Origin of the sequence: Streptomyces sp. NPDC006512, from assembly GCF_040611935.1 — a bacterium.
Classification (GTDB): Bacteria; Actinomycetota; Actinomycetes; order Streptomycetales; family Streptomycetaceae; genus Streptomyces.
Map to the genome: position 1 here is coordinate 1 of NZ_JBEXPG010000061.1, position 53,731 is coordinate 53,731.

The 53,731-nt window shown below is 73.2% G+C and carries 47 protein-coding genes and 1 tRNA gene; 19 read left to right on the forward strand and 29 right to left on the reverse strand.

The genetic code is table 11. From position 1 onward, the window contains the following. Positions 1 to 106: 106 nt before the first annotated feature. Positions 107 to 1,429, reverse strand: coding sequence for a tetratricopeptide repeat protein (locus tag ABZZ17_RS31875; protein WP_356881278.1), 1,323 nt, complete (start codon positions 1,427 to 1,429; stop codon positions 107 to 109). A 260-nt stretch (positions 1,430 to 1,689) separates the two neighbouring features. Here ABZZ17_RS31875 and ABZZ17_RS31880 point away from each other — a divergent pair, with 260 nt between their 5' ends. Both ABZZ17_RS31880 and ABZZ17_RS31885 read left to right on the forward strand, forming a co-directional pair. Next, a complete protein-coding gene (locus ABZZ17_RS31880) occupies positions 1,690 to 2,136 on the forward strand; it encodes a hypothetical protein (protein WP_356881280.1) in 447 nt (148 codons plus the stop codon). 25 nt (positions 2,137 to 2,161) lie between these two features. Next, positions 2,162 to 3,049: a fused MFS/spermidine synthase gene (locus tag ABZZ17_RS31885; protein ID WP_356881282.1), complete on the forward strand. Its 888-nt coding sequence runs from the start codon at positions 2,162 to 2,164 to the stop codon at positions 3,047 to 3,049. A gap of 37 nt (positions 3,050 to 3,086) precedes the next feature. Here the strand turns inward: ABZZ17_RS31885 and ABZZ17_RS31890 are convergent, their stop codons facing one another. After that, positions 3,087 to 3,650, reverse strand: a complete 564-nt coding sequence (locus ABZZ17_RS31890) for a hypothetical protein (protein ID WP_356881284.1) — start codon at positions 3,648 to 3,650, stop codon at positions 3,087 to 3,089. Positions 3,651 to 3,728: 78 nt separating this feature from the next. On the opposite strand from ABZZ17_RS31890, the gene ABZZ17_RS31895 reads away from it, so the two are divergent. The 5 genes from ABZZ17_RS31895 (at position 3,729) to ABZZ17_RS31915 (ending at position 7,073) form a co-directional block, all read left to right on the forward strand. Further along, on the forward strand, positions 3,729 to 4,415 hold the full coding sequence (locus tag ABZZ17_RS31895) for a response regulator transcription factor (RefSeq protein ID WP_281206476.1): 687 nt from the start codon (positions 3,729 to 3,731) through the stop codon (positions 4,413 to 4,415). Continuing rightward, positions 4,412 to 5,809, forward strand: coding sequence for a HAMP domain-containing sensor histidine kinase (locus ABZZ17_RS31900; RefSeq protein WP_356881286.1), 1,398 nt, complete (start codon positions 4,412 to 4,414; stop codon positions 5,807 to 5,809). Before ABZZ17_RS31895 ends, ABZZ17_RS31900 begins: the two co-directional genes overlap by 4 nt. 58 nt (positions 5,810 to 5,867) lie before the next feature. Further along, entirely contained in the window at positions 5,868 to 6,032 is a 165-nt protein-coding gene (locus ABZZ17_RS31905; RefSeq protein ID WP_356881288.1) for a DUF5993 family protein, read from the forward strand. Between the two features lie 11 nt (positions 6,033 to 6,043). Continuing rightward, positions 6,044 to 6,685 (forward strand): disulfide bond formation protein B, encoded by a 642-nt coding sequence (locus tag ABZZ17_RS31910; protein WP_356881290.1) that lies wholly within the window; start codon positions 6,044 to 6,046, stop codon positions 6,683 to 6,685. Between the two features lie 88 nt (positions 6,686 to 6,773). Continuing rightward, on the forward strand, positions 6,774 to 7,073 hold the full coding sequence (locus ABZZ17_RS31915) for a hypothetical protein (protein WP_356881292.1): 300 nt from the start codon (positions 6,774 to 6,776) through the stop codon (positions 7,071 to 7,073). Between the two features lie 42 nt (positions 7,074 to 7,115). On the opposite strand, the gene ABZZ17_RS31920 is transcribed toward ABZZ17_RS31915, so the two are convergent. Both ABZZ17_RS31920 and ABZZ17_RS31925 read right to left on the reverse strand, forming a co-directional pair. Continuing rightward, complete coding sequence (locus ABZZ17_RS31920) at positions 7,116 to 8,417, reverse strand: MFS transporter (RefSeq protein WP_356881294.1); 1,302 nt, start codon at positions 8,415 to 8,417, stop codon at positions 7,116 to 7,118. A 118-nt stretch (positions 8,418 to 8,535) separates the two neighbouring features. Then, a complete protein-coding gene (locus tag ABZZ17_RS31925) occupies positions 8,536 to 9,033 on the reverse strand; it encodes a MarR family transcriptional regulator (protein ID WP_356881296.1) in 498 nt (165 codons plus the stop codon). A gap of 121 nt (positions 9,034 to 9,154) precedes the next feature. Between ABZZ17_RS31925 and ABZZ17_RS31930 the strand changes: the two genes are divergently transcribed. Then, positions 9,155 to 9,973 (forward strand): NAD(P)H-binding protein, encoded by an 819-nt coding sequence (locus ABZZ17_RS31930; protein ID WP_356881298.1) that lies wholly within the window; start codon positions 9,155 to 9,157, stop codon positions 9,971 to 9,973. A 21-nt stretch (positions 9,974 to 9,994) separates the two neighbouring features. Here ABZZ17_RS31930 and ABZZ17_RS31935 read toward each other — a convergent pair whose 3' ends face one another. Genes ABZZ17_RS31935 through ABZZ17_RS31950 form a run of 4 tightly spaced genes read right to left on the reverse strand, consistent with a single transcriptional unit; the run spans position 9,995 to position 14,493 of the window. Next, complete coding sequence (locus ABZZ17_RS31935) at positions 9,995 to 11,335, reverse strand: GH1 family beta-glucosidase (RefSeq protein WP_356881301.1); 1,341 nt, start codon at positions 11,333 to 11,335, stop codon at positions 9,995 to 9,997. Continuing rightward, positions 11,332 to 12,156 (reverse strand): carbohydrate ABC transporter permease, encoded by an 825-nt coding sequence (locus ABZZ17_RS31940; RefSeq protein ID WP_356881303.1) that lies wholly within the window; start codon positions 12,154 to 12,156, stop codon positions 11,332 to 11,334. The genes ABZZ17_RS31935 and ABZZ17_RS31940 overlap by 4 nt, the downstream gene beginning before the upstream one ends. Then, complete coding sequence (locus ABZZ17_RS31945) at positions 12,153 to 13,109, reverse strand: sugar ABC transporter permease (protein ID WP_356881366.1); 957 nt, start codon at positions 13,107 to 13,109, stop codon at positions 12,153 to 12,155. Before ABZZ17_RS31945 ends, ABZZ17_RS31940 begins: the two co-directional genes overlap by 4 nt. Before the next feature lie 55 nt (positions 13,110 to 13,164). Continuing rightward, entirely contained in the window at positions 13,165 to 14,493 is a 1,329-nt protein-coding gene (locus ABZZ17_RS31950) for an extracellular solute-binding protein (protein WP_356881305.1), read from the reverse strand. A gap of 102 nt (positions 14,494 to 14,595) precedes the next feature. Here ABZZ17_RS31950 and ABZZ17_RS31955 point away from each other — a divergent pair, with 102 nt between their 5' ends. Then, positions 14,596 to 15,642, forward strand: coding sequence for a LacI family DNA-binding transcriptional regulator (locus ABZZ17_RS31955; protein ID WP_356881307.1), 1,047 nt, complete (start codon positions 14,596 to 14,598; stop codon positions 15,640 to 15,642). Positions 15,643 to 15,711: 69 nt separating this feature from the next. Here the strand turns inward: ABZZ17_RS31955 and ABZZ17_RS31960 are convergent. The 4 genes from ABZZ17_RS31960 to ABZZ17_RS31975 all read right to left on the reverse strand — a co-directional run bounded on the left by ABZZ17_RS31960 (position 15,712) and on the right by ABZZ17_RS31975 (position 18,393). Beyond that, positions 15,712 to 15,784: transfer RNA gene (locus ABZZ17_RS31960), tRNA-His, on the reverse strand. A gap of 96 nt (positions 15,785 to 15,880) precedes the next feature. Continuing rightward, complete coding sequence (gene orn, locus ABZZ17_RS31965; RefSeq protein WP_356881309.1) at positions 15,881 to 16,483, reverse strand: oligoribonuclease; 603 nt, start codon at positions 16,481 to 16,483, stop codon at positions 15,881 to 15,883. A gap of 82 nt (positions 16,484 to 16,565) precedes the next feature. Then, positions 16,566 to 17,738, reverse strand: a complete 1,173-nt coding sequence (locus tag ABZZ17_RS31970; protein ID WP_356881311.1) for a helix-turn-helix domain-containing protein — start codon at positions 17,736 to 17,738, stop codon at positions 16,566 to 16,568. Between the two features lie 376 nt (positions 17,739 to 18,114). Then, positions 18,115 to 18,393 carry a hypothetical protein gene (locus ABZZ17_RS31975; RefSeq protein WP_356881313.1) on the reverse strand — a complete coding sequence of 93 codons (279 nt, stop codon included), beginning with the start codon at positions 18,391 to 18,393 and terminating at the stop codon, positions 18,115 to 18,117. A gap of 499 nt (positions 18,394 to 18,892) precedes the next feature. On the opposite strand from ABZZ17_RS31975, the gene ABZZ17_RS31980 reads away from it, so the two are divergent. Next, entirely contained in the window at positions 18,893 to 19,423 is a 531-nt protein-coding gene (locus ABZZ17_RS31980; protein ID WP_356881316.1) for a universal stress protein, read from the forward strand. Between the two features lie 99 nt (positions 19,424 to 19,522). Continuing rightward, a complete protein-coding gene (locus ABZZ17_RS31985; protein ID WP_356881318.1) occupies positions 19,523 to 20,092 on the forward strand; it encodes an acetate uptake transporter in 570 nt (189 codons plus the stop codon). Positions 20,093 to 20,187: 95 nt separating this feature from the next. Here the strand turns inward: ABZZ17_RS31985 and glmS are convergent, their stop codons facing one another. The 3 genes from glmS to ABZZ17_RS32000 form a co-directional block, all read right to left on the reverse strand. Then, positions 20,188 to 22,005 (reverse strand): glutamine--fructose-6-phosphate transaminase (isomerizing), encoded by a 1,818-nt coding sequence (glmS, locus tag ABZZ17_RS31990; RefSeq protein WP_356881320.1) that lies wholly within the window; start codon positions 22,003 to 22,005, stop codon positions 20,188 to 20,190. 66 nt (positions 22,006 to 22,071) lie between these two features. Beyond that, positions 22,072 to 22,347, reverse strand: coding sequence for a hypothetical protein (locus tag ABZZ17_RS31995; protein WP_030008735.1), 276 nt, complete (start codon positions 22,345 to 22,347; stop codon positions 22,072 to 22,074). A 107-nt stretch (positions 22,348 to 22,454) separates the two neighbouring features. After that, positions 22,455 to 23,342 carry a DUF4429 domain-containing protein gene (locus ABZZ17_RS32000; protein ID WP_356881322.1) on the reverse strand — a complete coding sequence of 296 codons (888 nt, stop codon included), beginning with the start codon at positions 23,340 to 23,342 and terminating at the stop codon, positions 22,455 to 22,457. 52 nt (positions 23,343 to 23,394) lie between these two features. Between ABZZ17_RS32000 and ABZZ17_RS32005 the strand changes: the two genes are divergently transcribed. Next, positions 23,395 to 24,975, forward strand: coding sequence for a beta-N-acetylhexosaminidase (locus ABZZ17_RS32005; protein ID WP_356881324.1), 1,581 nt, complete (start codon positions 23,395 to 23,397; stop codon positions 24,973 to 24,975). A gap of 185 nt (positions 24,976 to 25,160) precedes the next feature. Here the strand turns inward: ABZZ17_RS32005 and ABZZ17_RS32010 are convergent, their stop codons facing one another. From ABZZ17_RS32010 to ABZZ17_RS32035, 6 genes are all read right to left on the reverse strand, one after another. Continuing rightward, positions 25,161 to 26,090, reverse strand: a complete 930-nt coding sequence (locus ABZZ17_RS32010; protein ID WP_356881326.1) for a siderophore-interacting protein — start codon at positions 26,088 to 26,090, stop codon at positions 25,161 to 25,163. A 91-nt stretch (positions 26,091 to 26,181) separates the two neighbouring features. Further along, positions 26,182 to 27,225, reverse strand: coding sequence for an ABC transporter substrate-binding protein (locus tag ABZZ17_RS32015; RefSeq protein ID WP_356881328.1), 1,044 nt, complete (start codon positions 27,223 to 27,225; stop codon positions 26,182 to 26,184). 152 nt (positions 27,226 to 27,377) lie between these two features. Beyond that, entirely contained in the window at positions 27,378 to 28,538 is a 1,161-nt protein-coding gene (locus tag ABZZ17_RS32020; RefSeq protein WP_356881330.1) for an acyl-CoA dehydrogenase family protein, read from the reverse strand. A 7-nt stretch (positions 28,539 to 28,545) separates the two neighbouring features. Continuing rightward, the gene (locus ABZZ17_RS32025; protein WP_356881368.1) at positions 28,546 to 29,463 is read right to left on the reverse strand and encodes a hydroxymethylglutaryl-CoA lyase; all 918 of its coding nucleotides are present in this window, start codon (positions 29,461 to 29,463) and stop codon (positions 28,546 to 28,548) included. An 11-nt stretch (positions 29,464 to 29,474) separates the two neighbouring features. After that, positions 29,475 to 31,487 (reverse strand): biotin carboxylase N-terminal domain-containing protein, encoded by a 2,013-nt coding sequence (locus ABZZ17_RS32030; RefSeq protein WP_356881332.1) that lies wholly within the window; start codon positions 31,485 to 31,487, stop codon positions 29,475 to 29,477. A gap of 16 nt (positions 31,488 to 31,503) precedes the next feature. After that, on the reverse strand, positions 31,504 to 33,120 hold the full coding sequence (locus ABZZ17_RS32035) for a carboxyl transferase domain-containing protein (RefSeq protein WP_356881334.1): 1,617 nt from the start codon (positions 33,118 to 33,120) through the stop codon (positions 31,504 to 31,506). Positions 33,121 to 33,219: 99 nt separating this feature from the next. On the opposite strand from ABZZ17_RS32035, the gene ABZZ17_RS32040 reads away from it, so the two are divergent. Then, positions 33,220 to 33,798: a TetR/AcrR family transcriptional regulator gene (locus ABZZ17_RS32040; protein WP_356881336.1), complete on the forward strand. Its 579-nt coding sequence runs from the start codon at positions 33,220 to 33,222 to the stop codon at positions 33,796 to 33,798. A 67-nt stretch (positions 33,799 to 33,865) separates the two neighbouring features. Next, the gene (locus ABZZ17_RS32045; protein ID WP_356881338.1) at positions 33,866 to 34,672 is read left to right on the forward strand and encodes a phosphatase; all 807 of its coding nucleotides are present in this window, start codon (positions 33,866 to 33,868) and stop codon (positions 34,670 to 34,672) included. Positions 34,673 to 34,724: 52 nt separating this feature from the next. On the opposite strand, the gene ABZZ17_RS32050 is transcribed toward ABZZ17_RS32045, so the two are convergent. From ABZZ17_RS32050 to ABZZ17_RS32075, 6 genes are all read right to left on the reverse strand, one after another. After that, positions 34,725 to 35,639, reverse strand: a complete 915-nt coding sequence (locus tag ABZZ17_RS32050) for a cation diffusion facilitator family transporter (protein ID WP_356881340.1) — start codon at positions 35,637 to 35,639, stop codon at positions 34,725 to 34,727. Between the two features lie 57 nt (positions 35,640 to 35,696). Next, complete coding sequence (tesB, locus tag ABZZ17_RS32055) at positions 35,697 to 36,587, reverse strand: acyl-CoA thioesterase II (protein WP_356881342.1); 891 nt, start codon at positions 36,585 to 36,587, stop codon at positions 35,697 to 35,699. Between the two features lie 6 nt (positions 36,588 to 36,593). After that, positions 36,594 to 37,751 carry an acyl-CoA dehydrogenase family protein gene (locus ABZZ17_RS32060; RefSeq protein WP_356881344.1) on the reverse strand — a complete coding sequence of 386 codons (1,158 nt, stop codon included), beginning with the start codon at positions 37,749 to 37,751 and terminating at the stop codon, positions 36,594 to 36,596. A gap of 116 nt (positions 37,752 to 37,867) precedes the next feature. After that, on the reverse strand, positions 37,868 to 39,379 hold the full coding sequence (locus ABZZ17_RS32065) for a cytochrome ubiquinol oxidase subunit I (RefSeq protein ID WP_356881346.1): 1,512 nt from the start codon (positions 39,377 to 39,379) through the stop codon (positions 37,868 to 37,870). A 117-nt stretch (positions 39,380 to 39,496) separates the two neighbouring features. After that, on the reverse strand, positions 39,497 to 40,543 hold the full coding sequence (locus tag ABZZ17_RS32070) for an FUSC family protein (protein ID WP_356881348.1): 1,047 nt from the start codon (positions 40,541 to 40,543) through the stop codon (positions 39,497 to 39,499). Positions 40,544 to 40,622: 79 nt separating this feature from the next. Further along, on the reverse strand, positions 40,623 to 42,044 hold the full coding sequence (locus ABZZ17_RS32075) for a helix-turn-helix domain-containing protein (protein WP_356881350.1): 1,422 nt from the start codon (positions 42,042 to 42,044) through the stop codon (positions 40,623 to 40,625). A 158-nt stretch (positions 42,045 to 42,202) separates the two neighbouring features. Between ABZZ17_RS32075 and speB the strand changes: the two genes are divergently transcribed. From speB to ABZZ17_RS32090, 3 genes are all read left to right on the forward strand, one after another. After that, a complete protein-coding gene (gene speB, locus ABZZ17_RS32080; protein ID WP_356881352.1) occupies positions 42,203 to 43,168 on the forward strand; it encodes an agmatinase in 966 nt (321 codons plus the stop codon). A gap of 70 nt (positions 43,169 to 43,238) precedes the next feature. Beyond that, positions 43,239 to 44,921 (forward strand): thiamine pyrophosphate-binding protein, encoded by a 1,683-nt coding sequence (locus ABZZ17_RS32085; protein ID WP_356881354.1) that lies wholly within the window; start codon positions 43,239 to 43,241, stop codon positions 44,919 to 44,921. Between the two features lie 151 nt (positions 44,922 to 45,072). Then, positions 45,073 to 48,930, forward strand: coding sequence for an ABC transporter ATP-binding protein (locus ABZZ17_RS32090; protein WP_356881356.1), 3,858 nt, complete (start codon positions 45,073 to 45,075; stop codon positions 48,928 to 48,930). 30 nt (positions 48,931 to 48,960) lie between these two features. On the opposite strand, the gene ABZZ17_RS32095 is transcribed toward ABZZ17_RS32090, so the two are convergent. After that, positions 48,961 to 49,515 carry an EF-hand domain-containing protein gene (locus tag ABZZ17_RS32095; RefSeq protein WP_356881358.1) on the reverse strand — a complete coding sequence of 185 codons (555 nt, stop codon included), beginning with the start codon at positions 49,513 to 49,515 and terminating at the stop codon, positions 48,961 to 48,963. Between the two features lie 285 nt (positions 49,516 to 49,800). Between ABZZ17_RS32095 and ABZZ17_RS32100 the strand changes: the two genes are divergently transcribed. Both ABZZ17_RS32100 and ABZZ17_RS32105 read left to right on the forward strand, forming a co-directional pair. Further along, the gene (locus ABZZ17_RS32100; RefSeq protein ID WP_356881360.1) at positions 49,801 to 50,166 is read left to right on the forward strand and encodes a hypothetical protein; all 366 of its coding nucleotides are present in this window, start codon (positions 49,801 to 49,803) and stop codon (positions 50,164 to 50,166) included. An 84-nt stretch (positions 50,167 to 50,250) separates the two neighbouring features. Further along, on the forward strand, positions 50,251 to 51,684 hold the full coding sequence (locus tag ABZZ17_RS32105; protein ID WP_356881362.1) for an aminopeptidase: 1,434 nt from the start codon (positions 50,251 to 50,253) through the stop codon (positions 51,682 to 51,684). Positions 51,685 to 51,691: 7 nt separating this feature from the next. Here the strand turns inward: ABZZ17_RS32105 and ABZZ17_RS32110 are convergent, their stop codons facing one another. Continuing rightward, entirely contained in the window at positions 51,692 to 53,518 is a 1,827-nt protein-coding gene (locus ABZZ17_RS32110; RefSeq protein WP_356881364.1) for a glycoside hydrolase family 3 N-terminal domain-containing protein, read from the reverse strand. Between the last annotated feature and the right edge of the window lie 213 nt (positions 53,519 to 53,731).

The window sequence follows — 53,731 nt, forward strand, 5'->3', positions numbered from 1 at the left end:
CCGCGTACTGGACGTACTTGGCTTTCGCCCGGTGCGGCGAGAGCGCGTGCCAGGCGTCGCGGGGCAGACGGGAGTTTGACGACAGGCCCTAGGGGCGTGACCGGGGTCAGGCCGACGCGTGCCGGGTCAGGAAGGCGCCCACGCGCGGCGAGCGCTGGTGCGGGACCAGGATCCGGGCCGTGCCCGCGACCATGGACCGGATCCGGGTCGACTGGACCTCGGTGAGCAGGTCCAGGACGCGGCCGCCCGCCCAGGCGGCCTCGTCGGGCGCCCCCGCGCGGGCCAGGTCGTCGGCCAGCTCGGCCGTGTAGAGGGCCACGTTCCGCGCGAAGTGCGGGTCCTGGAGGTCGGCGGCGCGGCGGGCGTGCCGGGCCGCCCGCGCGTACTCGCCGAGCGACGCCCAGCACCGGGACTCCAGCGATTCCAGTTCGGCCTCGCCGAAGAAGGACATCCACTCCGGATCGGCCGCCGACGGGCCCCGCGAGAACTCGACGTGCGCCCGGGACAGGGCGTCCTCACAGGCCCTGCGGTCACCGAGCCCCGACCAGCCGCCCGCCTCCCGCAGCGCCAGCAGCGACAGCAGCCGGGGGGAGCCGAGCGAGCGGGCCGCGCGCCGGCCCGCCTGCGCGGCCCGTACCGACTCGCGCGGCCGGCCGCAGTCCCGGGCCAGGAAGGCCATGTTGCTGAACGCGTGCGCCTCCAGCCCGGGGTCGCCCGCGACCCGGGCGGTGGCCAGCGCCTCCGCGTAGTGCGAGCGGGCGTCCTCGAAGCGGCCCGAGTCATGGGCCAGCCAGCCCACCGAGACGGCCAGTTCCCCGGCGCCCGCGTGCAGCCGGTCCTCGGTGGACTGCCGGGAGGCCCCCGCGTCGAGCAGGGCGTACGCGGTGCGCAGAGGTCCGGCCGCACGCCGGTAGAGGGCGTCCGCGCCGTGCCGGTCGTCCAGGAGCCGGATCTGGCGCACCGCGTCCTCGACGGCGGCCGCCTCGGCCTCGCCGGCGCGGGAAGGGAGCCGGCGGGTGTCGCCGAGCAGGGTGAGGCTGAGCGTCGCGGCCGCCACGGTCGCGGAGCCGCCCGCCATGAACGCGCGACGCAGCACGTCGCTCTCCTTGGAACGGTGGATGAGGTGGGTGAGGGCGGGCGGTTCGGGGACGGCGCGCTGCGCGGACCTTCCGCGTACCGTCTCGCGGGGGGAGAAGCCGAGGTCGGCCAGCGTGCGGCCGGGGAACATGTGCAGAAAGACCCGCTCGTAGGCGTAGTTGGGGCAGCGGATCTCGCCCGACTCGACCCGGCCGATGTAACGGGCGTCGCAGGAAACCGTTTCGCCGATCTCCCGCGCGGCCCGGCGCACCATGGCCGCGAACTCGGCCGGGGAGTGAGCTCCGCGCAGCCGCCGGAAGGAGGAGTTGGGTGAGTGGGGGGACGCCGCCATGGACGTGGCCTCTCTGGACAAGCTCGGCAATCTCAGTGGATCCCGGTTGTACTCGCCCGGTGAAGGGCTCCGGCGCGCATGAACGTACCGCCAGCGAGGGCCCGTTCACGCGATGTTTGGCTACAAAACGGATATCTCACCCGCGATCCGCCATGAACTGCCATCCTTTGCGGCGTCTTGCCGCCGCACCTGTTGACGCGCCCGTGCGTTGAACCCATGCGGATACGGATCGAGGAGGGGTTCCCTTGGCGGAGGCCGGCATGGACAACACTGGAACGAACACCGCGCCCGAGCCCGGCGCGACCGCGGTCGACGCCCCCGACCTGGTGACCGTGCCCGCCCGGCAGGGACTGGAGGCCGTCGACATCATCCGGCGCGGCGCCGGTCTCGCCGCCCCCGGCGTCGGCCCCGTCCTGCACGACGGTTCCGGCGGAACCCTCGGCTTCCTCGTCCCGCCCGGCACCGCCGACGCGTGGGACCTGCCCGGCAGCGCCTGTACCCAGACCAACGGACGCGGCATGCGCTTCGGCGATGCCGCTTCGCCCGCCCCGGGCCTGTGCTTCGGCGACGCCGCCTCGCCCACCGCGGGCGTCACCGGCTGGCTGCTCCCGCCCGATGCCGTCGGGCCGGTCACCGACCCGGCGGTGCTGCGCGCCGCGCTCGGCGAGGCCGCCCGGCTCATCGAAGCGGCCGACAACTGCCGCTGAGGCGCTGACCAGCCATAATGGTGGCGTGGCAGGCAAGGGCAAAGGCAAGGGCAGTAGGGGCGGCGGCGGCCCGCGCGGGGGCGCGGAGCCCGTCACCGGGCAGGTGGGCGGCGGCCTGGCGGAGCTGGCGCCCGACCGCGAGCGCTCCCGCGCCTGGACCCTGCTGATCGACGGAGCCCCCCAGTCCCACGTGGACCTGGACGACCCCGGGTACCTGGACTTCTCGTACCAGCGCCGGATCGGGCACCTGATCGACCTCGTCGCGCCCGCCCGGCAGCCCCTGAACGTGGTGCACCTGGGCGGCGGCGCCTTCACCCTGGCCCGCTACACCGCCGCCGCACGCCCCCGCTCCACCCAGCAGGTCGTCGAGATCGACGGCGCCCTGGTGGCCTTCGTACGCGAACACCTGCCGCTGGACCCCCAGGCGCGGATCCGGGTCCGGGCCGTGGACGCCCGGGCGGGCCTGGCCAAGGTCCCCGACGGCTGGGCCGACCTCGTCATCGCCGACGTCTTCAGCGGCGCCCGCACCCCGGCCCACCTGACCAGCACCGAGTTCCTGGACGACGTACGCCGGGCCCTCGCGCCCACCGGCTGGTACGTGGCCAACCTCGCGGACGGTCCGCCGCTGACCCACCTGCGGAGCCAGATCGCCACGGCCGCCTCCCGGTTCGCGGAGCTGGCGCTGGCGGCCGACCCGGTGGTGTGGCGGGGGAAACGCTTCGGCAACGCGGTGCTCGTCGCCGCCGACCGGGAACTGCCGGTCGCCGAGTTCACCCGGCGCGTGGCGAGCGACCCGCACCCCGGGCGGGTGGAACACGGCCGGGCCCTCGCCGACTTCACGGGTGGCGCCGCCCCCGTCGGGGACGCCTCGGCGGTCGCCTCGCCGCAGCCGCCGCCCTCGGTGTTCCGGTAGGGAGCGTTCCGGTAGGGAGCCTTCGGGCGGGCCGGTTTCAGCGCTCGTCGAACTCGACGCGCGGGGCGGTGTCGTGCCAGGTGCAGAACACCGACGACTCCCGCCCGTCCCGGGTGAAGGTGACCCGGATCCACACGTCCTGCTTCCACACCTGCATCCGCCAGCCGGCCTCCGGCGTCGCCGACACCAGCTCCGCCGAGGCGGTCCCGAGATCGAAGACGACCCGGCCGCCCGTGACCGAGTACCCCTTGACCCGGCCGCTCGTGTCCGGCCCCCGCGACGGCCCGGAGCCGGCCGGCGGCGGGGACTTCGGCTTCGCCGCCGGGGCGGAGTCCGAAGGGGCGGAGTCCGACGGAGAAGCCGACGCGGAGGGCGTCGCGGACGGCGACGGCGAGGACGACGGCGAAGCCGACGGAGACGGGGAACCCGGCGGTTCCGCGCCCTGCGTCGAGGACGACAGCGGCAGCGTCGTCAGGGGAACGGCGAGCGGAGGATCGTAGGCCGTCCCGGACATGACGGTGCGGACGCCCCACCACGACAGGGTCACGGCCGCGGCGGTCGCCAGGATCCAGGCCATGGCGTGTACAAGTCCTCGTCGCATCAGGGGACATCCTGCACCACCCGCCCAACAGGTGGCCCGCCACCTCCCGGGGTCCCCCGAATGGACTACCGTGCGGCCATGGCTAGTGTGCTCGTGGTCGAGGACGACCAGTTCGTACGTTCCGCCCTGATCCGGCACCTGACCGAGGCCTCCCACACCGTGCGGAGCGTCGGCACGGCCCTGGAGGCGCTGCGCGAGGTCGCCCACCACCGCTTCGACGTGGTGATACTCGACCTCGGCCTGCCCGACCTCGACGGAGCCGAGGCGCTGAAGATGCTCCGCGGCATCACCGACGTGCCCGTCATCATCGCCACCGCGCGCGACGACGAGGCCGAGATCGTCCGGCTCCTCAACGACGGCGCCGACGACTACCTGACCAAACCCTTCTCCGTCGAGCACCTCTCCGCCCGGATGGCCGCCGTCCTGCGCCGTGCCCGCGCCGCCGGCGCCGAACCCCCCTCGCGCGTGCTGCGCGTCGGCGGACTCGCCATCGACCCGCTGCGCCGCCAGGCCGAACTCGACGGGGCCGTCCTCGACCTCACCAGGCGCGAGTTCGACCTGCTGGCCTTCCTCGCCGGACGGCCCGGGGTGGTCGTCGCCCGCCGCGAACTGCTCGCCGAGGTGTGGCAGCAGTCGTACGGCGACGACCAGACCATCGACGTGCACCTGTCCTGGCTGCGCCGCAAGCTCGGCGAGACCGCCGCCAGCCCCCGCTACCTCCACACGCTGCGCGGCGTGGGCGTCAAGCTGGAGCCGCCGGCGTGAGATGGGCCCTGGTCAAGGTGTGCCTCGCGGTCACCGTGATGGTGGTCGTCGCCTTCGCCGTCCCGCTGGGCATGGTCGTCCAGGAGATGGCCAGCGACCGGGCCATCTCCAACGCCGAACGGCAGGCCGCCACCATGGGGCCCACCCTGTCCATCACCACCGACCCGGTGCAGCTGCGCAAGGCCGTCGAATCCACGCAGATGGGCGCCTCCGGACGGATGGCCGTCCACGTGCCCGCCATCGGCGCCGCCGCCCCCGTCGACATCGGCGACGGCTGGGCGGGCGCGGCCGTCGTGGCCGAGGTCCGCGGCCTCGGCCGGGCGACGACCGCCCACGTCACCGGCGGGGACTACGCCGTGCTCCAGCCCACCGCCCTCGGCTCCGGGGACATCGCGGTGATCGAGATCCTGGTCCCCGAGAACGAGGTCAGCAACGGGGTCACCACCGCCTGGCTCGTCCTCGCCGGCGTCGGCCTCGCCCTGATCGTCGGCTCCGTCGCCGTCGCCGACCGGCTCGGCGCCCGCCTGGTGCGGCCCGCCGAACGGCTCGCGGACGCCGCGCACCAGCTGGGGGAGGGGCGGCTCGGGGCACGGGTGCCCGAGGACGGCCCCAAGGAACTCCGCTCGGCGGCCGTCGCCTTCAACTCGATGGCCGACCAGGTCGTGGAACTCCTCGCCAACGAACGGGAACTCGCCGCCGACCTCTCCCACCGGCTCCGCACGCCCCTGACCGTGCTGCGGCTCAACGCGGCCTCGCTCGGCGACGGTCCCGCCGCCGAACACACCCGGGCCGCCGTGGAACAGCTGGAGCGGGAGGTCGACACGATCATCCGTACCGCCCGCGAACAGCGGCCCGCCTCCCAGGGGCTGGCCGGCGCGGCCGCCGGCGCGGGCGCCGGGTGCGACGCCTCCGAGGTGATCCGCGACCGGATGGGCTTCTGGTCGGCGCTCGCCGAGGACGAGGGCCGCGAGGTCCGGCTCGCCGGCGTGGACCGCGTCGTACGGGTCCCCGTCGCCCGGCCCGAGCTCGCCGCCGCCCTCGACGCCATGCTCGGCAACGTCTTCCGGCACACCCCCGAGGCCACCCCCTTCGCCGTCGACGTCCACGACGCGGGGGACGCCGTCATCGTCCTCGTCTCCGACGCGGGACCCGGCATAGCCGATCCGGACGCCGCCCTGCGGCGCGGCAACGACGGCGGCCGCGACGGCTCGACCGGACTCGGCCTGGACATCGTGCGCCGCGTCGCGGAATCCACCGGCGGTGACGTCCGGCTGGGCCGCTCGGTGCTCGGCGGGACCGAGGTACGGGTGTGGATCGCCCTGGACGACCGGGCCCGCGGCGGGGACCGCGGCGCCTCCGGACGGCGTGGCCGGCGCAAACGGCGGGGCAACTGACGTACCCCGGGGGCGCGCCTCGTGGGAGGCAAGTCCGCAGGTCGGTACGGTCCGCCCCATGGACACCCTCATCTTCGGCGGCCTCCTCGCCACCCTGATCGCCATGTACCGGGAGACGTCCCGGGCGGTGGTGCTCGCTGCCTGGTGGGTCGTGCTGCTCGCCGTGGTCCTGCTGACGGCGCACCACGTCACCGGCGGCCTCGCCCTCACCCTGAGCTACTGACCGTGGTCACGATGAGCACCCTCGCCCCCGAGACCCAGCGCGACAGCGGACTGCTGGGGCGGGCCCAGTACTGGTTCGCGTGCACCTTCGCCGTCGGCTGGACGGCCGTCGTCTGCGGCGGGCTCTTCTACCAGTTCGGCCTGCACGAGTTCCCCTGCCCGCTCTGCATCGTGCAGCGGATGTTCATGCTGCTGGCCGCGCTCGGGGCGGCGTACATCATCCGCACCGCGCTGTGGACCGGAACGGTGACCTCCCGGCACTACATGACGGGGTGGGGCCTGGCACTGATCGCCTCGACCGGAGGGTCCTTCGCGGCGTGGCGGCAGACGATGCTGCACGTCCTGCCGGGCGACAAGGGCTACGGCAGCGAACTGTTCGGGCTGCACCTGTACGTGTGGGCGTGGCTCCTCTTCACCGCCTCGGTCCTCGCGATCGGCGTCGTCCTCGCCTTCGCCCACGTGACGGCCGACCGCGCCGTCCCGGCGAACATCCCCGGCCGGTACCGGATCGTGGGGACGGCCGCCCTCGGCTTCCTCGGGCTGGTGATCATCGCCAACCTGGTGGCCGTCTTCCTGGAGGAGGGCTTCCACTGGTTCCTGCCGGACGACCCGACCCGCTACCAGTTCTTCCACGACATCGGCGTCCTCGGCTAGGAGGTGCCGCCGCGGGCCCGGACGGGGGCGCAGATGTTGCCGCGTCCCCGTCCCGCACGGAGTGTGGGCGTGACGGAAGGAGCCGCGCATGAGAGTCATGCTCCGCGCCCACATGGACACCGCTGCCACCAACGAGGGCATCAAGACCGGATCCCTGCCGCAGACCATCAAGAAGCTGATGGACACGGTCAAGCCGGAGGCCGCCTACTTCGGACTGCACGAGGGCGTGCGGTCCTGCTGGATGGTCTTCGACCTCAAGGACAGCTCGCTGATGCCGTCCCTGGTGGAGGACCTCTTCCTCCAGTTCAACGCCGAGGTCGAGGTCGCCCCCGTCATGAACGCCGAGGACCTGGCGAAGGGGCTCGCCGCGATGAGCGGCGGCCGGTGAGGGCGGCGGCTGGTTCGGTCGGCGGCGGTCGGTGAGGGGCTTTCAGGCGGGGTTGAACCGGTCCCGGCCGGCCGTCGCGAGGGCCAGCGCCGCCGAGACGGTCACCGCCGCGCACGAGACGGCGAACGCGGCCCGGTAGCCGTACGCCGCCGCCAGCGGCCCCGCCACCGCGGCGGCCAGGGCCTGCCCCACGATGAGGCCGCTGCCCACCACCGTCATGGCCTCGCCCATCCGCTCCGCCGGGCCGACCCGCTCCACCAGCCCGAACAGGGCGATGAGGTGCGGGGCGACGGCCAGCCCGATACCGGCGACCGCGAGGGCGGCCCCGGCCGGCCCGGACACCGCGAGGAGCGGCAGCGTCAGCACCGCCTGGATCCCGATCGAGCGGCGCAGCCGCCCGGTCAGGTCGGCCGCGCCCGGCCGGGCCACGGTCGCGAGCCCGGCGAGGGAGCTGGTCACCGCCATCGCGGCCCACACCAGCCCCGCCGTGCCCGGCCGGCCCAGCGCGGCGGCGAGCGCGTTGACGCCCGTGTTGGCGCCGCTCCACGCCGCGCCCTGGAGCGAAGCCAAGGCGAACAGCAGGACCAGGCCCGGCGACCACAGCCGTACGCGGGACCGCCCGGCCGCTGCCGCGACCGGCCCCGGCGCGGTCGGGTGTACGGCGAACAGGGTTCCGAACGCCAGGATCAGGACGGCCGCCAGGACCAGCGCCGAGGCCGGGTGCACCGTCATCGCGAGGATCCCGGCCAGTGCGGGCCCGACCACGAAGCCGACCTCGTCCAGGGTGGTGTCGAAGGACAGGGCGGAGCCGAGCAGGGCCTTGTTCCCCCCGGCCAGGCGGGCCCAGCGGACCCGCGCCAGCGGACCGACCTGGGGGACGGTCAGCCCGGCCGCCACGGCCAGCCCCGTCCGGGCCGCCAGCGGCAGCCCGCCGAGGACGGCGACGACCAGGGCGGTCAGGACGGCCGCGTTCGCGGCGCAGGCCGTGAGCAGCACCGGACGGTGGCCGCGCCGGTCGGCGAGCCGCCCGATGACCGGGCCGCCCAGGGCCTGGCCCAGCCAGAGCGCGGCCGCGACGGTGCCGGCGTCGCCGATGCCGTCGCGCTGGTTGACGAGCAGCAGCGTTCCGATGGGGCAGAGCGCGGCGGGCAGCCGCGCGAGGAACGCGAAGACGGGCAGGGCGGGGCCGCCGAGCGCGAACACCCCGCGGAAACCGCTCGGGGCGGGGGTGGGGGCGGGGGCGGGGCCGGGGGTCTGTGCGGGTGTCCGCGGGGGGTCGGGGAGGCGTGAGGGGTCGGGGGTGCGCGGGGGGTCGGGGGTGCGTGAGGGCGTGTGGTCGGGCATGGGCGGGCAACCTCCAGCCGCACGCCGACCCTCCCGTGTCTCCGGCGCGCGTCGTTGCCCGTTGGGCGGCACGGTAGTGCGGGAACGGGAGCCCCGGTAGCCCCCGCGCGGGGCGTGATCAGGCGGGATCCGCGGAGTTCAGCCGGTGGGCCTGGGCCCGGCCGACCTCGGCGGCGCGGTGGAGGTAGTCGCCGATGACCGCCAGCTCGGCGTCGGAGTAGCGGTCCAGCACGGCGCCGAAGGCCCGGCCGGGCGTGTCCCAGGCGGCGTTGATCCGGTCGCGCGCGGCGGGGGCGAGGGCGACGAGGGAGCGGCGCCGGTCGTGCGGGTCGGCCTGCCGCTCGACGATGCCCGCCTTGACGAGCCGGTCGACGAGACGGGTGGCGGAGCCCGAGGTCAGGCCGGTCAGGCGGGCGATGTCACCGGTGGACACGGGACCCGGCTCCAGGCCGAGGAGGCCGACGCACTGGAGGTCGGTGGGGTGCAGGCCGACGTGGTCGGCCATCGCCTGGCTGAAGAGCGAGTAGTCGGCGTAGTGCCGCTGGCTCTCGGTGACGATGCGCGCGAGCAGCTCGGCGCGGCTCCACTCACCCGTACGGGGGGAATCGGTTGACATCGGTTTCTCCATGCCTCAGATTTAATTGCGTGACACAGAGAATGTATCGCGCAGAGTCTGTGTCACGTACTCAGCTTACCGGGGTCCGTGTCATCGGCCCCCTCACCAGCAGGAGCTCAGCATGTCGATCCTCGTCACCGGCGGCCGCGGCGCCGTCGCCCGTCGCCTCACCGCACTCCTCTCCGAGCGCGGTGTCCCGTACCGCCTCGCCTCGCGCGAGCCGGACACCCCAGACGGGGTGCGCTGCGACCTGGCGGATCCCGATACCTTCCCGGCCGCCCTGGCCGGGGTCCGCTCCGTCTTCCTCTACGCCGAGGCCGCAGGCATCGACGCGTTCGTCCGGGAGGCGGGCGCCGCCGGGGTGGAGCACGTCGTCCTCCTGTCCTCCTCCTCGGTACTGAAGGAGGACGCCGCCGTGAACCCCCTGGCTGCCGCCCACCTCGCCGTCGAAGAGGCCCTGCTGGCCTCCCCGTTGCGCACCACCCTGCTGCGGCCGGGCGCCTTCTCGGCGAACGCCCGGGGCTGGTCCTGGTCCCTCAACTCCGGCCGGCCCGTCCGGCTGCCCTACCCCGGTGCCCATTCGGCCCCGATCCACGAGAGCGACATCGCCGAGGCCGCCCTCACCGTCCTGACCGACCCCGCCCGCGGGGGAGGCGCCCACACCCTGACCGGGCCGCATTCCCTGACGTTCGTGACCCAGCTCGCGATACTCGGCTCCGTCCTCGGCCGGACCCTGCCCTACGAGAGCGTCACCCCCGAGCAGTGGAAGGCCGATGTGGACGGCCACCTGCCAGGCCCCTACGCCGACGCCCTCCTCGGGTACTGGGAGGCCTCCGACGGCCTGCCCGCCGCCACCAGCGACACCGTCGAGCAGCTCACCGGCCATCCGGCCCGGTCCTTCGAAACCTGGGCCGAGGACAATGCCGCCGCGTTCAACTAGCCCGCCGGGAGGCGGCGGAGGTCAGAGCGTGCCCGTCCGGGCCAGGCGGGCGTACCAGCGGGCGCTGGAGCGGGGGGTGCGGGTCTGGGTCTCGTAGTCGACGTGGACGATGCCGAAGCGCTTGCTGTACCCGTAGGACCACTCGAAGTTGTCCATCAGCGACCACAGGAAGTACCCGCCGACCGGGGCGCCGTCCCCGATCGCACGGTGGATCGCCGACAGGTGCTCGCGCAGGTAGCCGATGCGCTGCGGGTCGTGCAGGTCCGGGGCGTACGCGGCCCCGTTCTCGGTGACCAGCAGGGGCAGGCCCGGGGCTTCGGCGGTGAAGCGCATCAGCAGGTCGTAGAGGCCGGTCGGGTCCACCGACCAGTTCATGTCGGTCCGTTCGCCCGGGGGCTGGTGGAAGGCGATGCCGTCCGCCGCCGGCCAGGGGGAGTGCCCACTGGCCCCGTGTCCGTCGGCGCGGGGGCCGCCGGGGGAGGAGGCCGAAACGACCGTCGGGGTGTAGTAGTTCACGCCCAGGAAGCCCAGCGGCTGATGGATGAGAGCCTCGTCGCCCGGCCGGACGAAGGACCAGTCCGTCAGCGCCGCCGTGTCCGCGAGGAGGTCGTCGGGGTAGGCGCCGTGCAGCAGCGGGCCGGTGAAGACGCGGTTCGCGAGGGCGTCGATGCGGCGCCGCGCGTCCAGGTCACCCGTCGAGCCGGTCAGCGGCCGTACCGCGCTCGGGTTGAGCGCGATGCCCGTCCGGACCCCGGAGGGCAGGGCCGCGGCCGCCAGCCCGTGGGCCAGGTTCAGGTGGTGGGCGGCGCGCAGGGCGTCGGCCGGGCTGGTGCGGCCGGGGGCGTGGACCCCGGAGGCGTAGCCGAGGAAGGCGCTGCACCAGGGCTCGTTGAGTGTGGTCCAGAGCCCGACCCGGTCGGCCAGGGCGTCCGCGACCGTTTCCGCGTACCGGGCGAAGGCGTGGGCCGTCTCCCGGGCGGGCCAGCCGCCGGCTTCCTCCAGGTGCTGTGGCAGGTCCCAGTGGTACAGGGTCACGCAGGGCGTGATCCCGTGGGCCAGCAGCTCGTCCACGAGCGCGTCGTAGAAACCGATCCCGCCCGACAGCACGCGCGGCCAGGACACCGAGAATCGGTACGCGCCCAGACCGAGTTCTGCCATCAGCGCGACGTCCTCGCGCCACAGCCGGTGGTGGTCCGTGGCCACGTCACCCGTGTCACCGCCGTGCACCTTGCCCGGAGTACGGCAGAACGTGTCCCAGATCGACGGCCCGCGCAGTCCGGCCGCGCCCTCGATCTGGAACGCGGCCGTGGCCGCCCCCCAGAGGAAGCCCTCCGGGAATCGCAAGTCCCCCACGCCGTTCATCCCTTCACCGCTCCTTGCATGATGCCGCCCACGATCTGGCGGCCGAACACGACGAACACCAGCAGCAGCGGGAGCGTGCCCAGCAGCGCGCCCGCCATGATCACGGACTGGTCGGGGACGTAGCCCCGGCCCAGCCCCGTCAGGGCCACCTGCACCGTCGGGCTGCCGTTCTGGGTCAGCGCGACGATCGGCCAGAAGAAGTCGTTCCACGCCATCACGAAGGTCAGCATCCCGAGGACCGCCATCGCCGGGCGGGCCACCGGGAACACCACGTGCCACACCACCCGCAGCGAACCGGCCCCGTCGGTGCGGGCCGCCTCCACCAGCTCCATCGGCAGCGCCTGGGCCAGGTACTGACGCATGAAGAACACCCCGAAGGCGCACACCAGCGCCGGCAGGATCACCGCCTGGAGCCGGTCGGTCCAGGACAGCTCGGCGACCAGCATGTACAGCGGGACGACGCTCAGCTGCGGCGGGATCAGCATCGTCCCGACCACCAGCGACAGCAGCACCCGGTGTCCCCGGAACCGCAGCCGGGCGAAGGCGAAGCCCGCCAGCGTGGACAGCACCACGGTCGCGGCCGCGACGGTACCGGCGACGAGGACCGTGTTCAGCAGGGCGGTGCCCATGTTGGCGTCGGTCCAGGCGATTCGCAGGTTGCGGCCCAGGTTCCCGCCGAACCAGAACGGCGGCGGGGTCTGCGCCAGCCGCGTGCTGCTCCGGGACGCCACGATCGCCGTCCACACCAGTGGGAACAGCGACCCGGCCGTGAACAGGGCGAGGACGACGTACGTCAGCCTCCCCGCGCGCAGTGAGTTCACCGGCCGGCCCCCCGTCCCCGCAGGAGCCGTGCGGCCCCCGCGATCAGCAGCAGCATCAGGAACATAGCCCAGGCGATCGCCGAGGCCCGTCCGAGATGGAGGTTCACCCAGCCCTGCTCGTACAGGTACAGCCCCAGCGTCTGGAACTGGTGGTCCGAGCCGCCCGTGGCGCCCGCCCCCGCGTTGAACAGCAGCGGCTCGCCGAACAGCTGCGTGGCCCCGATCGTCGAGACGACACACGTGAAGAAGATCGTCGGACGGAGCGAGGGCACCGTCACGTGGACGAACTGCTGCCACCGCGAGGCCCCGTCCAGGGCCGCCGACTCGTACAGCTCTCCGGGCACCGCCTGCATGGCCGCCAGGTAGATCAGCGCGTTGTAGCCCGTCCACCGCCACACCACGATCGCGGACACCGCCAGCTGGGAGGCCAGCGGCCCGTTCTGCCAGTCGACGGCACCGAAACCGACGGCCGACAGCGCCCAGTTGACCATCCCGTAGTCCCGGCCGAAGAGCAGCACGAACACGAGCGTCGCCGCGGCGACCGAGGTCGCGTACGGGGTGAGGACCACCACCCGGAAGAAGGCCGAGCCGCGCATCCTGTAGTTCAGCAGGTGGGCCAGCCCCAGCGCGATCGCCAGCTGCGGCACCGTCGACAGCAGCCCGATGGTGACCGTGTTGCGCAGGGCGTTCCAGAAGAAGGCGTCGTCCCACAGCCGGGTGAAGTTCCGCAGCCCCACCCACGTCATCGTGTCCGGATCGGTCAGCTCCACCTGGTGCAGCGCCGCCCAGCCCGTGTACAGCAGCGGGAACAGCCCGAAGGCGGCGAAGAAGAGGAAGAAGGGTGCCACGAAGGCGTACGGGCTCCAGCGCAGGTCCCACCGGTAGCGGCGCGAGCGCCAGGCCTGCCGCCGGTCGGACCCCGGGCCCCCGGCCCCGTCCGTCCCCTTCCGCACACGGCGGGAGGGGACGGACGGGGCCAGTACGGCGGTCTCTTCCGTCACCGGGACCTCACCGGTCCAGCGCGTTGTCGATGGCCTTCACCGCGGCGTCCCAGCCCTCCTGCGGGCTGCGGCCCTTCTGGTCGACCTGGAGCATCCCGATGTCCGCCAGGTTCTGCGCGATCACCAGGTCCTTCGGGCCGATGACCGTGACCGGCACCCCCTCGGCCGCCCGCGCGAAGATCTCCCCGATGGGAGCGCCGCCGAAGTAGGCGTGCTGCGCGCCCGCCACCGCGGGCAGCGCGTACGCGGCGCTCGCGCTCGGGAAGCTCCCGCGCTTCTCGAACAACTTCGCCTGCTGCGCGGGGGCCGTCAGCCACGCGGCCAGCTTCGCGGCCTCCTCGGTGTGCTTGCCCGCCTTCGGCACCACCAGGAACGACCCGCCCCAGTTGCTGGGCTTCGGCGCCTGGGCCACGTCCCACTTGTCCTTGCCCGCCGGGCCCGCCTTGTCCTGGATGTACCCGAGCATCCAGGCCGGGCAGGAGACCGTCGCGAAGGAGCCGTTGGCGAAGCCCTGGTCCCAGGTGGGCGTGAACTGCTGGAGCTTCGCGCTCAGCCCCCCGGAGGCGAAGGAGGCCGCGAGGTCGAAGGCCCCGCGCACCGCCGGGTTGGTCTTGTAGACGACCTCGCCGCGCTCGTCGTAGTACCGCTGGGCACTGCTCCCGGTGACGGCCGCCATCACGCCCGACGCCGAGTCCACGAAGGCCTTGCCGTCGCCTGCCTTCGCCCGGTAGGCGTGGCCCGCCTCCAGGTACTTGTTCCAGTCACCGGCCCACAGCGCGCCGACCGCCGCCCGGTCGGTGGGCAGCCCGGCCGCCGCGAAGAGGTCCTTGCGGTAGCAGATGCCCTGCGGGCCTATGTCGGTGCCGAGGCCGACCGTCGCCCCGCCCTTCGCCGCGGGCGCCGTGCCCTGCGCCCACTTCCACGGCAGGTACGCGGCCTTGTCCACCCCGGCCGCCTTGCCGAGGTCGACCAGCTTGTCCGCCTGGGTCGCGGTGATCTCCGCGATGTTGTTGACCTCGACGGCCTGGACGTCCGCGAGTCCGCTGCCGGTGCCCAGGTGGGTCAGGAGCTGCGGGTAGTAGTTCTCGTTCCGCTCGATGGACGTCTGCTCGATCCGGATCCCCGGGTTCTGCGCCATGTACTCGTCGTACAGCCCCGCCTCCTGCAGCCCGAAGGCGCCGAAGACGCCCACCGTCAGGGTCGTCCGCCCCGAGCCGCCGCCCGGGGCGGATCCGCCTTCGGCGTCCGGTTCCGGGTCCTGGGCGCAGCCCGCGAGCAGGAGGGCGGTCGCGCCGATCACGCCGGCCGTGGTGAGGAGTCTTCTTCGGGCTCGCATCTGGGTCCTCCCTGAAGGACGGAACGTGCCGAGTGTCGTGTGCCACAGTGTGGGAGCGCTCCCACAGTCGTCAAGGGGTAGATTCACAGCCGGGAGGAAGCCATGAACGGGCACGGGCGCAGTGGAGGACGGCCGACCTTGGAAGAGGTCGCGGTCCGGGCCGGGGTCGGGCGGGGCACCGTCTCCCGGGTGATCAACGGATCGACCAAGGTCAGCGACCGTACGCGGGAGGCCGTCGAGGCCGCCGTCGCCGAGCTGGGGTACGTACCGAACCGGGCCGCCCGGGCGCTGGCCGCCAACCGCACCGATGCCATCGCGCTCGTCATCCCCGAGCCGGAGGCCCGCTTCTTCTCGGAGCCCTACTTCTCCGACGTGGTGCGCGGCGTCGGAGCCACCCTCGCCGAGACCGACGTACAGCTGGTGCTCACCCTCGCGGGCAGTGACCGCGAGCGCCGCCGGCTGGCGCAGTACCTGTCCGGACACCGGGTCGACGGCGTCCTGCTGGCCTCCGTGCACGCCGGGGACCCGCTGCCGGAGCTGCTGGCCGAACTGGGCATCCCGGCGGTGATCAGCGGCCGCCGGTCGGCCGCCGAGACCCTCCCCAGCGTGGACTCCGACAACCTGGCGGGTGCGGCCGGGGCCGTGCGCCACCTCCTCGGGCGGGGCCGCCGCGCCATCGCCACCATCACCGGGCCCCTCGACGTGTACGGGGCCCAGTGCCGCCTCGACGGCTACCGGCAGGCCCTGGCCGCCGCCGGTCACCCCGTCGACGAGCTGCTGGTGTCGGTCGGGGACTTCACCGAGGACGGCGGCCGCCGGGCCATGCGCGAACTGCTGGCGTGCCGCCCCGCCCTGGACGCCGTCTTCGCCGCCTCGGACGTGATGGCGGCGGGCGCCCTGCGGGAGCTGCGCGCGGCCGGCCGCAGGGTTCCGCTGGACGTGGCCCTCGTCGGCTTCGACGACTCGGTGGTGGCCCGCCACATGGATCCGCCGCTGACCAGCGTCCGCCAGCCGATCGAGGAGATGGGCCGGACCATGGCGCGGGTGCTGCTGGAGCGCATAGCGGGTCTGCGGGACGGCGCGGGTGAGGGGCCGGGGGAGCGGGCGGTGGTCCTGCCGACGGAGCTCGTCGTCCGGGAGTCCTCGTAGCGCGCCGGCAGGTCGGCCGGACATGCAGAAGGCCCCGGTCCGCTTCCGCGTACCGGGGCCTTCCCGCAGGGTGAGTGACGGGACTTGAACCCGCGGCCACCTGGACCACAACCAGGTGCTCTACCAACTGAGCTACACCCACCATGTCCGGTCGCAGAACGACCGGCCGAAGAAAAGGGTACAGGGTCCGGGAGGGTGCTCGCTCCCCCCTTTCCCCGCGCCCACCCTCCGGGAGGTGTTACTCGCCGGGCACGACGTGCTTGGCGGCGATGGAGCGGGCCGTGTCCGAGTCGGGCCCGGGCTGCGGGACGAAGACCGCCTCGCGGTAGTAGCGCAGCTCGGCGATGGACTCCTTGATGTCCGCGAGCGCCCGGTGGTTGCCGTTCTTCGGCGGGCTGTTGAAGTAGGCCCGCGGGTACCAGCGGCGCGCCAGCTCCTTGACCGAGGACACGTCCACGATCCGGTAGTGCAGGTAGCTCTCCAGCGCGCCCATGTCACGCAGCAGGAACCCGCGGTCGGTGCCGACCGAGTTCCCGCACAGGGGCGCCTTGCGGGGCTCCTTCACGTGCTTCCGTACGTACGCCAGGACCTGCGCCTCGGCGTCGGCGAGGGTGGTGCCGGCGGCCAGCTCGTCGAGCAGCCCGGAAGCGGTGTGCATCTCGCGCACCACGTCCGGCATGGTCTCCAGGGCCGCGTCCGGCGGGCGGATCACGATGTCCACGCCTTCGCCGAGCACGTTGAGCTCCGAGTCGGTGACCAGTGCGGCCACCTCGATAAGTGCGTCGTCCGTCAACGAGAGCCCGGTCATCTCGCAGTCGATCCACACCATGCGATCGTTCATGCGCCCCACCTTATGCCGAAGGTCCCCCGCACCGGTGCTCGACCGGTGCGGGGGACCTTGTTCGGGCGGGGCCCGGAGGGCGTTACGCGTGCTCGCGCAGCACCCTGCCCGGGGCGTACAGCTCCGTCACGCTCGGACCGGAGGCGGCCAGGGCCGCCGCTGCCCGCTGGGGCTGCGGAGTGCGCTGGTGCGGCACCGGGACGTCCGAGATCTGGGTCACCGGGCTGACGTCGGTCTGCGGGCGGCGTGCCCGGTAGGCCGAGCGGTAGGCGGCCGGGGAGGACCCCAGCTGCCGCCGGAAGTGACCGCGCAGCGCGACGGGCGAACGGAACCCGCAGCGTCCGGCGACCTCGTCGACCGAGTAGTCGGAGGTCTCCAGCAGCCGCTGTGCCTGGAGCACCCGCTGGGTGATCAGCCACTGGAGCGGCGCGCTGCCGGTGAGCGAGCGGAACCGCCGGTCGAAGGTGCGCCTGCTCATGTAGGCGCGGGCGGCCAGCGTCTCCACGTCGAACTGCTCGTGGAGGTGTTCCAGTGCCCAGGCGACGACCTCGGCGAGCGGGTCGGCGCCGATCTCCTCGGGCAGCGACCGGTCGAGGTAGCGTTCCTGGCCACCCGTGCGCCGCGGCGGGACGACGAGCCTGCGGGCCAGGGCCCCGGCCGCCTCGCTGCCGTGGTCGGTGCGCACGATGTGCAGGCACAGGTCGATTCCGGCCGCGGTGCCCGCGGACGTCAGCACGTCGCCGTCGTCGACGAACAGCTCGCGCGGGTCGACGTGGACGGACGGGTACCGCTTGGCGAGCGTCGGCGCGTACATCCAGTGCGTCGTCGCGGGCCGGCCGTCCAGCAGTCCGGCGGCGGCGAGCACGAAGGCTCCCGTGCACAGACCGACGATCCGGGCCCCCTCCTCGTGCGCCAGACGCAGTGCGTCGAGCGCCTCGGGCGGTGGCGGTGAAGTGATGGACCGCCAGGCCGGAACGACGACCGTGCCTGCCCGGGCGATCGCCTCCAGCCCGTACGGCGCGGTCAGTTCGAGTCCGCCGGTGGTCCGCAGCGGACCGTCCTCCCCGGCGCACACGAGCAGTCGGTAGCGTGGAACGCCCGCGTCCTGCCGGTCGATGCCGAACACGGACAGCGGAATGGAACTCTCGAAGATCGGTCCGCCGCTGAACAGCAGCACCGCGACGATCTCCCTGCGGCGACGCCCCGCGAGTTTCCGGCCCGCGTCCGCGACGACGGCGGTGGAATCCTGGCTCATGGCGCTAAGCCCCCCTTGGGTGTCGCGACTCCTTGGTCTGGTCGCACCTGCACGTTTCCCCTCGGCCTTGCACGTGGATCCCCCGCCGTAAATACATGATCGAATCTACTGCGTCCCGTGGTGTCGGCGTGACAAGTTCAGCACGCAGCGCTATGTCGACTTGGCAACTTGGCGAAAAGCATTCGATCAGGAAGCGTTCCACTCCGCTACCCGGGTGGGAAGCGTCCTGTCCGGCCATGGCCAGTACCCGTAGGGTCACGACGTCCCTCGGGCTCTGTAGTCGCTGGTGGTAGGGGGGTTGGGGGGACATTCCGGCAAGGAGGGCACCCGGTCGGGAAGTTGGCTGAAAACCATCGGGTGTGTACGTGCGAACCGGTCAGTCCTGAGGGGGGACGCCTCCGGAACCGTGACAACCGCGGTGCGAGCCGGCCCCGGTGCGCGAGTGGCGGCCGCGGTGGCCGGACGGAAGCGGCTCCTCCGCGAGCACCCGGGCGGCGGCCCGTTCGGTCTTCTCGGAGTGGCGCAGCAGCACCCGGCAGGCGGCGGTGACGGCGGCCAGCCCCAGGGTCGCCACGGCGGCCCCGCCGTACGAGGTCCCGTAGACGACCAGGACCACGGGGACGAGCAGGCAGCTGAAGGCGGCCCATCGGACCACGTCACCCGCCGGGTCGTCATGTGACGTCCTGCCGGGTGGCACGGACGGGTGAAGTGAGGGAGGGGCGGAGGTGTAGGGAGAAGGGGCGGACAGGACGGACTGCGTCGGCGGAGCGGGCTGGACGGGGTGAACCGGATGGCCGGGCACGGCGTACTCCCTGCGGGCTCTTCCTGGACGGTCGGACGCCTGTCCAACGGCCCGCGGCGCCGTGCGGTCACTGCGCGCACGGGTGGCAGAAGGGTCCTTCGTCACTGCCTGTAGGGGACAGCGGCCATTGCCAAGGCGGCGAGGCTCCGGCATGCTCCCTGGGACGCTCTCCAAGGGCGGCATGCCCTGTGCAGGACAGGAGTGTCGCCGTACCCTGGTGGGTAAGGGCTTGGGAAGATGGTTCCCGGACAGAGCCCCGTCACCCTGTGTCGCCAAAGTCGGCGTCGTCAAGAATCCGCTTCGCCCCAAACGTCCCTGTCGCTTCCCTCGAGGATCCTTCGCCGAGACATCCATGGCCGGTCACGAATTCTCCGAACCCGCGGACCGCAAGCGCAAACCCGCCGCCGACTCCGTTTCGGCCGACCTGCGCGCGGTGGAACAGACACGCCACCCCTGCGACCCTGCCTTCCGGCACGGGGTGGTGGTGGGCTTCGACGGCTCCACGTCCAGTGAGCGAGCCCTCGCGTACGCCATCGGGATGGCCCGGCGCTCCGGTTCCGGTCTGATCATCGTGCACGTGGCCAACCGGCTGCCGACCACGGTGTGGGCCGGCTGCGAGCCGCCCGTCTTCGTGGACGTCCCGGACCACCGCACCGAGGTGCTGGGGCTGGAGCTGGCCTGCGCGGACTACCTGGCCGAGGTCCCGTGGATCCTGGTGGAGCGGGGCGGGGACATCTGCCACGAGCTGGAGGAGGTCGGCCGGGAGTACTCGGCGGACGCCATCGTGGTCGGCTCGACGCACGGGATCGTGGGCCGGATCTTCGGCTCGGTGGCGGGACGGCTGGCGAAGCGGGCGCAGCGACCCGTTGTTGTCATTCCGTAACCCACTGTACGTCGGTTGTGCGGTTGTGAACCCCCATGTAAAGGGTAGATAAATGCTGCTGGGACGCAGCAAACAACTGCAGATCGAAGGGAGCCCGCCGTGGACAATGGTGTCTCTGCGGGAAGCACGGCCTCGACCTCGACCCTGGGGCACATCGCCCTGGGTCTCACCCTTCTCGCGTTCGGTATCGGCCACACCGGGATCATCGACGGCGTGACCGCGGCCAACTCCGTGTCACTCGCCACCTACGTCGGCGGTCTCGCCCTGTTCGTCCTCGGGATCCTCGAATTCCGCGGCGGCAACGGCTTCAACGGCACGGCGTTCGCGGGCCTCGGCGCCTTCTGGTTCACCTGGGCGGCCGGAGCCGACGGAAAGGTTTCGGCGGACGCCGCCGGATCGTTCCTCGTCCTCTTCGCCCTCCTCGGGCTGACCCTCACGGTGGGGGCCGCCGGCGGGCTCTTCGGCCAGGGCGTCTACGCCCTGTTCACCCTCTCCCTGGTGCTCCTCGCGATAGGCGCCTTCGCCGACAGCGGCGCTCTGGCCAAGGCGGCGGGCTGGGTGGCGGCGGTCGCCGGACTGCTCGCCTGGTACGGGGCGACCGCGGCGCTGGCCCACTGGCCGACGGCGCTCGGCAGGTCCTCCCGCCGCGGCGCGGTCGCGGCCGGCTGAGAAGAACGCACGCGGAGCGGCCCCCGGAGGAATTTTCCCCCGGGGGCCGCTCCGTCACGTTCCGGGCCGCCGTGCGGCGGCCGGGGCGGGTCCGGCTACTCGACGGTGACGGACTTCGCCAGGTTGCGGGGCTTGTCGATGTCCCGGCCCAGGGCCAGAGCCGTGTGGTACGCCAGCAGCTGGAGCGGGATGCCCATCAGGATCGGGTCCAGCTCGTCCTCGTTCTTGGGCACGAGGATGGTGTGGTCGGCCTTCTCCTGCGCGCGGTGGGCGACGGCGAGGATGCGGCCGCTGCGGGCCTTGATCTCCTCCAGCGCCGCGCGGTTCTTCTCCAGCAGGTCGTCGTCCGGGACGATCGCGACCGTCGGCATGGCCGGCTCGATGAGGGCGAGCGGACCGTGCTTGAGCTCGGAGGCCGGGTAGGCCTCCGCGTGGATGTAGGAGATCTCCTTCAGCTTGAGGGAGGCCTCCAGCGCCACCGGGTAACCGCGGACGCGGCCGATGAACATCATCGACTTGGCCTCGGCGTACTCGGCCGCCAGCTTCTTGATGTCCTCCTCGCCCTCCAGGATCTCCTGGATCTGCGCGGGCAGCTTGCGCAGGCCCTCGATGATCCGCTTGCCGTCGGTGACGGACAGGTCCCGGATCCGGCCGAGGTGGACGGCGAGCAGCGCGAAGGCGACGACCGTGTTGGTGAAGCACTTGGTGGACACGACGCAGACCTCGGGGCCGGCGTGCACGTACACGCCGCCGTCGGCCTCGCGGGCGATGGCCGAACCGACCACGTTGACCACGCCGAGGACGCGGGCGCCCTTGCGCTTGAGCTCCTGGACGGCCGCGAGCACGTCGTACGTCTCACCGGACTGGGAGACGGCGATGTACAGGGTGTCGGGGTCCACGACCGGGTTGCGGTAGCGGAACTCGGAGGCCGGCTCGGCGTCGGCGGGGATCCGGGCCATGCTCTCGATGAGGCCGGCGCCGATGAGGCCCGCGTGGTACGAGGTGCCGCAGCCGAGGATCTTGACCCGGCGGATGCCGCGCGCCTCGCGCGGGTCCAGGTTCAGGCCGCCGAGGTGCACCGTGTTGAAGCGGTCGTCGATCCGGCCGCGCAGCACGCGGTCGACCGCGTCGGGCTGCTCGGAGATCTCCTTGTGCATGTAGGTGTCGTGGCCGCCCATGTCGTAGGAGGCGGCCTCCCACTCCACGGTCTCGGGCGTGGCGGTGGTCGTCGTACCGCTCGTGGTGTAGGTGCGGAAGTCGTCGGCCTTGAGGGTGGCCATCTCGCCGTCGCCGAGGGTGACGACCTGGCGGGTGTGGGCGACCAGGGCGGCGACGTCCGAGGCGACGAACATCTCCTTCTCGCCGATGCCGAGGACGACCGGGGAGCCGTTGCGGGCGACGACGATGCGGTCGGCGAAGTCGGCGTGCATGACGGCGATGCCGTAGGTGCCGTCGACGACCTTGAGGGCCTCGCGGACCTTCTCCTCCAGCGTCTCGGCCTGGGAGCGGGCGATCAGGTGGACGAGCACCTCGGTGTCGGTCTCCGAGATGAAGACGACGCCCTCGGCCTCCAGCTTGGCACGCAGCTCGGAGGCGTTGTCGACGATGCCGTTGTGGACGACCGCCACCTTGTTCTCGGCGTCGAGGTGCGGGTGCGAGTTGATGTCGCTCGGCGCGCCGTGGGTGGCCCAGCGGGTGTGCGCGATGCCCGTGGTGCCGGCGAAGCGCTTGGGGACGCGGGACTCCAGGTCACGGACCCGCCCCTTGGCCTTGACGACCTTCAGGGCCGCCGACTTCGGGCTGTTGACGACGATGCCCGCCGAGTCGTAGCCGCGGTATTCCAGCCGCTGGAGTCCTTCCAGCAGCAGCGGTGCCACGTCGCGCTTGCCGATGTAACCCACGATTCCGCACATACGGTGTTGCCCCTCCTGAAGTTCGGTGTCCGTGCCCGGCGGACGCCCCGTGGGCGCCCGGCCGTTTCAGCCGTAGACGATGCGGCGCAGCTGCCGGAGGGAGAGCTCCGGGGGCGCCACGGCGCGGTGCGGCAGTTCGGCCGCGATCCGCTCGAAGATCTCGGCGTTGACCGCGCCGCCGGACTGCAGCTCGCGGTGGCGGCGCCGGACGAATTCCTCGGTCGTCTCGTCGAAGTAGGCGAGCACGTCGAGTACCACCCGGGCCGCTTCGCCGCGCTGGAGCGCGGTGCTGCGCACCAGGTGGTCGACGAGGTCGTCATGCGACGGGCGGCGGTCGAGCACTCGTAGATACTGACCGGCAAAAGGGTGGAACGCAAAGATCCTGCCCGGAATCGGGCAGGATCTCGCTGGTCTGGACCAGAGGAATGGGAGCTTCCGGCCGGGGTCGGTCAGAAGCGACCCAAAATCGCCGCTTTCGCCGTCGTGAACTCCTCGGCGGTCAGGATCCCCGTCCGGTGCAGTTCGCCCAGCTCGCGCAGCCGGCGCAGCAGGGCGTCGTGGTCGTCGCCCGCAGCGGCCGGGGGCGCGGCGGCGGCCGGCAGTTCGGGGGCGGCGGCCGGGGCGGGTGCGCAGGCCGCCGCCGGGTGCGGCATCCGTACCGCCACGGCCGCCGCGGCCAGTGCCATCAGCGGGTCCTTCCTGAGCCCGAAGATCTCCACCGCGTACGGGTCGTACTTGGCCGGCCCGGCCGTGGGCAGGCCCGCCAGGGAGAACCGCAGCCAGCCGTTCTCCAGCCCCCGCGCCGGGAACCACTCGACGGCCTTCAGGTCCGCCGTGCGGAAGGTGCGCGGCCCGCCGGAGGCCTTGGCCTCCTCCGCGGTCCAGCTCCACTTCAGGGTGACCGTGTCCCCGTCGAAGGACACCGTCCCGTCGCCCGCGCTCACCGATATCGGCACGGCCGGCCCGGGCAGCAGGTAGGCGTCCGACGGCCCCGGGTCCACCTGGTCCAGCAGCAGGGCGTTCCGCACCTCGTCGACGAAGTACTCCGCGACCCCCGTGCGGTCCGGCTCCACCGTCAGCCGGTAGGGGTCCGAGCCCTCCGGCAGCCGCCCGCCGGTGACCTGGAGGAGCGGGTCCGCGCCGTCACGCAGCCGCAGCCGCAGCCGGCCCGCCTTGCGTCCCGGTTCGTGACTGATCCCCGCGATCGCGTGCAGGGGAACGGTCACCTCGCCGAGGTGCTGGCGCAGCAGTGACACCCCCTTGTCGCGACCCGGCACGATGCGCACCGCGTCCCCGTCGAAGGTCCAAGTGCCGTCCTTCTGGATGATTTCCGCCATCCGGCGATTCTCCCATCGCCGCCGGCGCTCCGTTTGGCCTATATCTGTGCGCATGAGAGCTCTGCGACGCACGCTCGGCACCCTCCTCGTCCTCGGTGCGGCCGTCTCCTGCACCGCGGCCCACGGCGACGACGCCAAACCCGGGGCCCCGCGCCCCGCCGCCCTCGCCCCCTACGAACGGCTCCTGCCGGCGCCCGCCTCCGCGCGCGCGGAAGGTCCCGGGTACGCCTTCGGCGCCGGCACGGTCATCCGTACGGGCCGGCACTCGCCCGAGGAGGTGCGCCAGGTCGGCGAGCTCCTCGCGGAACAGCTGCGGGGGCCGAGCGGGCTGCCCCTGCCGGTGGTCGACGGGCAGGAGGGGGACGGGATCCGGCTGCTGCTCGACCGGGGCGCCGGGGACCTCGGCGCCGAGGGCTACCGGCTGCGGACCACCGCTTCCGGGATCACGCTGACCGCCCGGACCCCGGCGGGGCTCTTCCGCGGGGGCCAGACGCTGCGGCAGCTGCTGCCGGTGCGGGGGGCGGGGAGCGTGCCGGGCGGGACGGTCACGGACGCGCCGAGGTTCGCGTACCGGGGGGCGATGGTCGACGTCGCCCGTCACTTCTTCCCGGTGGAGCAGGTGAAGAGGTACGTCGACCAGCTCGCCCAGTACAAGATCAACACCCTGCACGTGCACCTGACGGACGACCAGGGCTGGCGGCTCGCGATCGACTCGTGGCCGCGGCTCGCCGAGTACGGCGGCGGCAGCGAGGTCGGGGGCGGCCCCGGGGGCCACTGGACGAAGGAGGAGTACCGGGACCTGGTCGAGTACGCGGCCCGGCGGTACGTGGACGTGGTCCCGGAGATCGACATGCCGGGCCACGTGAACGCGGCGCAGGCCTCCTACGCGGAGCTCAACTGCGACGGGAAGGCGCGGGAGCGCTACACGGGGACCAAGGTCGGCTTCAGCTCGCTGTGCGTGGGCGCGGAGCGCACCTACGAGTTCGTCGAGGACGTGCTGGGCGAGCTGGCGGAACTGACCCCGGGCAAGTACCTGCACATCGGCGGCGACGAGGCGCGCGCGACGCCGCCTGCGGACTACGCGGCCTTCATGGACCGGGCCCAGGCGGTCGTGGCCCGGCACGGGAAGACCGTGGTGGGCTGGCACCAGCTCGCGCAGGGGCGTCCGGCGCCGGGCTCGGTGATCCAGTACTGGGGCCACGACCGCACTCCGGCCGCCGAGAAGGCGGCCGTGGTGGCGGCGGCGAAGGCGGGGCACCTGCTGATCCTGTCCCCGGCGGACCGGGCGTACCTGGACATGAAGTACGACGCGAAGACGAAGCCGGGGCTGGCCTGGGCCGGCTACGTCCCGGTGGAGCGGGCGTACTCCTGGAATCCGGGGACGTACCTGGCCGGGGTCGCGGAGTCCGCCGTCCTGGGCGTGGAGGCCCCGCTGTGGACGGAGACGATCGCCGGGCGGGGTGACTGGGAGCTGATGGCGTTCCCGCGCGTGCTGGGGGTGGCGGAGCTGGGCTGGTCCCCGGCGGGCGCGCTCGGCTGGAGCTCGTACCGCGAGCGCCTGGCGGCGCAGGGGCCCCGGCTGGACGCCCAGGACGTCAACTACCACCGGGCGCCGGACGTCCCCTGGTCCTGACGGGTGCGACGCTCTGCCCGGGTACGCCGCCCTCCCGGGTAAGACAGCGGGCGGGCGATCGAGGGACCGTATCGATCGCCCGCCCGGGCCGGCCGCACCGGCGGGGGCAGGTCCCTCACCGGCGTGATGCTTAGGTTAGCCTAACCTAAATTATGCGACAAGGGGGTGGGTGCCCCGGCTTCCCGCTACAGCTCGGAAGCGGGGTCCTCGCTCGGCGCCCGGCCCGCGTACGCCTCGGCCAGGAGCTGTTCCTCGCTCGCGCCCAGGCGCCAGTAACCGGTGAAGCGGACCGCGCGCCGGTCGACGCCGCGCTCGCCCACGAGGTGGCGGCGCACCGCGCGGACCGTGCCCGCCTCGCCCGCGATCCAGGCGTACGGCGCCCCGGCCGCGGGCAGCCGCGCCGAGCGCAGCGCGTCCAGCACGCGCCCGGTCCGCTGAGCGCCCGGGGTGTCCTCGCGGACGATCCAGGTGATGTCCGCCTCGGCGAGGGTGGTGAGGTCGAGGCGGTCGCCCGGATGCGGCACCTCGAACCAGGCCTGGACCCGGGTGCCGGCGGCGAGCCGGTCCAGGATCGCGGCGGCGGCGGGCAGCGCCGTCTCGTCCGCGTACATCAGGATCGCGTCGGCGTCGGCCGGCGGCTGGAAGCGCACGGACTTGTTCTCCGCGACGGCCGGGCCGATGGCCAGGATCCGGCGGCCGGTGACGGCTCGTCCGGCCCACTGCGCGGCCGGTCCCTCGGGTCCGGAGGGACCTGCCGTCCCGGCGGCGCCGTGGAGGACGAAGTCGATGTCGACCTCGACCGCGCCCGCCTCCGTGCGCCGCTGCTCGCGCACCGTGTACGAGCGCATCACCGGACGCTCCTCGTCCGGCATCGCCCGCCAGGCGCCGAACCAGGAGTCCTCGTCGGTGGAGGGCAGTTCCGTGTGCTCCCGGTGGGCCGGCGGCAGGAAGAGGGACAGGCTCTGGTCGAAGCCCCCCGAACGGAAGTCCGCGAGGGACTCCCCGCCGAAGGTGACCCGCAGGAAGGAGTGGCCGAGGCGTCGCGTGCGCAGGACTTCGAGGACGAAGAAACGGAAGTGCGCGGCGGCCGGGGCCCCGGATGCGGACGCGGTCATGCGGAGGGTCCCCCAGGGGTGCGGATGCGGGTGTGCCCCGGGAACCGGCCGAGCGGGCCGGTCCCGGGGCGGTGGCCGGTGACGTGCGGGGTCAGCTGACCTTCTTGGCGTTCTGGATCGCCTTGGCGAGGTCCTCCAGGATCTGGGCGCAGCGCTCGTACGAGTAGATCGGCTCGGTCACGCGCGGGGTGATCTGGCCGGCCTTGACGGCGGGGAGCTCGGCCCAGGTCGGCTTCGCCTTCAGCTGCTCCGGCTGGAGGGTGCCGGTGCGGTTGTCGAGCAGGACGAGGTCGGCCTTGTACTTGCCGGCGTTCTCCCAGCTGAGGCTCTCGAAGAAGCCGCCCTCGACCTTGTCCGGGGTGACGAACTCGACGCCGAGCTGCTCGAAGTACTTGAGGTCGGCGGAGGTCTTCGGGGTGGAGACGTAGAACAGGTTGGCGTCGCCGGAGCCGACGAGCACCTTGATGCCCGGGTTGGCCTTGGTGGCCTCGCGGACCTTGGAGGCGGCGGCGTCGAAGCGGGCCTTGGCGTCGATGGTGGTCTTGGTGTTCATGTCGGCGCCCAGCGACTTGGCGAGGTCCGCGGTGCGCTCCAGGGCCTTGTCCAGCGTGGCGTTGCCGCCCACGGAGATCGCGGCGGCCGGGGCCAGCTTCAGGATCTTGTCCTTGGAGGCCTCGGGGACGTACCAGTACGAGCCGTCCCAGGTGTTGGTGACGAGCAGGTCGGGCTGGAGGGCGGCGTACTTCTCGACGTTGAACTCGTCGTAGACGTTGCCGAGGATCTCGACCTTCGATATGTCCAGCGAGCCGGCCTGGACGTCGGGCTTGCCGTCGGCGGTCTTCGTGGGACCGAAGACGCCCTTCACCTCGACGCCGTAGTCGTTGAGCGCGGCGGCCGTGCCGGTGAAGGCGACGATGTTCTTCGGCACGGCCTTGGCGGTGACGTCCTTGTCGAGGTCGTCCTTGAAGCTCCAGGGGCCCGCGGGGGCGGCACTGGCGGCCTTGTCCTTGCTGCCCGCGCCGTCCTTCGCCGCGTCGGTGTTCCCGCACGCGGAGAGGACCGCGACGAGGCCGAGGGCGCCGCCGGCGGCGATGAGGCCGCGACGGGAGAGGGAGGAGGTCCGGGGCTTGGGCATGTCGAAGTCCGCTTTCGTGCGTGCGTGCGTGCGAGGCGGCCATGGGGCCGACCGCAGGGAAGGTTAGCCTAACCTTGCACGAAAGTGGTAAGAGGGCCCGATCCGGACGGGACCCGGGCGCACCTCCCGCACCCGGGCCCCGGCGCCACCGCCTAGCCGGCGAAGCCCAGTTCGCGGGCGATGAGCATGCGCTGCACCTCGCTGGTGCCCTCGCCGATCTCCAGGATCTTGGAGTCGCGCCACATGCGGGCCACCGGGTACTCGTTCATGAAGCCGTAGCCGCCGTGGATCTGCGTGGCGTCACGGGCGTTGTCCACGGCCACCGTCGAGGAGTACAGCTTCGCGATCGCCGCCTGCTTCTTGAAGGGCTCGCCCGACACCAGCCGGGAGGCCGCGTCCCGCCAGCCGATCCGCGCCATGTGGGCGCGCGTCTCCATGTCCGCCAGCTTGAACTGGATGGCCTGGTTGTCGCCGATGGCCTTGCCGAAGGCGTGCCGCTCCTTCGCGTACTTCACCGACTCGTCCACGCAGCCCTGCGCGAGGCCGGTCGCGAGCGCGGAGATCGCGATGCGGCCCTCGTCGAGGATCCGCAGGAACTGGGCGTAGCCGCGGCCCTCTTCGCCGACGAGGTTGGCCAGCGGGACGCGCACGTCGCTGAAGGACAGCTCGCGCGTGTCGGAGGCGTTCCAGCCGACCTTCGAGTACGGCGCGGCCACCGTGAACCCCGGGGTGCCGGAGGGGACGATGATCGAGGAGATCTCCGGGCGGCCGTCCGCCTTGCGGCCCGTCACGGCGGTGACGGTGACCAGCCCGGTGATGTCCGTACCGGAGTTGGTGATGAAGCACTTCGACCCGTTGACGACCCACTCGTCGCCGTCGCGGACGGCGGTGGTGCGGGTGCCGCCCGCGTCGCTGCCCGCGCCCGGCTCGGTCAGGCCGAAGGCGCCCAGGACCTCGCCCGAGCACATCTTCGGCAGCCACTGCCGCTTCTGCTCCTCCGTACCGAACAGGTACAGGGGCATGGCGCCGAGCGAGACGCCCGCCTCCAGGGTGATCGCGACCGAGGAGTCGACGCGGGCCAGCTCCTCCAGGGCGATGCCGAGGGCGAGGTAGTCGCCGCCCATGCCGCCGTACTCCTCGGGGAAGGGCAGGCCGAACAGGCCCATGCGGCCCATCTCGGCGACGATCTCGTACGGGAACTCGTGCCGCTCGTACAGGTCGCCGATCTTCGGCGCGATCACGTCGTGCGCGAACGCCTCGACGGTACGGCGGAGTTCCTCGTGCTCGGGGGTGAGCCGGTGGTCGAGGGACATGGTTCTCTTACTCCTTGTGGGAGAGGGCGCGGACGGTACGGGAGGGGCTGGGGCGTCCCAGCTGTTCGGCCATCCACACGCTCGTGGCGGTGAGGGCGGCCAGGTCGACGCCGGTCTCGATGCCGAGGCCGTCGAGCATCCACACCAGGTCCTCGGTGGCGAGGTTGCCGGTGGCGCTCTTGGCGTACGGGCATCCGCCGAGGCCGCCCGCGGAGGCGTCGACGGTCGTCACGCCGTGCTGGAGCGCGGCGAGGGTGTTGGACAGGGCCTGTCCGTAGGTGTCGTGGAAGTGCACGCCGATCCGGTCGGTCGGCACGCCGTCCCCGTTCAGCCCGTTCAGCAGCGACCGGACGTGGCCCGGGGTGGCGACGCCGATGGTGTCGCCGAGGCTCAGCTCGTCGCAGCCGAGGTCGAGCAGGGCCCTGGCGACGCGGACCACCTGCTCGACCGGGACCGGGCCCTCCCAGGGGTCGCCGAAGCACATCGACAGGTAGCCGCGGACGTGCGCCCCCTCCTGCTTCGCGCGGGCCACGACGGGCTCGAACATGGCCAGGGACTCGGCGACGGTGCGGTTCAGGTTCCGGGAGGCGAAGGTCTCGGTCGCCGACCCGAACACCGCGATGCGGGTGGCCCCGAGGGCGAGCGCCCGGTCGAGGCCGCGCTCGTTCGGGACCAGGACGGGCAGCGCCGCGTCCACGTCGGCGAGGAGCGGGAAGAGCTGCTCGGCGTCCGCGAGCTGGGGCACCCACTTCGGGTGGACGAAGCTGGTCGCCTCGATGGTGGTGAGGCCGGCCGCCGCGAGCCGGTGGACGAACTCCGCCTTCACCTCGGTGGGGACGGCCGTCTTCTCGTTCTGGAGTCCGTCGCGGGCGCCGACCTCGTGGATCCGTACGCGCGCCGGCAGTCCGGCGGCCGGGACGGTCATGGGCAGTGCGTTCACGCGCCCTCCTCCTCGTCCGGGGTGACCACGGCCAGGACCTGGTCCATGGCGACGGTGGAACCGGGCGTGACGTCGAGTTCGGTGACGGTCCCGGCGTGCGGGGCGGAGATGACGTGCTCCATCTTCATCGCCTCCACGACCAGCAGGCTCTGACCGGCCACGACCTGCTCGCCCACGGCCACCTTCACGACCGTGACCGTGCCGGGCATGGGGGCGGCCAGGGTGTCGGCCCCCGCGTGGGCGCTGCCGCCGAGGGAGGCCGCCACCGGGTCGTGGGACTGGACGTGCCAGCTGTCGCCGTCGCGGCCGAGCCAGACGCCGTCCGGGGAGGCGGCGTGGCTGAACGTGTGCGTCACGCCGTCGAGTTCCACGGTGACGCGCTCGGGGGTGCGGGCCACGACCCGGCCGGCGAGCACCGGCGGGGCCGGGTCGTGGGCGGCCCCGACGAGGAGCTCGGTGGCGGACCCGGCCGGGCGGGTGCGGACCTCCACCGGGTCCTGGCCCGGGAGGCGGAAGTGCCGGACCGTCCAGGCCGGAGTCCCGCCCAGGCGCCAGCCGTTCGGGATCCCGAAGGGGTCGACCCACCCGGTGCCCGCCGCCGCGGCCGGAGCCAGCAGCGCCGCCGCCGCGTACACCTCCTCCGGAACGCCTTCCGGGAGCAGGGACGGGAGGTCGCGCTCGACCAGGCCGGTGTCCAGTTCGCCCGACACCACGTCCGGGTGGGCCAGCAGCCGCCGCAGGAAACCGGCGTTCGTCTGGACGCCCAGGATCACGGTGTCCGCGAGGGCGGCCCGCAGCACCCGCAGGGCCGCGGCCCGGTCCGGGCCGTACGCGATGACCTTGGACAGCATCGGGTCGTACGCCGAGCCCACGGGCACGCCCGCCGTCAGCCCGGAGTCCGTACGGACCGCCCCGCCGGACGGCTCCGACAGCGCGAGGACGGTACCGCCGGAGGGCAGGAACCCCCGCGACGGGTCCTCCGCGCAGACGCGGGCCTCGATGGCGTGGCCGGTCAGCCGGACCCCGGACTGGGCGAAGCCGAGCGGCGCGCCCGCCGCCACCCGCAGCTGCTGTTCCACCAGGTCCAGGCCGGTGACGAGCTCCGTCACCGGGTGCTCGACCTGGAGGCGGGTGTTCATCTCCATGAAGTAGTACGAGGACGGGTCGCCGCCCGGCACGATGAACTCCACGGTGCCCGCGCCGACGTACCCGCACGAGCGGGCCGCCTCCACGGCCGCGGCGCCCATGGCCGCCCGCGTCTCCTCGTCGAGGAGGACCGACGGCGCCTCCTCGATCACCTTCTGGTGGCGCCGCTGGAGGGAGCACTCGCGCTCGCCCAGGTGCACCACGCTCCCGTGGGAGTCCGCGAGGACCTGGATCTCGATGTGCCGGGGCCGGTCGATCCACCGCTCCACGAGCAGGGTGTCGTCGCCGAACGAGGACTTCGCCTCGCGCCGGGCCGCCGCGATCTCCTCGGCCAGCACGGCCTCGTCGCGGACCAGCCGCATGCCCTTGCCGCCGCCGCCCGCCGAGGGCTTGAGCAGCACCGGCATGCCGATCTCCGCCGCGGCGGCGGCCAGTTCGGCGTCGGTGAGGCCGCTGCCGGAGGAGCCCGGCACCACCGGGACCCCGGCCGCCTTCACCGTCTCCTTCGCGCGGATCTTGTCGCCCATCAGGGAGATCGCGCTCGCCGGCGGGCCGATGAAGGCCAGCCCGGCGTCGGCGCAGGCCTGGGCGAAGACCGCGTTCTCGGCGAGGAACCCGTAGCCGGGGTGGACGGCCTCGGCGCCCGTGCGGCGGGCCGCGTCGAGGAGCCGCTCCACCGACAGGTAGCTCTCGGCGGCCGCTTCCGGGCCGATCCGGACGGCCGTGTCGGCCTCCCGTACGTGCCGGGCGTCCGCGTCCGCGTCGCTGAAGACGGCCACGGAGCGGATGCCGAGCTCCCGCAGCGTGCGGATGACGCGTACCGCGATCTCGCCCCGGTTCGCGACCAGAACAGTGCTGAACATCAGTGAGGTCCTCACGTCACATACGGAAGATGCCGAACGGCGACTCGCCCAGCGGGGCGTTCGCGCACGCGGTCAGGGCCAGTCCCAGCACCTGCCGGGTCTCCATCGGGTCGATGACCCCGTCGTCCCACAGCCGCGCGGTGGCGTAGTAGGCGTTGCCCTGCTCCTCGTACTGCGCCCGGACCGGGGCCTTGAAGGCCTCCTCGTCCTCGGCCGGCCAGTCCTGGCCCGCGCCCTCGATCTGGTCGCGCTTGACGGTGGCGAGGACCGAGGCGGCCTGCTCCCCGCCCATCACCGAGATCTTGGCGTTGGGCCACATCCACAGGAAGCGGGGCGAGTACGCCCGGCCGCACATCGAGTAGTTGCCCGCGCCGTACGAGCCGCCGACGACCACGGTCAGCTTCGGGACCCGGGTGCAGGCCACGGCCGTCACCATCTTGGCGCCGTGCTTGGCGATGCCGCCCGCCTCGTAGTCGCGGCCGACCATGAACCCGGAGATGTTCTGGAGGAACAGCAGCGGGATGCCGCGCTGGTCGCACAGCTCGATGAAGTGGGCGCCCTTCTGGGCGGATTCGGAGAACAGGATGCCGTTGTTGGCGACGATCCCGACCGGGTGCCCGTGGATCCGGGCGAAGCCGGTCACCAGCGTCTGCCCGAACTCGGCCTTGAACTCCTGGAAGCGGGAGCCGTCCACGATCCGCGCGATGATCTCGCGGGCGTCGTAGGGGGTGCGGGAGTCGACCGGGACCGCGCCGTAGAGGCCGTACGGGTCCACCTTGGGCTCCTCGGGAGCCTCCACCGACCAGGGCAGGGCCCCGCGCGCGGGCAGGGTCGCCACGATGTTCCGTACGATCCGCAGCGCGTGGGCGTCGTCCTCCGCGAGGTGGTCGGTGACGCCGGAGGTCCGCGAGTGGACCTCACCGCCGCCGAGCTCCTCGGCCGTGACGACCTCACCGGTCGCGGCCTTCACCAGCGGCGGGCCGCCGAGGAAGATCGTGCCCTGGCCGCGCACGATGACGGCCTCGTCGCTCATCGCCGGGACGTACGCTCCGCCGGCCGTGCAGGAGCCGAGGACGGCCGCGATCTGCGGGATTCCCGCCCCCGACATGCGGGCCTGGTTGTAGAAGATGCGGCCGAAGTGCTCCCGGTCGGGGAAGACCTCGTCCTGCATGGGGAGGAAGGCGCCGCCGGAGTCGACCAGGTAGAGGCAGGGGAGACGGTTCTCCAGGGCCACCTCCTGGGCGCGCAGGTGCTTCTTGACGGTCATCGGGTAGTACGTGCCGCCCTTGACGGTGGCGTCGTTCGCGACGATGACGCACTCGCGGCCGCTGACCCGTCCGATGCCGGCGATCACACCCGCGGCGGGGGCCGCGCCCCCGTACATGCCCTCGGCGGCCAGCGGGGCCAGCTCCAGGAAGGGGGACCCCGGGTCCAGGAGGGCGTCCACGCGGTCGCGGGGCAGGAGCTTGCCGCGCGCGGTGTGGCGGGCGCGGGCCCGCTCGCCGCCGCCGAGCCGGGCCGCGTCGAGCCGGGCGCGCAGGCCCTCGGTCAGCTCGTGGTGGGCGGCCTCATTGGTCCGCCAGGCCTCGGACGCCGGGTCCGCGGCGCTCGTCAGCACTGGTGCCTGCTGCATCGGTCGAGCTCCCTTGCTCGGTGCATGCTTGTTAGTGAGCGTTAACACTCTGGGTATCAGGTTAACGAGCGCTAACGGCCCTGTCTAGAATGGATTCCCATGAGCACCAGAGCGGCCGCCCCGACCCGACGCGAGCAGATCCTCAGTGAGGCCGCTCGTCTCTTCGCGGAGCGCGGCTTCCACGGCGTCGGCGTGGACGAGATAGGGGCCGCGGTCGGCATCAGCGGCCCCGGCCTGTACCGGCACTTCGCGGGCAAGGACGCGATGCTCGCCGAACTGCTCGTCGGCATCAGCGAGCGGCTGCTGACGGGCGGCCGCCGCCGCGTCGAGGAGGCGGCCGGTGACCCGCGGGAGGTGCTCGCCTCCCTCGTCGAGGGCCACATCGACTTCGCGCTCGACGACCGGGCGCTGATCACCCTCCACGACCGGGAACTGGACCGGCTGCGGGAGGCCGACCGCAAGCTCGTGCGCCAGCTCCAGCGCCAGTACGTGGAGCTGTGGGTGACCGTCGTGCGCGAGCTGCACCCCGAGGTGGGGGAGGCGGAGGTACGCGTCTCCGTGCACGCGGTCTTCGGCCTGCTGAACTCGACCCCCCACCTGGCAGCGCTCGGCCGCGACGCCACGGAGGCCCTGCTGAGGCGCCTGGCGAACGGCGCCTTCGGGGCCCTGTCGGGGTGAGCCGGACATGAGGTGGGGTGTCCGACGGCCGGGACGGAGCAGACGGCTCCGGCCGGACGGCGGCAGAATGGGCGCCATGCCGATAGAGACGCCCGTACCCAGCCGCGCCGAACTCGTCGAACACCTGCTCCGCACGCGGATCGCGGGGGAGGTGGCGACCCCGCGCGAGAACAACCTCAGCCACTACCGCAAGCTCGCCAACGGAGACCGCCACTACTGGCTCGGCCTGGAGCTCGGGGACCGCTGGAGCGACGAGCAGGACGTGCTCGCGGTCATGGCCGAGCGCTGCGGGGTCGTGGACGACCCGACGCACCGCCAGGGCCAGGACACCATCGACCCCGAGCTGACCGTCGCCGCCCTGGACCGGCTCGCGGCCCGGCTGCACAAGGCCGCGCTGGACCGGCAGAGCGTGCTCTTCGCCACCGGCCACCCGGGCGGCCTCCTCGACGTGCACCGCGCCACCGCGGACGCGCTGCGGGCGGCCGGCTGCGAGATCGTGGTGATCCCGCAGGGCCTGACCGCCGACGAGGGCTCCGTCTGGCAGTTCGCGGGCGTCGCGGTGCAGGAACGCGGGGCGACGCTGTGGCACACCCACTCCCCGGCGCCGATGGCCGCGATCCTCGACGGCCTCGCGGCGCAGGGCCGCCCCCAGCCGGACCTCGTCGTCGCCGACCACGGCTGGGCGGGCTGCGCCGCGCAGCGCGGCCTCGACGCGGCGGGCTACGCCGACTGCAACGACCCGGCGCTCTTCCTCGCCGAGGCCGAGGGCACCCTCCAGATCGCCGTCCCCCTGGACGACCACGTCCGCGACCCCCGCTTCTACGACCCGATGACGGCCTACCTCCTGTCCACGGCGGGCCTCGCCGACGTCTGACGGGCGGGGCCGGCCGGGAGCCGCCGGGGCGCGGGGGCCGCGGCGGCGCGCGTCAGGAGGGGGTCGGGTCCAGGTAGACCCGGCGGACGGCCGGGAAGCGTTCGCGGAGCTGCGCCTCGGCCACCTCGCAGGCGGCCTCCACCTGCCGGGCCGACGCCAGGTCGTGGAAGTCGATCTTCGCCGCGATCAGGACCTCGTCCGGGCCCTGCACCAGGGTCGTCAGCTCCAGGACGCCCTCGATGTGCAGGACCGACAGCAGCTCCTCCCGGACCTCCTCGCGCATCCGGGCCGGCAGCGGCCGCCCGATCAGGTACTGCGCGTTCGAGCGGCCCAGCTCCCACGCCACCCACACCAGCAGCAGCCCGATCAGCAGCGACGCCACCCCGTCGTACGCGCCCGAACCGGTCAGCTGCGCCCCCAGCAGCCCGCCCGCCGCCAGCGCGAGCCCGACCAGCGCGGCGGCGTTCTCCAGCAGTACCGCCTTCACGGCCGTGTCCGGGGTGTGCTTCACGTACAGGCCCAGCGGCGCCCGCATCCGCGCCGCCTCGCCGCGGACCTGGCGCCACGCCACCAGCAGCGAGTAGCCCTCCAGTACGGCGGCGACCGCGAGGACGACGTACGAGAGCGTCGGGCTGCCCGGGTCCTCGCCGTGGACCAGGGTGTGGACGCCGTCGTACACGGCGAAGACCGCGCCGCCGACGAAGGTGGCGACCGAGGCGAGCAGCGCCCAGATGTAGCGCTCGGGCCCGTACCCCAGCGGGTGGGCCTCGTCGGCCGGCCGGTCGCTGCGCTTGAGGGCGGTCAGCAGCAGCACCTCGGTCACCGTGTCGGCGACCGAGTGCGCCGCCTCGGCCAGCATCGCGCTCGACCCGCTGAGGATCCCGGCGGCCGCCTTCGCGGCGGCGATCCCGAGGTTGGTGACGGTGGCGACGACGACCGTGGCGACGCTTTCGGGCTGTTCGGTCATGACGCGACGGTATGTCCGCCCCTCGGGCGGACCGCTCAGCGACACCCGCCGGCCGGTTCAGGCGCGGGGTACGCGCACGACGCCTTCCTGGATGACGGTGACCGCGAGGCGGCCGTCCTGGGTCCAGATGCGGGCCTGGCCGAGGCCGCGGCCGGCCGCCGCCGAGGGGGACTCCTGGTCGTACAGGAGCCATTCGTCGGCGCGGAACGGCCGGTGGAACCACATGGCGTGGTCCAGCGAGGCGCCGACGACGTCGCCCACCGCCCAGCCGCCCCGGCCGTGCGCGAGCAGCACCGAGTCCAGCAGGGTCATGTCGGAGACGTACGTGGCCAGGCAGGTGTGCAGCAGCGGGTCGTCCGCGAGCTTGCCCCGGGTGCGGAACCACACCTGGGAGCGCGGCTCGACCGGCTCCCCGACGCTGCCCCACGGCGGCGTCGTCGCGTACCGCAGGTCCACCGCGGAACGGGCCGCGAGGAGCCGTTCGACGGTCCCCGGGTCGCGGAAGACGTCCCGGTACAGCGGGAGGGACTCGGCGGCGGTCGGCAGGGACTCGGGGTCCGGCGCCTGCGGCATCGGGGCCTGGTGGTCGAGCCCCTCCTCGTACGTCTGGAACGACGCCGACAGGTGGAAGATCGGCTGTCCGTGCTGGACGGCGACCACCCGGCGGGTGGTGAAGGAGCGCCCGTCGCGGATCCGGTCGACGGAGTACACGATGGGCGCGCCCGGGTCGCCGGCCCGCAGGAAGTACGAGTGCAGCGAGTGCGCCGACCGGTCCGCGGGCACGGTCCGGCCGGCCGCGACCAGCGCCTGGGCCGCGACCTGTCCGCCGAAGACGCGCGGCACGAGGGACTGCCGGCTCGTGCCGCGGAAGATGTTCTCCTCGATCTGCTCCAGGTCGAGCAGATCGAGGAGATCGGCGAGCGCCTCGTTGTCGTCGAGCTCGGCCAAGGGGACTTACAGACCCATCGACTTGGCGATGATGGACTTCATGACCTCGCTGGTGCCGCCGTAGATGCGGTTCACGCGGTTGTCGGCGTACAGGCGGGCGATCGGGTACTCGTTCATGTAGCCGTAGCCGCCGTGCAGCTGGAGGCACTTGTCGATGACGCGGTGCGCGACCTCGGTGCAGAACAGCTTCGCGGAGGCGGCCTCGGCGGCGGTCAGCTCACCGGCGTCCAGGGCCTCCAGGGCGCGGTCGGCGACCGCCTCGGCGGCGTCCACCTCGGCCTGGCAGGAGGCCAGTTCGAACTTGGTGTTCTGGAAGTGCGCGACGGGCTTGCCGAAGACGGTGCGGTCCTGGACGTACTGCTGGGCGAACCGGACGGCGGCCTTGGCCTGCGCGTACGCGCCGAAGGCGATGCCCCAGCGCTCGGAGGGCAGGTTGGCGCCGAGGTAGTAGAAGCCCTTGTTCTCCTCGCCCATCAGGTCCTCGACCGGGACCTTCACGTCGACGAACGCCAGCTCGGCGGTGTCGGAGGTGCGCAGGCCGAGCTTGTCCAGCTTGCGGCCGATGGAGTAGCCCTCGGACTTGGTGTCCACGGCGAAGAGGGAGATGCCGAAGCGGCGGTCGTCCTCGCGCGGGGCGGAGGTGCGGGCGCAGACGATCACGCGGTCGGCGTGCACGCCGCCGGTGATGAAGGTCTTGGAGCCGTTGAGGACGTAGTGGGTGCCGTCCTCGGAGAGCTTGGCGGTGGTCTTCATGCCCGCGACGTCGGAACCGGTGCCCGGCTCGGTCATCGCGAGGGCCCACATCTCCTCACCGGAGACGAACTTCGGGAGGTAACGCTTCTTCTGCTCGTCGGTGGCGAGCATCTTGATGTAGGGCAGCGCGAGCAGCACGTGCACGCCGGAGCCGCCGAAGTTCACGCCCGCGCGCGAGGTCTCCTCGTAGAGGACGGCCTCGAACTTGTGGGTGTCCAGGCCCGCGCCGCCGAACTCCTCGGGCACGTTGATGCCGAAGACGCCCAGCTCGCCGAGCTTGTAGTAGAAGTCGCGAGGAGCCTGGCCCGCCTGGAACCACTCGTCGTAGACGGGAACGACCTCGGCCTCGATGAAGGCGCGGATGGTCTCGCGGAACGCCTCGTGGTCCTCGTTGAAAACGGTACGGCGCACTGGGCCGGCTCCCTTCGGTCGCGGCGGTCCGCCGCTCATGCCTAAGCGCTTGCTCAGATTAAGTTACCGGCGAGTTGTCCGCCCTGTCCAGAGCCGGTCGCGGACCGCGGGACGCGTCAGTACGAGAAGGCCATCGGCCGGTCGGGGTCCCCGTCGTCGTCACCGCCGATCCGGCGGGGCGTTTCCAGGTCGGCGGGGGTGAGCACGGGCGGCCCGGCCATGACGTACTTGACCATGAGCCGGATCTCGATCAACGCGAGCGCCGCGTACAGCAGGGTGTAGACGGCGAGGGAGGTGATGACCTCGGGCAGGGTGACGGTCGGGGAGACCGCGTCCCGGGTGCGCAGCACTCCGTAGACGACCCACGGCTGGCGGCCCATCTCGGTGAAGATCCAGCCCCAGGAGTTGGCGATCAGGGGGAAGGCCAGCGTCCACACGGCCAGGCGCCAGTACCAGACCGTCAGCCAGGACCCCAGCGTCCGGCCGCGGGTCACGGCCAGGTGCGGCACCTCGTCCTCGCCGGTCCGCAGGCCGGGGTCGAGCAGGAACCGCCGGCGGGTCAGCCACAGTCCCACCGCGCCGACGGCGAGCGAGGTCATGCCGAAGCCGATCATCCAGCGGAAGCTCCAGAACGCGACGGGGATGTCGGGCCGGTAGTCGCCCGGACCGTACTTCTGCCGTTCGGCCGCGTTCGTGTCGTTGATGCCCGGCACGTACGCGGTGAAATTGCCCTCCGCGAGGAAGGAGAGCAGGCCGGGGACCGACCACTCCACGGTGTTGTGCCCCTGCGCGACGTCGCCGATGGCGAAGACGGAGAAGGGGGCCGGGGCTTCGCCGTCCCACAGGGCCTCGGCGGCGGCCATCTTCATCGGCTGCTGCCGGAACATCACCTTCCCGAGGGTGTCCCCGCTGAACGCCACCAGGACCCCGGCGAGCAGCATCGTCACCAGGCCGAGGCGCATCGAGGCGCGCATCACCGGCACGTGCCGGCCGCGCCGCAGGTGCACGGCCGCGATGCCGACCATGAAGGCGCCGCCGGTCAGGAAGGCGGCGGTGAGGGTGTGGTAGACGACGACGAGGGTGGTGTCCTGGGTCAGGACCAGCCAGAAGTCGGTGAGCTCGGCCCGGCCGCGTTCCTCGTTGATGCGGTAGCCGACGGGGTGCTGCATCCAGGAGTTGGCGGCGAGGATGAAGTAGGCGGACAGGACGGTGCCGATCGAGACCATCCAGATGCAGGCGAGGTGGATCTTCTTGGGCAGCTTGTCCCAGCCGAAGATCCACAGGCCGATGAAGGTCGATTCGAAGAAGAAGGCGATCAGGGCCTCGAAGGCGAGGGGGGCTCCGAAGACGTCGCCGACGAAGCGCGAGTAGTCGGACCAGTTCATGCCGAACTGGAACTCCTGCACGATGCCGGTGACGACACCCATCGCGATGTTGATCAGGAACAGCCGGCCCCAGAACTTCGTGGCCTCCAGGTACTTCTCCCGGCCCGTGCGCACCCACGCGCTCTGGAGGACGGCGACCAGGGCCGACAGGGAGATCGTGAGCGGGACGAACAGGAAGTGGTACACGGTGGTGATGCCGAACTGCCACCGGGCCATCGTGTCGAAGGCCAGAGCCAGGTCCATTCGCTTCCTCACCTCGCCTCGGGGAGATCACTCTCGCCCCCGCCCGTGCTCCGGGCCGCGCACCGACGTCCCCGCACCCCCCGGGTTACGCCGGACGGCGGACAAGGGGGAGCGGGTTCAGGCCGCCGGGGATCCGGGTCCCGGACCGTGCGCGAGGTGGTCGGCCAGCGCCTCGTTGGTGAGGACCGGTCCGGCCCGCAGGACGGTGTTCCGGCGCCCGGGATGGGCGGCCCGGTGCGCCCGCTCCAGTTCCCGGGCCCGGGACAGGCCGGCTGCGCAGTCCTCGCCGCGCAGGGCCGTGTCCAGCGCGTCGCCCGTAGCCGCGATCAGCGGGGCCATGGCGCGCACCGCCGCGTCGGCCCGCTCCGGGGCGGGCGCCCCGCCCTGCCGGGTCTCCAGTTCGCGCGCGAGCAGCAGCAGGGCCGGAGCCGTGCGCGCGGCCAGCCGCAACCGGGGGCGGAGGCTGCCGGCCGGCCCGCCCGGGGGCCGCCGGGGCGGCAGGAGCACCGTGCGGCCCGTCCTGCGGTCCAGGGCGACGAGCAGTTCGTGCGGGCGGTGCCACAGCGCGAACGGGTCGTCGGGGGCGGGGCCCGCCCGCCCCGAGGCGGCGTCGGCCGCGATCCGCTCCAGCCGGGCGCGCAGGCCGGTGCGGTACGCCTCCAGGCCGGACGCCGCCTCCCGGTACGGGTCGGGGGGCCACAGCAGCGGGCCGAGGAGCAGCACGACGGCGATGCCGACCGCGCTCTCGACCAGCCGGGCCAACGGGTACCCGGGCGTCGGGGTGGCGTAGATCATCAGGGCGGTGATCAGCACCTGCTGGTTGGGGGAGCCCTTGTGGCTCAGCAGGTACATCCCGGCGCAGCTGCACACCAGCATGACCAGGAACGAAGCCGGGCCCGACGGCAGCCAGTGCAGGACGGTCACGCTCAGCACCACGCCCGCGATCACGCCCACCAGCCGCTGGAGGGCCGGCCCGGGCGCCGAGAACACGTCCTCGCGCAGGATCAGCACGGCCGGCAGCGCGGCCGCCACGGGCGCCGAGCTCGTACCGAACCACCACAGGCACAGGTACCAGGGGACGGCCGCGCACACCACGAGCCGCGCGGCCGGGGCCGTTCGCTCGGCGAACGCACGCTTCCCCGTCACCACGGACATCCCGGACATGCGGCACATCGTAGGCGCGTACCCGCCGCCCGATCGGCCCGCCACCCCACCGCCGCCACCCGGACGAGGGGCGGTTACCTCAGGGCCCGGCCGTCGGTTGGCGGTCCTCCCCGGACGGCCGGGGGCGGTCCCAGCGCAGCGCGAACCACAGTTCCATCCGGGTGTCCGGATCGTCCAGGTCCCGCTCCAGCAGGTCCGCGCAGCGGGCCACGCGCTGGCGGACGGTGTTGCGGTGCACCCCCAGGGCGGCGGCCGTACGGTCCCAGCCGCCGTGGTGCGCCAGCCAGCCGCGCAGGGTGTCCCGCAGCGCGGGGGAGAGCGGCGCGAGCAGGGCGGCGGCGTGCGCACGGGCCTCCGCCTCCCCGACCAGGCCCGCGAAACCGGGGTCGGTGTGCCGGGCGAGCGGGGCCCGGGCCGCCTCGGCGCGCTCCAGGGCCCGCCGGGCCTGCGCGTCGGCGGTGCGCAGCTCCCCGGCCGCCGCCGGAGCGCTCACCCCGAGCCGCCAGCCGGGCTGCGGGCCGGGCTCCCGGTCGGTGAGCAGGCGTACGCCGTCCGGGCGCGGGTCCGCCAGTACGGTGCCCAGCGCCGCCGCGAGGGCCTGCGGGCCCGCGCCGCCCCGGGCGTGCACGGCGTACCAGGGGCCGGGGGTCAGGGCCGCCGCCGGATCCCCGTCCAGCAGGAGGCGGGTCAGGGCGGCCGCCTCGTCCCCCGCCGGGCGGTCCGCCGTGAGCAGGGTCAGCAGCACCGCCGCGACGGAGGCGATGGTGTGGTCCCCGGGGGCCCGGGCCGGGGTCGCCAGGCCCAGCACCCGGCCCCCGCCGACCGCGTAGGCCGCCAGGTGCGTCCCGCCGAGGGTGTCGGTGGCGGTCGCGGCGGCCCCGGGCGCCACCCGCGCGGCCAGGGCCTCCAGCGCCTCGCGCACCGCCACCGCGGGCGGGGCCCCGGCGCTCGGGGCCCCGGTCCCGGCCGGACCCCCGCCCGGCGGCAGCAGCGCCGCCCAGCCGTTCAGAGCGGCCGCCAGGCGGGACAGGACCGCCGGGACCGGGGACGGGCGGGCCGCCGCCGCGGCCAGGGTCTGCTGCGCCTCCGCGACCCGGCGCAGCTCGCGCGTCCGGGCCTCCGCCATCAGCCGCCACACCGCGCGGGCGACGGCCGTGAACGGGGTGTGCGGGGGGACCTCCAGCAGCGGCAGCCCGTGCCGGGCGCAGGCCTCGGCCAGCGCCGGCGGCACCTCCTCGTGGACCGGGGCCACACCGAAGCCGAGGGCGGCGGCCCCGGCCGCGACCAGCCGGGCCGCGTACCCGTCCGGGTCCCCGCCGGGCCCGGCCCCGGCGGTGAGCAGCAGCTCCCCGCCCAGCAGGTACGGCGACGGGTCGGCCATCTCCGAAGCGTGCACCCCGTACACCCGCGCCTCGCCGGGCCCCGCGAGGAGCCGCAGCCCGAGCTCCCGGTCGGCGGTCAGCGCGGCCAGCGGGACCGGCGGGGTGGGGGGAGCCTCCATGGCTACTCCGTACATGTGAAAGGGCGGCAGTGGATGAAACGTACACTTCGCCCGCCCGGGGTGTCCGCTTACGCTCGAAGGACCGCACCCGCAGAACCCCCCTGCGCCACCCCGCAGCGCACCCGCGGAACCCGTAGGACCACAGAAGGGCACCCCCCATGAGCACGCAGCCGCGCGGCCCCGTCGACTCCTCCCGCATCCCGCGCTACGCGGGCCCCGCGACCTTCGCCCGGCTGCCCCGCCTCGACGAGGTCGGCGGCAAGGCCGACGTGGCCGTCGTCGGCGTGCCCTTCGACTCCGGCGTCTCCTACCGCCCGGGCGCCCGCTTCGGCGGCAACGCCATCCGCGAGGCCTCCCGCCTGCTGCGCCCGTACAACCCGGCCCAGGACGCCTCCCCGTTCGCCCTCGCGCAGGTCGCGGACGCCGGTGACATCGCCTGCAACCCGTTCAACATCAACGAGGCCGTCGAGACGGTCGAGGCCGCCGCGGACGAGCTCATCGGCAACGGCTCCCGCCTGATGACCCTCGGCGGCGACCACACCATCGCCCTGCCGCTGCTGCGCTCCGTCGCGAAGAAGCACGGCCCGGTCGCGCTCCTCCACTTCGACGCGCACCTCGACACCTGGGACACCTACTTCGGCGCCGAGTACACCCACGGCACCCCGTTCCGCCGCGCCGTCGAGGAGGGCATCCTCGACACCGAGGCGCTCTCCCACGTCGGCACCCGCGGCCCGCTGTACGGCAAGCAGGACCTCGACGACGACGCCAAGATGGGCTTCGGCATCGTCACCTCGGCCGACGTCTACCGCCGCGGCGCCGACGAGGTCGCCGACCAGCTGCGCCAGCGCATCGGCGACCGCCCGCTGTACATCTCCATCGACATAGACGTGCTCGACCCGGCGCACGCGCCCGGCACCGGCACCCCCGAGGCGGGCGGCATGACCTCCCGCGAGCTGCTGGAGATCATCCGCGGCCTGTCCTCCTGCAACCTCGTTTCCGCCGACGTCGTCGAGGTCGCCCCGGCGTACGATCACGCCGAGATCACCTCGGTCGCGGCCTCGCACACCGCGTACGAGCTCACCACGATCATGAGCCGTCAGATCGCCGCTTCCCGGCAGGGCTGACCAGCACAGCACAGCACCGCAGGACGCGGCGCGGCGACGGCGCAGCGAAGGCGAAGGGCAGCCCCACACCGTGACGCACGACCACGACCTGGTACTCCGTCCCACCGAGGCCCAGACGGCGGCCGCCCTGGCGCCGCCACCGGGCCGCACGGGCGGGGACCTGGTCGTGGAGACCCTGCGCGGGCTCGGCGCGACCACCGTGTTCGGCCTGCCCGGCCAGCACGCGCTCGGCCTGTTCGACGCCGTCGGCCGCTCCGACCTGCGCCTGGTCACCCTGCGGGTGGAGAACAACGCGGGCTTCGCGGCCGACGCGTACGGCCGCCTCACCGGCGAGGCGGCCCCGCTGCTGCTCTCCACGGGCCCGGGCGCGCTGACGGCCCTGCCCGCCCTCGCCGAGGCGGCGGCCGCCTCGGCGCCGGTCCTCGCGATCTCCTCCCAGGTGCCCGTGGCGGGCCTGGGCGGCGGCCGCCGCGGCCACCTCCACGAGCTGCGCGACCAGGCCGCGTCCTTCCGGGACGTGGTGAAGTCCGTCCACGTCGCCCGCAGCCCCTCACAGATCCCCTCCGTGATCGCCGAGGCCTGGGAATCGGCGATCACGACCCCGCACGGCCCGGTCTGGGTGGAGATCCCCGAGGACGTGCTGCGCGCGGAAACGGTCCTCCCGCAGGTCACCGGCATGGACGCGACCCCGCACGAACTGGCCCCGCGCCCCGAGCTGACCGCGCTCGCCGCGCACTGGCTCTCGAACGCCTCCCGCCCGGTGATCATCGCGGGCGGCGGGGTGATCCGCTCCGACGCGGCCGGCAAGCTCAAGCAGCTCGCCGAGCGCCTGAACGCCCCCGTGGTCACCACCTTCGGCGGCAAGGGCGCCTTCCCCTGGAACCACCCGCTGTCCCTGCGGTCCTGGCTGGAGGACCGCCACACGACGGACTTCCTGGAGGACGCGGACGTCCTGCTGGTCGTCGGCTCCGGCCTCGGCGAACTCTCCTCGAACTACCACACCTTCTTCCCGACGGGCCGGATCGTCCAGATCGAGGCCGACCTCGGCAAGCTGGAGTCCAACCACCCGGCCCTGGGCATCCACGCCGATGCCCGGCTCGCCCTCCAGGCCCTGCTGGAGACGGTCTCCGAACGCGAGGACCCGGGCGCCCCGGAGCGCGTACGGGCGCTCCTCGCCGCGGTCGGGGCCCGCCTCGCCACCCAGGACGTCACCCTGGAACAGGACCTGCTGCGCTCCGTCCGGGCGGCCCTCCCGGCGCGCTCGCCCTCCTTCTGGGACATGACGATCCTGTCCTACTGGGCCTGGTCGGCCTTCGACCCGAAGCACCCGAACACCATGCACTCCGCCCAGGGCGCCGGCGGCCTCGGCTACGCCTTCCCGGCGGCCCTCGGCGCGGCCGTGGCCGAGCCGGACACCCCCGTGCTGGCCGTCTCCGGCGACGGCGGCGCGATGTACTCGATCGCCGAACTCGCCACCGCCCGCCAGCACGACCTCGACGTCACCTGGCTGATCGTGGACGACGGGGGCTACGGCATCCTCCGCGAGTACATGACGGACTCCTTCGGACGCCCCGTCGCGACGGAACTCACCCGCCCCGACTTCGTCGCCCTCGCCGCCTCCTTCGACGTCCCGGCCGCGACCACCACCCCGGAATCCCTGCGCGCGGACCTCGCCGGGGCCCTCGCCACCCCGGGCCCCTCCGTCCTGGTCCTCCCCACCACCCTGAAGATGTTCGCCCCGACCCACCTCTGAGACGGCCTGCCGGTCCCGCCGCCGCCCTCATCCTCCCGGCCCCGCCCCGCTCGCACCGCCCGGACCCCAGTGCGATTGTTGCGGCGGGATGAAATCCGCCGGTCGGGGCGTTGGGGGAGGCGGCAGGACAGCAGCGACGGGGAGGAACCACGTGACGGCGGGACAGACGGAGGCAGGGGAGAAACAGGGCTGGGGCAGGCGGCTGGCCGCCTACACGTGGCGGTACAAGACCAACGTGCTGCTCGCCCTCGGGTCCTCGCTGGCCGGCATGGCCGTCATGGCGCTCGTACCACTGGTCACCAAGGTCATCATCGACGACGTCGTCGGCGACAAGAGCCGCGAGATGGCCCCCTGGGCCGGCATGTTCATAGCCGCCGCCGTCCTCGTGTACGTACTCACCTACATACGCAGATACTACGGCGGCCGCCTCGCCCTCGACGTGCAGCACGACCTGCGCACCGACATGTACGACACCATCGCCCGCCTCGACGGGCGCCGCCAGGACGAACTGTCCACCGGCCAGGTCGTCGGCCGCGCCACCAGCGACCTCCAGCTGATCCAGGGCCTGCTCTTCATGCTCCCGATGACCATCGGGAACTTCCTCCTCTTCGGGATATCCCTCGGGATCATGCTGTGGCTCTCGCCGCTGCTGACCCTCGTCGCGCTGCTCATGGCCCCCGCCCTCTGGTTCATCGCCAAGCGCAGCCGCAAGAAGCTCTTCCCCGCCACCTGGTACGCCCAGGGCCAGGCCGCCGCCGTCGCCACCGTCGTCGACGGGGCCGTGACCGGCGTCCGCGTCGTCAAGGGCTTCGGGCAGGAGGAGCAGGAGACCGGGAAGCTGCGCACCGCCGGACGCCGCCTCTTCGGCGGCCGGATGCGCGCCATCCGCCTCAACTCCCGCTACACCCCCGCCCTCCAGGCCGTACCCGCACTCGGACAGGTCGCCATCCTGGCCCTCGGCGGCTGGATGGCCACCCGCGGCCAGGTCACCCTCGGCACCTTCGTCGCCTTCTCGACCTACCTCGCCCAGCTCGTCGGCCCCGTCCGCATGCTCGCGATGGTCCTCACCGTCGCCCAGCAGGCCCGCGCCGGCGCCGAGCGCGTCTTCGAGCTCATCGACACCGAGCCCGTCATCCCCGAGGGCGAGCGCGAGCTGCCCGCCGACGCCCCCGCCACCGTCGAGTTCGACGACGTCCGCTTCGGGTACGACCCCGAGCGGCCCGTCCTCGACGGCTTCTCCCTCACCATCGCGGAGGGCGAGACCGTCGCCGTCGTCGGCGCCTCCGGCAGCGGCAAGTCCACCGTGTCCCTGCTCCTGCCGCGCTTCTACGACGCCGACCGGGGCACCGTCCGCGTCGGCGGCCACGACGTCCGCGAGCTGACGTACGACTCCCTGCGCGCCGCCATCGGCCTCGTCCCCGAGGACTCCTTCCTCTTCTCCGACACCATCCGCGCGAACATCGCCTACGGCCGCCCCGACGCGAGCGAGGAGGACGTCCGCGCCGCCGCCCGCGCCGCCCAGGCCGAAGGCTTCGTCGAGGCCCTCCCCGCCGGCTACGACACCAAGGTCGGAGAACAGGGCCTCACCCTCTCCGGCGGCCAGCGCCAGCGCATCGCCCTCGCCCGCGCCATCCTCACCGACCCCCGGCTGCTGCTCCTCGACGACGCCACCTCCGCCGTCGACGCCCGCGTCGAGCACGAGATCCACGAGGCGCTGCGGTCCGTCATGGCCGGCCGGACCACCCTGCTGATCGCCCACCGCCGCTCCACCCTCGCCCTCGCCGACCGGATCGCGGTCCTGGACCGAGGCCGGCTCGCCGACATCGGCACCCACGAGGAACTGGAACTGCGCTCGGCCCTGTACCGCAGGCTCCTGACCGACCCCGACGCCCTCGGGGCCGGCTCGCCGCGCACCCCCGGCGCACCGCAGGCGGCCGCGTACGGCCGGCCCGCCGGACGGGACCTGGAGCGGGACCTCGAACTCGAAGCCGAGATCGACTCCGAACCGGTCAGCGCCAAGCGCCGGGTCAGCGACGGCGTCACCCCCGAACTGTGGCGGCGCCAGGACGAGGACCGGTCCACCGCCGCCCCCGGTACGGCGGCCCCCGCCGGCGCCGCCCCCGGCGCCGGGCACTCCCTGGCCGGCGCCGTCGCCGGCATGCCCGCCACCCCCGAACTCCTCGCGCAGGTGGCCGCGCTGCCGCCCGTCGACGACCGGCCCGACGTGGACGAGGCCCGCGCCTCGGCCGCCGAGGACGGCTACGGCCTGCGCCGTCTGCTGCGCGGCTTCTGGGCGCCGCTCGCCATCAGCCTCGGCCTCGTCGCCCTCGACGCCGGCTCCGGGCTGCTGCTGCCCATCCTGATCCGGCACGGCATCGACCAGGGCGTCGAACAGGCCGCCCTCGGGGCCGTCTGGGTGGCCTCCGGGCTCGCCCTCGCCCTGGTCATCGGCCAGTGGGCGGCCCAGTTCGCCGAGACCCGGATGACCGGGCGCACCGGCGAGCGCGTGCTGTACGCGCTGCGCGTCAAGATCTTCGCGCAGCTCCAGCGGCTCGGCCTCGACTACTACGAGCGCGAGCTGACCGGCAAGATCATGACGCGGATGACCACCGACGTGGACGCCCTGTCGACCTTCCTGCAGACCGGCCTCGTCACCGCGGTGGTCTCCGTCCTGACCTTCTTCGGGATCCTCGTCGCCCTGCTCGTCCTCGACGTCGGGCTCGCGCTGATCGTCTTCGCGACGCTGCCCCTGCTGGTCATCGGCACGATCGTGTTCCGCCGGAAGTCGGTCGCCGCCTACGAGCTCGCCCGGGACCGGGTCAGCACGGTCAACGCCGACCTCCAGGAGTCCGTCGCCGGGCTGCGCCTGCTCCAGGCGTTCCGCCGGGAGGGGGCCGGCGCCGCCCGCTTCGCCGAGCGCAGCAACGCGTACCGCGAGGCGCGGGTGCGCGGCCAGTGGCTGATCTCCGTGTACTTCCCGTTCGTGCAGCTGCTGTCCTCGGGCGCGGCGGCGGCCGTCCTGATCGTCGGCGCGGGCCGGGTCGAGGCGGCCACGCTCACCACCGGCGCGCTCGTCGCCTACCTGCTCTACATCGACCTGTTCTTCGCCCCGGTCCAGCAGCTCTCCCAGGTCTTCGACGGCTACCAGCAGGCCACCGTCTCCCTCGGCCGGATCCAGGACCTGTTGCGCGAGCCCACCACCACCCCCCGCCCCGCGGACCCGCGCGAGGTGCGCCGGCTGCGCGGGGACATCGCCTTCGAGGACGTGCGCTTCCAGTACGGCACCGCCGAGGAGCGCGGGGAGAAGGGCGAGGCGCTGGCCGGCATCACCCTGCGGATACCCGCGGGGCAGACCGTCGCCTTCGTCGGCGAGACCGGCGCCGGGAAGTCCACCCTGGTCAAGATGGTGGCCCGGTTCTACGACCCGACCTCCGGCCGGGTCACCGCCGACGGCGCGGACCTGAAGGAGCTGGACCTGACGGAGTACCGCCACCGGCTCGGGGTCGTCCCCCAGGAGTCCTACCTCTTCCCGGGGACGGTCCGTGACGCCATCGCCTACGGGCGGCCCGAGGCCTCCGACGCCGAGGTGGAGGCGGCGGCCCGCGCGGTCGGCGCCCACGAGATGATCGCCACCCTCGACGGCGGCTACCTGCACACCGTCTCCGAACGCGGCCGCAACCTGTCGGCGGGCCAGCGCCAGCTGATCGCCCTGGCCCGGGCGGAACTCGTCGACCCGGACGTGCTGCTGCTCGACGAGGCCACCGCGGCCCTCGACCTGGCCACCGAGGCCCAGGTCAACCAGGCCACCGACCGGCTCGCGGGCAAGCGCACCACCCTGGTCGTCGCCCACCGGCTGACGACCGCCGCCCGCGCCGACCGGGTCGTGGTCATGGACCGCGGCAGGGTCGTCGAGGACGGCAGCCACGGCGAACTGCTGGCCCGCGGCGGCCGGTACGCCGAGCTGTGGCGGACCTTCGTCGGAGAGGACGAGCCGGCGGCGGCCGCGTAGCCGTCCTGGCCCTTCAGGGCGCCCCGGGGATCAGAGCTCGCCGAAGAGCAGGTTCCCCGGGGCGTCCTCGTCGTCACCGGTGTAGTACTCGCGTACGGCGTCGAGGAGCTCGTCCACGGACAGGTACCCGTCGTGGTTCTTGTCGATCTTCGCGAAGAGCGCGTCGGCGTCGGCGATCTCCAGCTTCGTGTCGAAGGCCAGCTGCGCCTTGTGGAACTCCTCGGGGCTGATGTGCCCGTCGCCGTTGGTGTCGACGACCGCGAGGATCGCCCGGGCCAGCGGGCGGAAGGACTTGTCGTAGGCGGGCCCGCCGTTCTTGTAGAGGCGGGTCATGCCCTCCGCGTACTCCTGGGGGGTGAGCTTTCCGTCCCGGTCGAGGTCGAGCTCCGCGAACAGGTCCACCCAGAAGTCGGTGAGCCCGCGGAACACCTCCGCGGCCTTCGGGGAGTCGGCGGGCTCTTCCATAGCGGCCATCAGCCGGGTCCCGAGCGCGATCACGTCCTCCGCGTCGATCACACCGTTGCCGTTGTCGTCGAAGTGCGCGAAGGCGCGCTCCAGCTTGCGGTCGAGCAGGTCGTTCGTCATGTCGGATGCCTTTCACGGCTACGGTGGGCGGTCGCTCGGTCGCCTAGCGTAGTGTCCTCGCTGATCGTGAACTCCCGCTCTCCCCCTGGGAAGTTGTGGATGCACTCTTACGAGGTAGCGCAGGACCCGGCGGGTCCCGAGGGGCTCCGGCGGCCCGGCCGGGACTCACTTGTGCCGTGCAACCATCTCCGGGGCCCAGGCGTCGTACGTGCGTACGTGTTACGTACGACCGATCGGGGGGCCAGGGTGTTGCAGCGGTGGAAGGGGCGGGGCGGGCGGCGGGTCGTGTCGGCCGGGGTGTTCGGGGCGGCGCTCTGGCTCGGCGCCGGGGGCCTGTTCGCGGCGCCTCCCGCGCAGGCTGCGACCGGCGGCTGTCCCGGCCGGCTGGTCAAGACGCTGCCGTTCTCCACGGGGGAGGTGCGCGTGTACAAGAGCCGGACCCAGGCCTGTGCGATGACGGTCGCCGCGAAGCCCGGCGAGCGCCGCCGGATGGTCGTGGACGTTCAGCCACGTGGCGGCGTCCCCGTCCGCGATGCGGGGCAATTCACCCGGTTCGCGGGCCCCGTCGTCGTCGGAGCGGTCAAGCGGTGTGTCTATGTGAAGGGCGGCGTGGCGGCCGGATCCGTTTCCTCCGGCTGGATCCTGTGCTGAGGCTCAGGCCCAACCGGTACTGTTCACGGGCGTGTTGACCCCGCTAGGTTCACGGCGACCAGTGTGAACTCAAGGGGAGGGTGAATGCGCAAGACGCTCGGATGGCTGCTGTCGCTCGTGGTGCTCATCGGCACCATGGGCGCGGCCGGCGCCACGGCTCAAGCGGCCACCGCCGCGGGGCCTGCCGCCGCCACGGACATCAAGGACCGGATCCTCGGGATTCCGGGGATGAGCCTGATCGAGGAGAAGCCGTACCCCGGGTACCGCTTCTTCGTACTGAACTACGAGCAGCCGGTCGACCACCGGCAGCCGTGGAAGGGCACCTTCAAGCAGCGCCTGACCCTTCTGCACAAGGACGTCTCCCGCCCGACGGTGTTCTTCACCTCGGGCTACAACGTCAACACCAACCCGCGCCGGAGCGAGCCGACGACGATCGTCGACGGCAACCAGGTCTCCCTGGAGTATCGATTCTTCACGCCGTCCCGGCCCGACCCGGCCAACTGGGCGAAGCTGGACATCTGGCAGGCCGCCAGCGACCAGCACCGCGTCTTCACCGCCCTGAAGAAGATCTACGGCAAGAACTGGCTGTCCACCGGCGGCAGCAAGGGCGGCATGACGGCGACGTACTACGAGCGCTTCTACCCGCGTGACATGGACGGCGTCGTCGCCTACGTGGCCCCCAACGACGTGGTCAACAAGGAGGACTCGGCCTACGACCGGTTCTTCGCCAAGGTCGGCACCAAGGAGTGCCGCGACCGGCTGAACGCCGTCCAGCGCGAGGCCCTCGTCCGCCGCGTCCCGCTGGAGGCCAAGTACGCCACCGCCGCCGCCGAGAACGGCTGGACCTTCCACACCGTCGGCAACCTCGACAAGGCCTACGAGGCCGTCGTCCTCGACTACGTGTGGGCGTTCTGGCAGTACAGCCTGCTCGCCGACTGCTCCGCCATCCCCACCGCGGCCACCGCCAGCGACCAGGAGATCTGGGACACCATCGACGCGATCTCCGGCTTCTCGGCCTACGCCGACCAGGGACTGGAGACGTACACGCCGTACTACTACCAGGCGGGCACGCAGCTCGGCTCGCCCGACATCAAGCAGCCCCACCTCAAGGGACTGAGCCGCTACGGCTACCAGCCGCCGCGCAACTTCGTCCCGCGTGACATCCCCATGACGTTCCAGCCGGGCGCCATGGCCGACGTGGACGGCTGGGTGCGCGACAACGCCCACCAGATGCTGTTCGTGTACGGGCAGAACGACCCGTGGGGAGCCGAGCCCTTCCACCTCGGGTACAAGGCGCGCGACAGCTACGTCATGACCGCGCCGGGCGCCAACCACGGGGCCAACGTGGCCCAGCTCCAGGAGGGCGAGAAGGCCCTCGCCACGGCGAAGATCCTCCAGTGGGCCGGGGTGGCACCCGCCGCCGCGCTCACCGACTCCGCGAAGGCGGCCCCGCTGGCCGCACCGGACGCGGAGCTCGACCGGCGCGACCTGGAGCGCGAGCCGCAGCTGCGGCCGTAACGCGGGCTCAGGGGGCCACGGGCGGGTAGGACAGTCCGTGGCCCAGCGGGTAGCGGCCCGGCACCGGGACCGGGAGGCGGCCGGCCGGCCGCCGCTCCCCGGTGATCACCCGGGCCGCCGCCCGCAGCTCCACGTCCGTCCACGAGTACGTCGCCACCTCCGCCGCGCAGGCCGGCAGCCGCGCCGCGTCGTAGGGGTTGCGGATCGCCACCAGCACCACCGGAACCCCCGTGGCGATCAGGTCCGTCACCAGCGTCCGCTGCGGACTCTCCCCCTCCGGGACGTTGTACGTGCACACCAGCACCGCCGCGTGCCCCTTGGCCGCCGCCACCGCGCGGGCCGGGGGCACCGCCGTCGCCCGGCACCCCAGGGCGGCGAGCTCCCGTGCCAGGACCGTCGTGGGGGGTCCCGTGGTACCGCTGGGGGAGACCGGGTCGGTCCCGGTCACCAGCAGCCGGGGCCCGGCGGCCGCGGCCAGCGGCAGCAGCCCCCGCGGGTTCGCCAGCAGGGTCGTGGTCACGGCCGCGATCTCGTCGGCCGCCGCCAGGTTCGCGGCCGTGCCCACCACCTCGTCCAGCGGCGGCGGCGCCGGATCCGACGTTTCGGGGAACAGGCCCCGGCGGGCCTTCAGTTCCAGGATCCGCAGCACCGACTCCGCGATCCGCTCCCGCGACAGCTCCCCCGACTCCACCGCCGCCAGCACGCTCCGCTGGGCGAGCCCGAGGTCCGGCGCGTTCAGCAGCTGGTCGCAGCCCGCCTTGAGGGCCAGCACCGGGACCCGGTCCTCCCCGTACTTCTGCCGGACCCCGGCCATGTCGAGCGCGTCGGTGACCACCACCCCCCGGAAGCCCAGGCGTTCGCGCAGGATGCCGGTCACGATGGGCCGCGAGAGGGTCGCCGGGTCCCCCGAGGGATCCAGCGCGGGGAAGACGATGTGCGCCGTCATCACCGCGTCCACGCCCGCCTCCACCACCGCCCGGAACGGCGGCTCGTCCAGCTCCTCCCACTCGGCGCGGGAGTGCCGCATCACCGGCAGCCCGACGTGACTGTCGGTCTCGGTGTCGCCGTGGCCCGGGAAGTGCTTCGCCGTGGCCGCCACCCCCGCGCTCTGGTAGCCCCGGACCTGGGCCGCGGCCAGCTCCGCCACCGCGAGCGGATCGGAACCGAAGGACCGTACGCCGATCACCGGATTGGCCGGGTTCACGTTCACGTCGGCCACCGGCGCGTAGTCCTGCCGGATCCCCAGCGCGGCCAGCTCGGCGCCCGCGATCCGCGCGGCCCGGCGGGCGTCCGCCGCGGAACCGCCCGCGCCCAGCGCCATCGCCCCCGGGAACAGCGTCGCCGGCTTGCCGATCCGGGCCACCGCCCCGTGCTCCTGGTCGACGGAGAGCAGCAGCGGGATCCCGGCACCCGAGCCGGCCGCCGCCCGCTGGAGGCCGGCGGACAGCTCGGAGATCTGCTGCGGGGAACGGGTGTTCGCGGCCCACGCGAAGTAGATCACCCCGCCCAGGTGGTACCGCGCCACCAGTTCGGCGGCGCTGCGCACCCCGAACTGCGCCAGGTTCTTCTCGGCGTCCGCCGGATCGGGATCGGTCGCCGAGTGCCCGTACACCCGGGACACGAACAGCTGCCCGACCTGCTCGGCCAGGCTCATCCCGGCCACCAGGGTCCGCAGCCGCGCCCGGTCGGGGTGGCGGCCGGGCGGCCCCTCGGGGGAGCGCGAGTCGTCGGGGACGGCGTGGGACCCCCCGGCGGAGGCGGAGACGGCCCCGCCGGTGGTGACGGCGGCCAGGGCGGCGGCGAGCAGGGCCCGGCGGGAGGCGTGGTAGGGCACGCGCCGGACCCTACTGCCGGGCCGCGCCCCCGGCCCGGGGGACACTCGGGGGGTCCCCCGGAAGTGGGGCCGCCCGTGCGGCGCCCGGCACGTTCCGGGAGCCGCCCAACCCCGGCCGGCCTAGGGCCTGTCGTCAAACTCCCGTCGTCGCCCGGAGGGCGGCCCTGCGGCGTCTGGTGCGTGCTCTCGGTGCGCCGGGCGGAAGCCCGCGTA

Excerpts from the sequence above, each read along its gene's own strand:
- ABZZ17_RS31875 (WP_356881278.1), bottom strand. The coding sequence starts at position 1,429 with ATGGCGGCGTCCCCCCACTCACCCAACTCCTCCTTCCGGCGGCTGCGC.
- ABZZ17_RS31880 (WP_356881280.1), top strand. The coding sequence starts at position 1,690 with ATGGACAACACTGGAACGAACACCGCGCCCGAGCCCGGCGCGACCGCG.
- ABZZ17_RS31890 (WP_356881284.1), bottom strand. The coding sequence starts at position 3,650 with ATGCGACGAGGACTTGTACACGCCATGGCCTGGATCCTGGCGACCGCC.
- ABZZ17_RS31895 (WP_281206476.1), top strand. The coding sequence starts at position 3,729 with ATGGCTAGTGTGCTCGTGGTCGAGGACGACCAGTTCGTACGTTCCGCC.
- ABZZ17_RS31905 (WP_356881288.1), top strand. The coding sequence starts at position 5,868 with ATGGACACCCTCATCTTCGGCGGCCTCCTCGCCACCCTGATCGCCATG.
- ABZZ17_RS31910 (WP_356881290.1), top strand. The coding sequence starts at position 6,044 with ATGAGCACCCTCGCCCCCGAGACCCAGCGCGACAGCGGACTGCTGGGG.
- ABZZ17_RS31915 (WP_356881292.1), top strand. The coding sequence starts at position 6,774 with ATGAGAGTCATGCTCCGCGCCCACATGGACACCGCTGCCACCAACGAG.
- ABZZ17_RS31920 (WP_356881294.1), bottom strand. The coding sequence starts at position 8,417 with ATGCCCGACCACACGCCCTCACGCACCCCCGACCCCCCGCGCACCCCC.
- ABZZ17_RS31925 (WP_356881296.1), bottom strand. The coding sequence starts at position 9,033 with ATGTCAACCGATTCCCCCCGTACGGGTGAGTGGAGCCGCGCCGAGCTG.
- ABZZ17_RS31930 (WP_356881298.1), top strand. The coding sequence starts at position 9,155 with ATGTCGATCCTCGTCACCGGCGGCCGCGGCGCCGTCGCCCGTCGCCTC.
- ABZZ17_RS31935 (WP_356881301.1), bottom strand. The coding sequence starts at position 11,335 with ATGAACGGCGTGGGGGACTTGCGATTCCCGGAGGGCTTCCTCTGGGGG.
- ABZZ17_RS31950 (WP_356881305.1), bottom strand. The coding sequence starts at position 14,493 with ATGCGAGCCCGAAGAAGACTCCTCACCACGGCCGGCGTGATCGGCGCG.
- ABZZ17_RS31955 (WP_356881307.1), top strand. The coding sequence starts at position 14,596 with ATGAACGGGCACGGGCGCAGTGGAGGACGGCCGACCTTGGAAGAGGTC.
- orn (WP_356881309.1), bottom strand. The coding sequence starts at position 16,483 with ATGAACGATCGCATGGTGTGGATCGACTGCGAGATGACCGGGCTCTCG.
- ABZZ17_RS31970 (WP_356881311.1), bottom strand. The coding sequence starts at position 17,738 with ATGAGCCAGGATTCCACCGCCGTCGTCGCGGACGCGGGCCGGAAACTC.
- ABZZ17_RS31980 (WP_356881316.1), top strand. The coding sequence starts at position 18,893 with ATGGCCGGTCACGAATTCTCCGAACCCGCGGACCGCAAGCGCAAACCC.
- glmS (WP_356881320.1), bottom strand. The coding sequence starts at position 22,005 with ATGTGCGGAATCGTGGGTTACATCGGCAAGCGCGACGTGGCACCGCTG.
- ABZZ17_RS32000 (WP_356881322.1), bottom strand. The coding sequence starts at position 23,342 with ATGGCGGAAATCATCCAGAAGGACGGCACTTGGACCTTCGACGGGGAC.
- ABZZ17_RS32005 (WP_356881324.1), top strand. The coding sequence starts at position 23,395 with ATGAGAGCTCTGCGACGCACGCTCGGCACCCTCCTCGTCCTCGGTGCG.
- ABZZ17_RS32010 (WP_356881326.1), bottom strand. The coding sequence starts at position 26,090 with ATGACCGCGTCCGCATCCGGGGCCCCGGCCGCCGCGCACTTCCGTTTC.
- ABZZ17_RS32015 (WP_356881328.1), bottom strand. The coding sequence starts at position 27,225 with ATGCCCAAGCCCCGGACCTCCTCCCTCTCCCGTCGCGGCCTCATCGCC.
- ABZZ17_RS32020 (WP_356881330.1), bottom strand. The coding sequence starts at position 28,538 with ATGTCCCTCGACCACCGGCTCACCCCCGAGCACGAGGAACTCCGCCGT.
- ABZZ17_RS32025 (WP_356881368.1), bottom strand. The coding sequence starts at position 29,463 with ATGACCGTCCCGGCCGCCGGACTGCCGGCGCGCGTACGGATCCACGAG.
- ABZZ17_RS32030 (WP_356881332.1), bottom strand. The coding sequence starts at position 31,487 with ATGTTCAGCACTGTTCTGGTCGCGAACCGGGGCGAGATCGCGGTACGC.
- ABZZ17_RS32035 (WP_356881334.1), bottom strand. The coding sequence starts at position 33,120 with ATGCAGCAGGCACCAGTGCTGACGAGCGCCGCGGACCCGGCGTCCGAG.
- ABZZ17_RS32040 (WP_356881336.1), top strand. The coding sequence starts at position 33,220 with ATGAGCACCAGAGCGGCCGCCCCGACCCGACGCGAGCAGATCCTCAGT.
- ABZZ17_RS32045 (WP_356881338.1), top strand. The coding sequence starts at position 33,866 with ATGGGCGCCATGCCGATAGAGACGCCCGTACCCAGCCGCGCCGAACTC.
- ABZZ17_RS32050 (WP_356881340.1), bottom strand. The coding sequence starts at position 35,639 with ATGACCGAACAGCCCGAAAGCGTCGCCACGGTCGTCGTCGCCACCGTC.
- ABZZ17_RS32065 (WP_356881346.1), bottom strand. The coding sequence starts at position 39,379 with ATGGACCTGGCTCTGGCCTTCGACACGATGGCCCGGTGGCAGTTCGGC.
- ABZZ17_RS32070 (WP_356881348.1), bottom strand. The coding sequence starts at position 40,543 with ATGTCCGGGATGTCCGTGGTGACGGGGAAGCGTGCGTTCGCCGAGCGA.
- ABZZ17_RS32075 (WP_356881350.1), bottom strand. The coding sequence starts at position 42,044 with ATGGAGGCTCCCCCCACCCCGCCGGTCCCGCTGGCCGCGCTGACCGCC.
- speB (WP_356881352.1), top strand. The coding sequence starts at position 42,203 with ATGAGCACGCAGCCGCGCGGCCCCGTCGACTCCTCCCGCATCCCGCGC.
- ABZZ17_RS32095 (WP_356881358.1), bottom strand. The coding sequence starts at position 49,515 with ATGACGAACGACCTGCTCGACCGCAAGCTGGAGCGCGCCTTCGCGCAC.
- ABZZ17_RS32105 (WP_356881362.1), top strand. The coding sequence starts at position 50,251 with ATGCGCAAGACGCTCGGATGGCTGCTGTCGCTCGTGGTGCTCATCGGC.